Raw genomic sequence first — 54,526 nt, 5'->3', positions numbered from 1 at the left:
CCGGCTTCGACCTTGGAGAAGTCGAGGATGTCGTTGATGATGCCGAGCAGGGCACCTCCGGCGGTCTGGACGCCGTGGGCGTAGGTGTGTTGGCGTTCGTCGAGGTCGGTGGTGAGGAGCAGTCCGGTGAGTCCGATGACGCCGTTGAGGGGGGTGCGGATCTCGTGGCTCATGGTGGCGAGGAAGGCGGACTTGGCGCGGGAGCCTTCGAGGGCGGCGTCGCGGGCGCGTTCGAGTTCCTGTTCGGCTTCTTTCTGGGCGGTGACGTCTGACAACGAGACGACCACGCCGCCGACGTCGGGGTCCTCGACCAGGTTGGTGAACCGGGCGCTGAGCCAGACCTCCCGGCCCTCGGGCAGGGTGACCGGGGCCTCCTCGACGATGGTCTGGCCGGGTTGCTCGAGCAGGTCGAGGTAGAGCTGGGTCAGTCGCGCGGTGTCGGCGTCGCCCAGGTGTTCGGCCCAGGACCGGAGCTCGGCGTGCGCGGGGAGCCCGTCCGACGCCTCCGAGGTGTCGCCGTGGCCTGCATCGAGCACCTCCCCTGTCGCGTCCAGCAGGAACACGGCGTCGGAGCTGTTGTCGGCGAGCTTCTGGAAGTAGCGACGGCTGCGGGAGACCTCGGCGCGGGCGAGGGCCTCCGACCGGAGCAGGCGTGCGGTGCGCACGAACGCAAGCGCCAGCAGCACCACCATGCCGTAGTTGGGTGCCTGCTGGTGGCCGTCCTCCGACGAGTTCAGCAGGTCGAGCACGGGCAGCACCATCAGCGGCCCGATCGCGATGGTGAGCTGTCCGATTCCGACCCACCGTGGCGACCGGTCCTCGCGGGGAGCGGTCGTGCAGCGCTCGATCACGGCCGGTCCGGGCGGACGGGTCGACGCGGCCATCAGCACGCTTCCGACGAGCCAGCCGAGCATGGCCTGCGGGTCGTGGGGGTCCGTGCCGAGCGCCCGGTGCAGGCTGGCTGCGAACCAGCAGGCGACCCCGGCTGCCAGCGTCCAGCCCAGGTCGAACCGCCAGCGGTGCGTCGCCAGCACCCGGAGCAGCACCGCGAACACCAACACGTCGGCGACCGGGTAGACGGCCAGGAGGGCGCGGGCGGCCGCCGGTCGGGACGGGTCGCCGAGGATCTCCCGGAGCACCGGCGCCCACAGCAAGGTGACCGCGAGCGTCGTCACGGTGAGGATGTCGAGCAGTGCCTCCTGGCGCTGCCCGCGGGGCGCCCGGCGGATCGGCAAGGTCAGGGCCACGCCGAAGCACGTGAAGCTGGCGAGATAGACCGGGTCGGCCCAGCTGGCCTCCCCGGACCGGCCGGCAGCGAGGTAGATGGCGAAGACCGCGTCGCCCACCGTCTGGAAGGCCAGACCCGCCGCGATCAGCGCGGGTAGCAACCGGCGGCCGGGCGGCCAGCGCAGCGCGGCGGCGCAGGCGAAGGCCGCCGCTCCCGCGCGGACCAGGAAGTAGGCGGTGTCCACGGTCTCGAAGGGGAGGTCCAGTCGCACGGCCGCCAGCGTGAGCAGGCAGATGGCAGCCGCGATGGACAATGCGATGGACCGCATGCTGGCTGGCTCCCCGGAAACGATGGCTGGGACTCCCCAGGTCCTATCGACCGGTTCGGTGTCCGGGTGAGCGTTCCTCCGGGCTCCGGTCGGGCTAACCGGAGACCACGCTCAGTGGGTGCGTCTGCTGGCGTCGGTGCGGGCGGAGATCCAGCGATTCAGGGTGGTGTGGACCTCGTCGGGGGTGACGGGTTTGGCGATGTAGTCGTCCATGCCGGCGGCGAGGCAGCGTTCGCGGTCGCCTTCGATGGCGGCGGCGGTCATGGCGATGACGGGGAGGTGGGGGCCGCCGAGGCGTTGGGCGCGGATGTGGGCGGTGGCTTCGGATCCGTCCATGACGGGCATCTGGCAGTCCATGAGGACGGCGTCGTAGGGGGTGTGCTCGGGGGCCCCGAGGGCGGCTTGGCCGGGGGGGGCGACGTCGGTGGTGTAGCCGAGGTGTTCGAGGATGCCGACGGCGACGAGCTGGTTGATCTCGCTGTCCTCGACGACGAGCACGTGACCCTGGCCGTCGCGCGGCACCGCGTCGGTCTTCGGGGCCTGTGCGTCGCGGTCGGGGAGTCGGCGGGGCCCGGGGCGGACCTCCCGCAGCACCTCTCGCAGGATCTGGTGCAGCTGGTGGAGCGGCACCGGCTTGCTGAGCGCCCGGCGGATGCCGGCGCTCTGCAGCTGATCGGTGGTGACGTCGGGTCCGGAGGTGAGCAGCACCAGTCCGGGCCCGCCGAGTGAGGGGGAGCCGGTGATGCGGGCGGCCAGCTCGAGGCCGTCCGTGCCGGGCATGCACAGGTCGAGCACGGCCAGGTCGTAGGGCTGGTCCTCGGCCACGGCGTTGGCCAGGCGATCGAGGGCGTTCTCGGCGTCGGGCACGAGGTCGACGTGCAAGCCCCAGGCGGTGAGCTGCTCGTGGAGGATCAGGCGGTTGGTGTGGTTGTCGTCGACGACCAGGACCCGGTGGCCGGCGAGGGGGTCGGGGCCGTGGTCGGTGGGGGCGGTGGTGGTGGGTTGGTGGTGGGCGAGGGGGAGGGGGAGTCGGACCCAGAAGGTGGAGCCGCTGCCGGTGGGGTTGTTGCGGGTGGGGGTGCGTGGCTCGACGCCGATGGTGCCGCCCATGGCGGTGACGAGTTGGCGGCTGATGGCCAGGCCGAGGCCGGTGCCGCCGTAGCGGCGGGTGGTGGAGGAGTCGGCTTGGGAGAAGGCTTCGAAGAGGTGGTCGCGTTGGGCGGGGTCGATGCCGATGCCGGTGTCGGTGACCTCGAACCGGACCACCACCCCGTCGGCGGTCACGTCGTCGAGGTGGGCGGCGAGGACGACCTCGCCGGTCTCGGTGAACTTGATGGCGTTGGAGGTGAGGTTGAGCAGGACCTGGCGGAGTCGGCCGGGGTCGCCGCGCAGGCCGAGGGGGAGGTCGGGGGAGCAGTAGGCGAGGAGTTCGAGGTTCTTGGCGCGGGCGGGGTCGGCGAGGAGTTGGGCGGTCTCCTCGACGAGGTCGAGGAGGTCGAAGTCGATGTGTTCGAGTTCGAGGCGGCCGGCTTCGACCTTGGAGAAGTCGAGGATGTCGTTGATGATGCCGAGCAGGGCGTTGCCGGCGGTTTGGACGCCGTGGGCGTAGGTGTGTTGGCGTTCGTCGAGGTCGGTGGTGAGGAGTAGTCCGGTGAGGCCGATGACGCCGTTGAGGGGGGTGCGGATCTCGTGGCTCATGGTGGCGAGGAAGGCGGACTTGGCGCGGGAGCCTTCGAGGGCGGCGTCACGGGCGCGTTCGAGCTCGACCTCGGCCTGTTTGCGGGCGGTGACGTCGGAGAGTGAGATCACGATGCCGCCGACGTCGGGGTCGTCGACCAGGTTGACGATGCGCGAGGCGAGCCACACCGTGTTGCCGTCGGCGTCGGTGACCTTCGACTCGTCGAGGAACACCTGACCGGGCGTGGTCACGATCTCGGCGAACAGCGCCGTCATCCGCTCGGCGTCGTCGGGCGCGAGCAGCGAGATCCAGTCGCTCACGTCGAAGGTCCGGCCGCCCGGATCGTGCCGGGTGAGGTCGGAGGCGGGCGCGGTGTGGTCGACGACGCTGCCGTCGGGGCCCAGCAGCACGACGGCGTCTGAGGAGTTGTCGGCCAGTTTCTGGAAGTAGCGACGGCTGCGCGCCACCTCGGCCCGGGCCACCGCCTCGGAGCGGAGCAGCCGGGCGGTGCGCACGAAGGTGAGCAGCAGCAGCGTGACCATGGCGACGTACGGCGCCTTGGTCTCGTCGAGCCGTCCGGCCGCGCGCAGCGCCACCACGAAGACCGGTGGCACGAACAGCGGACCGATCGCGACGCTGACCCGGCCGAGGATCAGTCGTGGGTCGACGTCGGGCACGGGCTCCGGGGGCGCCGCTGCCGGGGTGGTGTGACGCCAGGCGGCCTGGCCCACCAGCACCGCGCCCAGCATCCAGCCCAGGTCGGCCAGACCGCTCTTCCACGCGGTCTCCAGGTCGACCACCAGGTAGGCGATGTCGGCGAGCAGCCAGGCACTGAGACCGAGGGCGAACGTGAGGCCGAGCGTGGTGCGCGAGCGGGCCGAGAACAGCACCCGGGCGGTGAGCGCGAGCAGGATCGCGTCGGCGACGGGATAGCTGGTCAGCACCGCGCGCTCGAAGACGCTGTAGCTGTCGTCGGTGACGATCGCGTCGATGGTGAAGGTCCATAGGAACATCAGGCTGACGGTGCCGACCGTGAGCACGTCGATGAGCGCGTCGAGGTCGAGCCGGCGGTGCCGGTCGCTCAGCAGCGGGATGATCAGCGCCCAGGCGAGGAAGACGTAGCCGAGCATGTAGGCGACGTCCGCGATCGAGGCGTCCGGCTCGACGCCGATGCGGTCGAAGACGATCCAGATCGTGTCGGCGAGCGCCGAGGCGGTGACGCCCGCGGCGAGGAGCACCGGCACCCGCCGGGCACCCGCCGGTGCCCGCGCCGCGCCGACCCAGCCCAGGCCTGCGCCGAAGAAGACCACGACCGTGTACGTCGTGTCGCCGAGGTTGCCGATCGGCGAGAGCAGGTGGACGGCGAGCAGGACGACGACGCCGGCGAAGGAGAGGAGACGGACACGCGGATTCACCTGGTCCGGACCTCCCGTCGACTGCAAGCTCGGCTCCACCCCTCCGTGCTGCGGGCACGTCAGGGTATGACGAGCCTACGGTCCCTCCCCCGGCACCATCTCATTGAAATCATGCCCCCGTGGGCTTCGGCGGCGTGGGGAAACGCCTACTTCGGTCTGATCCTGGGTAGCGGTAGCTGGACCTGCCCGACCCACGGAGGAGCGCCATGCCCGAACCACCCGTCGCCGGCCGCTACCGCCTGGAGCGCGAGATCGGGCGCGGCGGCATGGGCAGCGTCTGGCTGGCCCTCGACGAGCGGCTCGGCCGCGAGGTCGCCCTCAAGGAGGTCGGCCGGCTGCCGGGGGAGTCCGGTCACGACGTGGCCCGGGCGTTGCGCGAGGCCCGCTCCGCGGCGGCGCTCAGCCACCCGCATCTGGTGTCGGTCTACGACGTCGTGGAGGAGCCCGATCGCGCCTGGCTGGTGATGGAGTACGTCCCCGGCCCGACCCTGGCCCAGCTGACCGCCGAGCTCGGGCCGCTGCCGGCCGAGCGGGTGGCCCGGATCGGGGCCCAGGTCGCCGGCGGGCTCGCGGCGGCCCACGAGCGCGGCACGGTGCACCGCGACGTCAAGCCCGGCAACATCATGGTCGTCACCGGCACGTCCGAGGGGCAGGCGGGTCGCGACGTGGCCAAGGTGGGTGACTTCGGCATCGCCCGCACCCAGGGCGACAGCCAGCTCACCCGCACCGGCCTGGTGACCGGCACCCCGGCGTACTTCTCCCCGGAGCTGGCCCGGGGCGAGGAGCCGACGCCCGCCGCCGACGTGTGGGCGCTCGGGGCGACGCTCTTCGCGGCCGTCGAGGGCCGCCCGCCCTACCCCGACCAGGGCAACGCGCTGGCGCTGCTGGCGACGATCGCCTCCCAGCAGCCGCCACGGCCCTCGGTGGGCGGTGCCCTGGGCGAGGCGCTCACCCGGATGCTGGATCCCGATCCGGCCTCGCGGTGGTCGATGCGCCGGGCCGCCGAGGCGCTCGAGGCCGCCGCGTCCGGCGCCCCCGGCGGCGACGCGACGCTCGTGGCCGCGCCGGTGGACCCGCCGACGGAGGCGTTCGCGGCCCAGCCGGTCGAACCGGCCACCCCGGCTGAGCCCGCCCCGGCCGGGCCGCCGCCCGAGGGTCGCCGCCGCGGCCCGTGGGTGGTCGTGGCGCTGGTCGCCGCGCTCCTGCTGGTCGGTGCCCTGGCCTACGCCTCGCTGGGCGACGGCGACCAGGACGACGCGCCGAGCGCCGGCGCCACGCCGGGCGAGCGCGAGACCAAGGCCACGGAGCCGCCGTCGGAGTCTCCGCCCACCGAGGAGCCGGAGCCGGTCGAGGAGACCGAGTCCGCCGACGACCCGGAGGAGTCGGAGGAGACGACCGAGGGCAACGGCGCTCCCACGACCGGCAGCCGGATGGACTTCGTCGAGAGCTACTACGCACTGCTGCCCGGCGACACCGACACCGCCTGGACCTGGCTGTCGCCGCCGATGCAGGACCAGGCCGGCGGGCCGGAGGGCTATGCGGGCTTCTGGGGCACGGTCGAGTCCGTCACCGTCGACGACACCCGGCCCTCGGGACCCGACGGTGTCGAGGTCGATCTCACCTACGTCACGGCCGACGGCTCCGAGAGCGAGACGCGGCTGATCGAAACCGAGAAGACCGGGGACGGCTACCGGATCGTGGGCGACCAGGTCGTGGGCTAACCGCGCTCCGCGACCGCCCCGCCGACCAGCCGCGCCAGGTGCGCGGAGTCCTCGCTCGCCACCAGCTCCTCCAGCGGCATCGGCAGCGGGATCCGCCAGTTCTCCCGCTCCACCGTGCCGGGCACGTTCGGGCGGCGCTCCTCGAGCACCGCGTCCTCCAGGGCCAGCGAGAGCAGCAGGCACGGCGCCTGGCTCAGCTGGCGGTACGCCGCGTCGACGGCGTCCTGCACGCCGGCGCCGTCGGCGAGCCCCTGGCGGCGCACCCGGCCGAGCAGCTCGTCGCGTCCGCCGTAGACCTGCTCGTGGGAGAGGTCGGTGCTGGCCAGCTGGTCGACCGCGTCGGAGCCGGTCCACAGCCCGGCGACCGTGGGCAGGTCGTGGGTGGTGACGGTGGCCATCGCGCTCTGCGGCCACCACTGCGGCTCGGCGTCCTCGAAGTAGAGCACCTTGTAGGAGAGGATCCCGCGCTCGGCGAGCGCCTCGCGGACGCCCGGCTCGACGGTGCCGAGGTCCTCGCCGACGATCACGGCCTGCGCGCGGTGCGACTCCAGCGCGACGATGTCGAGGAGGTCGTCGGCCGGGTAGCGCACGTAGACGCCCTCGCGGGGGCCGAGTCCCTCGACGATCCAGTAGAGCCGGAACAGCCCCATCACGTGGTCGATGCGCAGGCCGCCGGCGCCGGCGATGGTGCCGCGGATCGACTCGATGAACGGCTCGTAGTCCATCGCCTGCATGCGCCACGGCACCAGCGGCGGGGAGCCCCAGTCCTGGCCGTTGGCGTTCAGCGCGTCCGGCGGCGCGCCGACGCTGACGCCCTGGGCGAGCACGTCCTGCCAGCCCCACGCGTCGGCGCCGCCGCCGGCTACGCCGATCGGCAGGTCCTGCAGCACGGTCAGCTCGCCGCTGGCGGCACGCAGCTGCACGTCGAGCTGCCACTGCATCCAGGCGTGGAAGTCGACGGCCTCGGCGTGCTCGCGGCGGAAGTCCTCGATGCCGGGGGCGTCGGGGCGCCGGAGCTCCGCCGGCCAGTCGTGCCAGTCGGGGCCGTGCTGGTCGGTGAGCGCGCTCCAGGTGGCGTAGTCCTCGACCATCCGGCCGAGCCCGGCACGCCAGGTCGCGAACGCCGGGTCGTCGTGGCTGCGGGCGAAGGCCGTCCGCAGCACCTGCCGCTTCAGCGGCCAGATCGCGTCGCGGTCGACCAGCGGTGCCGCGTTGAGCGCGGCGATGTCGGACTCGAGGCCGGCCAGGTCGTCGGGGGAGAAGCCCGCGACCTCCTCCACCCGCAGATAGATGGGGTTGCGGAAGCGGCGGGTGGCCGGCAGATAGGGGCTGGCCTCCTGCGGCGACAGCGGCGTGGCGGCGTGCAGCGGGTTGACCAGCACGAACCCGCCGCCGAGCCGCTCGGTCCACTCCCGGATCAGCCGTAGGTCGCCGAGGTCGCCGATGCCCCAGCTGCGCCGCGAGCGCGCGCCGTACAGCTGGACCGTCCAGCCCCAGCTCTGCCGCTCCGGCAGCCAGCAGCGGCCAGGGGAGACGATCAGCCGGCGCTCGACCCCGTCGGCCGTGCGCAGCCGGTGATAGCCGAGCGGGAAGTCGTCGGGCAGGTGGTCGCCGACGCGGCGGACCTCGCCGTCCTCGAGGGTCACCTCGACCTCGCCCAGGCCCAGCCAGCGCCCCGGGCGGGTCACGATCGGGGTGCGCTCGAAGAACCCCTCCGGGGGGCGGCCGATGACCTCGCGCATCCGGTCGAGGACCTCGTCGGGGGCGTGCCGCAGCTGCCCGGTGGTGTCCCAGTAGCTGCGCTGGATGCCCCAGTCGTCGACGTCGGCTCCGCCGTGCATGTGGTTCATGCACGCAACTGTGCCCGTAGCGGGCCCGCGCATGCGAGACGGGGGCGGTGGTGTGACTGACTACGCTCGACGCCGGACGCCGGTGGTCAGCCTGGGAGGCGACGTTGCGACAGCGGGTGAAGGGACTGCGGCCCGGAGTGCGGGTCGTCGATGCGCTGATGAGCGCGAGCACGACGTTCTCGATCGAGCACATGGACGACGAGGTGCTGCGCCGCGTCCAGCAGGCCCAGATCCCCGACCGGGGCCCCGCGGCGTTGGCGGCCGGGGCGGTGCTGGGCTACCGCCAGCGCGGGGTGCGCGTGCACACCGATGCCTTCTCGGCGCCGCATGGGCCGGTGCCGCTGCGCATCTACACGCCAACCCGCGCCGCCACGGGCCCCAGGCCGCTGGTCGTGAACTTCCACGGAGGCGGCTTCGCCCTCGGCAGCGCCCGCCAGTGCGACTGGACCTGCAGCGTCGTCGCGCGCGGGCTCGACGCCGTCGTCGTCTCGGTCGACTACCGGCTCGCGCCGGCCCACCGGTTTCCGGCCGCGGTCGAGGACTGCTACGGCGGGCTGGTCTGGGCGGTCGAGCACGCAGACCGGCTGGGCGCCGACGGCTCCCGCGTCGGCGTGATGGGCGACAGTGCAGGCGGCAACCTGGCCGCGGTCACCACGATCATGGCCCGGGAGGAGGGTGGACCCTCGATCGCCCACCAGGCGCTGATCTATCCGGCCACCGACCTCACCGAGGGCCTGAAGGAGACCGCGTCCTACCGCGACAACGCGCACGGCATCGTGCTCAGCCACGCCGGGCTGGAGGTCTTCCACGGCCACTACTGCGACGACCCCGCGAACCCCGTCGACAGCTCCGACTGGCGGCTCTCGCCGCTCCACTGCCCCGACCTGACCGGGCTGCCGCCCGCGGTGGTCGTGGTCGCCGGGCTGGACCCGCTGCACGACAGCGGCGTCGCCTACGCCGAGCAGCTCGTGCGGGCGGGCGTGCCGGCCCGGGTCGAGGACTTCCACCAGATGCCGCACGGGTTCTTGAGCTTCCCCTACCTCAGCCACGCGGCCCGCCCGGCGATGCGGGCGATCGTCGCCTCGCAGCGGGCCGCGCTGCTCGCGAGCTAGGAGCCTGCTGAACAACACGCTCTGCTGCGCGCCGCGCTGCACGCACACTGGCTGCGTTGCCGTCGGTCGACAGGCGCCCAGCCTGCCTTCCCTCCGGCGCCTGGCCATCGCACGCGCATCGCGACGCTCGCGACGAGCAGTTGTTCAGCAGCCTCCTAGCCGACCCCGACCCGACCGGCGGTCCAGGAACGCCAGTTCCACGGCCAGCACCTGCTCGTGGTCGGTGCCGCCGGCGTAGACGTCGTAGTGGCCGCCACGGCTGCGGTAGAGCTCGCCGTGCGGAGCCCGGGCGGCGGCCCGCACGGCAGGGCGCGTCGGGGCCATCGTGTCGTGCTCGGCGACCACCAGCAGCAGCGGGCACCTGGCGCGCGGGGCTCTCCGGGCCGGCCGGCTGAACGTCACGTCGAGCAGGCTCCGAGCGGTGATCCGGTTCGGCCACGGGGTGCCGTCGGTGGGCGAGAGTCGGCGCAGGCCGAGCATGGCGTCGTCGGTGGCGATCACGCCGAACTCGCCGGGCTCGACGATCAGCGGCAGGTAGACCGGGTCCCTGCCCCGCAGCGCGCCGGCCCGGTCGGTCAGCGCCTGCCGCATCAGACGGAGCCCGCGGGCCGGCGGCACGTTGAGCACGCCGGCGAGGCCGTCCACCAGCGGGCACTGGGCGACCGCGCCGGCGAGGCCGTGCTCGCTGGCGGCGAGCTCGAGCACGTGCATGCCGGCGAACGAGGTGCCCCAGACGAAGAGCCGGGCCGGGTCGACCTCCGCGCGGTCGCGGGTCCAGGCGAGGACCGTGCGGTAGTCGGCGAGCTGGGCCCGGATCGACAGCAGCTCACGTGGCGTGCCTCCGGATGCGCCCCAGTGCCGGTAGTCGAAGACGACGCAGGTGTAGCCGGCGGCGGCGAATCGCTCGGCGAAGGGGGCCAGGCCGGCCGACTTCACCCCACCGATGCCGTGGGCCATCACGACTGCGGGGGCGGGGCCGGTGGCTTCGGCGGCCGGGTAGAGCCAGGCATGCAGCGGCGTGCCGTCGACGCCGTCGATAGTGTGCTCAGAGCGCATTCGAATACGTTACGGAGAGGAACGCATGTCGGTCAACCCTGGTCGGCCCCGCGATGCCCGCCTCGACCGGGCGCTGCTCGACGCGACCTGCGAGCTGCTCGCCACCCAGGGCTACGCGGGCACCACCGTCGAGGCGGTGGCCAGGTCGGCCGGCACCACGAAGCCGTCGCTCTACCGTCGCTACGCGGGGCGCGCCGAGCTGGTGGTCGCGGCGCTGCTGGACCGGTTCGGTGAGGACCCCACCCACGACACCGGCAGCCTGCGCGGTGACCTCACGGCGCTGCAGAGCCACCAGCTCCGGCTCTTCGCCGACCCGGTGCTGCGTGGCGCGGCCGGCGGCCTGATCGACGAGGTGGGCCTCGACCCGGCCACCGGCCGGCGCTTCGCCGACCGGTTCCTCGCGCCCCGCAGGCAGGCGACCGCCCGCATTCTCGACCGGGCGGTGCTCCGGGGCGAGATCCCGGGCGGGCACGATCCCGAGTGGATCTGTGACCTGCTGACCGGTCCGCTGTTGATGCGCGCGCTGCTTCCGGGGCTGCCCCCGCTCGACGAGGGCCTCGCCGAGCAGACCGTCGACGCCGCCCTCCGGGTGCTCGCGGCGGGCCGGGAGTGAGCGGGCTCAGCCCCGGGCGGTCAACACCCGCGCCGCCTCGCGCTCGGCCTCGGTGTTCGCGACCCCTGCCCGGGAGCCGGCCAGCTTCGCGCGGATGTGCCCGCCCACGGTGATCGGCGGGTACGGCGAGCTGAAGGCACCGTCGTTGGTCACGTCGAGGCAGGTGGGCAGGGTCTCGATCACCGCGTCCACGTTGCCGTCGTGGAAGAACGCCGCGCTGCGCCGCCGCTCGATCCGGCCGTCGACGACCGGCGGCTTGACCCGGTGCAGCGTCGACATCCAGCGGTCGTTGGTCCAGCGCGCCATCAGGTCGCCGAGGTTGATCAGCAGGGCGCCGTCGGCGGGCAGCACGTCGTGCCAGCCGCCGTCGCGGCCGAGCACCTGCAGGCCGCGCACCTGGTCGGCCCACAGCACGGTGACGATGCCGTAGTCGGTGTGCTCGCCCATGCCGGTGAGGTCACCGTCGAGCTCGATCTCGCCGGGCTCGAGGGCGTAGTTGTTCATCCGCAGCACGTCGAGGCTGTGGTCGGTGTAGCGCGCGAAGAACCCGGCCGGCAGGCCCAGCGCGTCGGCGAACATCGCCGTCATGGTGCGCGCCACCCGCGCCGCCTCGTCGTAGTAGGCCGTGACCGCCTCCCGGAAGCCCTCGGCCTCGGCCGGCCAGACGTTCTCCGGGTAGTCCTCCTCGGGCAGGTCCAGCCCTGGATAGTCGCTGACCGCGGCGCCGACGTTGAACGCCTCGAAGAAGTCGTGCATCCGGTTCGCGGGAGCCAGGCCGAGGCTGAGGCTCAGCGACTCGGTCTTCGGCGGGGCGTAGCCGCGGTTGACCTCCGGCGGCGTGCGATAGGCCCGCTTCGCCTCCGGCGGCAGGCCGAAGAAGCCGTCGAGCGCGGCGGCGAAGGCGTCGGTGACCTCGACGGGGATGCCGTGGCCGGTGACCTGCACGAAGCCGACGGTGCGCGCGGCCTCGTCGAACGCCGTCGCGGCGGCGAGGCGGTCGGCCTCGTCGCCGCCGCTCACGTAGGCGCCGATGTCGACGGTGGGCACGTGGAAGGGGGCGGGTTCGCTCATCGGGGGCCCTCCTCGGGGCTCGGGGCGGATGGGACGTCTGGGGTCACGGCGACGAGCGCCTCGACGCGCGCCCGCAGCGCGGCCTTCTCGCTGTCGTCGAGCCAGCAGGCGTCGACCGCGTTCAGCGTGAACGCGGCCAGCTGGTCGCGGCGGTAGCCCAGTGCCTGGGCCAGCACCCGGAAGTCGTGGCTCGGGTCGGTGCCGAACATCGGCGGGTCGTCGGAGTCGATGCACACGCGCAGCCCGGCGTCGACCATCTCGGCGATGCGACGGTGGGTGCCGTCGCCGCTGCCGGAGTAGCGGCCGATGTCGGAGCTGACCGGGGTGCACACGAACGGCACCTGCTCGGCCACGCAGCGCGTCGTGATGTCGGGGTCGTCGACGACGTGGTAGCCGTGGTCGACGCGGCTGCACCCGAGCTCGTCGAGCAGCGTGAGCACGTGCGCCGGCGGGCCCGACTCGGAGTGCGCGGTGCGCTGCAGACCGTGCCGGGCGGCGAGCCGGAAGGCCTCGACGAACAGCCCCGGCGGGCCCTTCACCTCTGCGTAGTCGAGCCCGATGCCGAGCACCCGCTCGCCGTCGGTCCCCTTGCGGTGGGCCGCGACGGTCTCGACCAGGTCGACGGCCTCGGCCCCGGACCGCTCCCGGCAGATCCCGACGACCAGGTTGGCGCGGATGTCGCTGTCGGCCTCCGCGTCGCGGACGCCGGCGAGCACGCCCTCGAGCAGTGTCGGATAGGGCACGCCGGGGTGGCCGGGCGGGCTGAGCTGGATCTCGCGGTAGAGCACGCCGTGCGCGGCGCCGCCGTCGGTGAGCGACTCGTAGGCGACCCGGTGGAAGTCGTCGGCGTCGCGGATCAGCGAGCCGACCACGTCGAGCACCCGAAGGAACTCGCCGAGGTCCTCGTAGCTGCCGTGGTCGTAGAGCTCCTCGGCGGTGCGGCCCAGCCGGACGCCGTGCTTGGCGGCCAGGTCGAGCACGGTGGCCGGAGCGACCGAACCGATCAGGTGGCAGTGCAGGCTGACCTTGGGGAGCGCCGCGACCATCGCGTCGACCGAGGTCACGAGGACCGCCCCGGAGCCTGCGCGAACCGGTTCAGCACGACCGCCTCGAGCAGCTGGGCGGCGAGGTAGAGCAGCAGCGCGGTGAGCGTGACCACCACGACCAGGGCCCACACCTTGGCGTTCTGCGACCGCCCCGCGGCCGACACCACGGCGTACCCGATGCCCTTGCCGGTGGCCAGCCACTCGGCCAGCAGCGCGCCGGTCATCGCCCCCGGCACCGCGATCCGGACCGACGCGAACAGCGCCGGCAGCGCGGACGGGAACGCGACCCGGCGCAGCACCGTGGTGGGCGACCCGCCGTAGACGAGCACGAGGTCGCGCATCTGGGGGCTGACCGAGCGCAGCCCGAGCGAGATGTTCACCAGTGCCGGGAAGAGCACCACGATCGCGCTCATGATCGCGACGATCGCGTAGCCGCGTCCCACCAGCAGGATCAGGATCGGCGCCAGCGCGATCAGCGGCACGGTCTGCAGCACCAGCGCCACCGGCATCACCGTGCTCTCCAGCACCCGGTAGCGCACCACGAGCGCCGCCAGCACCACCGCGGCGGTCATCCCGGCGAGGAACCCGACTCCGGCGTCGAGGAGCGTCTTGCCCAGCAGCGGCCAGATCTCCGCGCGCAGCTCGCCGGCGTCCTCGTCGGTCACCAGACTGGCCCACACGTCGGCCGGGCCCTTGCCGACATAGTCGGACACGTCGAAGAGCCGCAGCCCGGCGACCCACAGCAGCAGCACCACCGCGAGCACCAGCGCCATCGTGCCGACCGCGCGCAGCACCGCGCCGATCAGCGCGTGGCTGCCCCGGTGGTCGAGCTTGCCGAGACCCCCGCTCAGCAGGTCGGACGGCGTGCTCATGCCACCGCCCCCTTCGACCACGGCGTCACCACGCGGGCCACCAGGCCGAACAGTCCGTAGAAGAATCCGGCGACCAGCGCACAGCCGATGCCGACCGCCCAGGCCTGCTCGACGTCGACGTTCTGCTGGGCGATCTTCAGCACCAGGGCGACCCCGCGCTGCACCCCGCCGACGTACTCGCCGAGGATCGCGCCCAAGAACGCGGCCGGCGCACCGATCCGCAGCGCCGCCAGCAGCGAGGGCAGCGCCGCGACCAGCTGCACGGTGACCAGTTGGCGCAGCCGGCCGCCGCCGAACACGCTGACCACGTCGAGGCTGGCCCGGTCGGCCGAGCGCAGGCCGAGCACGGTGCCGACCACGGTGGTGAAGAACACCGACAGGGCCGCGAGCGCGGTGGCGGTGCCGGAGCGCTGGCCCTCGTCGGGGTTGCCGATCACGATGAACAGCACCGGTGCGATCGCGACCAGCGGCACGCAGTAGGTGACGACGGCGACCTGCATGATCAGCTGCTCGGCGGCCGGGAGGAGCAGCACCACCGAGGCGAGGAGGACCGCCGCCCCGGTGCCGTAGCCGAAGCCGACCGCCGCCTCCTGCAGGGTCATCGCGAAGTGCAGCGAGTAGAACGACCAGCCGTCGTCGATCGCCGACGAGACGACCCCGTCGGGGGTGGGCACCCGCGCTCCGGAGAGCACGGTCAGCGCCGCCGCCCACCACAGCGCGACCAGGCCGAGCAGCCCCAGGGCGCCGGTGCCCAGGGAGCGGAGCGTCGCGGCGCCCGGGAGCAGACGGGGCCTCATGACGGTCCGCCGTCAGCGGCGCCGCTGCCACCGCCGCCGAAGAGCAGCTCGGAGGCGCGGTCGTGCAGCGCGTGGAACTCAGGGGTGCGCATCACCTCGGGCAGCCGCGGCCGGGGCAGGTCCACGTCGATCACCTCGACGACCCGGCCCGGCCGAGGGCTCATCACCGCCACCTGGTCGGAGAGGAAGATCGCCTCCGAGATGCCGTGGGTGACCATCAGCGTGGTGGCGGGCTTCTCGGTCCAGATGCGCAGCAGTTCGACGTTGAGCCGCTGCCGGGTCATGTCGTCGAGGGCACCGAACGGCTCGTCGAGCAGCAGCACCGACGGCTTGACCACCAGCGATCGGGCGATCGAGACCCGTTGCCGCATGCCGCCGGAGAGCTGGGCCGGCTTGGCGTTCTCGAACCCCTCCAGGCCCACCAGCCGGACCAGCTCTGCGACCAGCGCCTCGTCCGGCTTCTGCCCCGACACCTCGAACGGGAGCCGGATGTTGGAGACCACCGAGCGCCACGGCAGCAGCGCGGAGTCCTGGAAGGCGATGCCGAGGCCGTGCTCGCGGCGCAGCTCGAGCGGCGTACGCCCCTCGACCAGCGCCGTGCCGGAGGTCGGCGTCTCCAGCCCGGCCAGGATGCGCAGGATCGTGGACTTGCCGCAGCCCGAGGGGCCGAGCAGGGACAGGAAGCTGCCCTTGTCGGTGAACAGCGAGGCGTCCTGGAGGGCGGTGACGCTGCGGCGGCCGACCCGGAAGGTCTTGGTGAGGCCCTCGAGGCGCACCCCGGTGCCGGAGGAGCCGGCCTGTGCTCCTCCGGCACCGAGGTGGTGGGTCTGTGTCATCACGGCAGCTCGGTGAGCTCGGGCTTCTCCTCGAGCAGCTCGTCGAGCAGCGAGAGGTCGAAGAGCTCGTCGGCCTCGATCTCGATGCCGGCGGCGGCCAGCGTGCTCAGGCACTGGTCGACGAGCTCGTCGGTGATCGTGAACAGGCCGTTGGCCTCGACCTCGGGGGTGACGATCAGCCCCATCTGCACCTCGGACTGCTCGACCTCCTTCTCCATGTCGAGCTTGAGGTCCTTGCCGTACTCCTCGACCGCGAGCCGGGCGCCCTCCTCGGGGTCGGCGATCGCGTCCTGCCAGCCGCGGATCTCCGCCTCCAGGAAGGCCTTCACCTTCTCCGGCTCCTCCTCGATCATCCGCTCGGTGGTGATCACCGACTCGGCCACGAACGGCAGGCCGTTGTCGGCGAAGGGCAGGTTGGTGACCTCGTAGCCCTCGGCCTGCACGGTGATCGACTCGTTGGTGATGTAGGCCAGGAAGCCGTCGACCTCGCCGTCGATGAGCGGGGCGGGGTCGTACTCGACCGGCACCTTCTCGACGTCGGCCGGGTCGATGCCGTTCACCTCGAGCAGCGCGTCGAAGAGGGTCTCGTTGCCGCCGGCCTGGACGCCGATCTTCTTGCCGACCAGGTCCTCGGGGGTGGCGATGTCGCCGCCGTCGGCGAGCGAGAGGATCGTGAACGGGTTCTTCTGGAACTTCGTGCCGACGATCTTCAGCGGCGCGTCCTCCTCGGCGATCACCTGTGCGGTCGAGACCGCGTTGCTGAGGCCGAAGTCGGCGTCCTCGGTGGCCACCAGCGTCTCGATGGCGCCCGGGCCGGGGTCCATGGTGACCGCGCTGAAGCCGACGTCGGTGTAGTGGCCGTTGGTGTCGGCCATGAACTCGCCGGCGAACTCGGCGTTCTTGATCCACGACAGCTGGAGGGTGATCGCGCCGAAGTCCCCGGCACCGTCTCCGCCGGCGGCCTCGGCCTCCTCGTCGTCGGAGCCGCAGGCGGCCAGGCCCAGCGCGGCCACGGCGAGGAGGGCGGTGATGCGCAGGCCGCGGCGGGCGCGCCGGGTGGGTCGGGGGCGGGCGCCGGGGGGCGTCGGCAGCTGGCTCATGGTGTGTCTCTCCCTGATCGTGGGCGGCCGTTCTGTCGACCTGCCCGGGGGTCTGTCGTGAGTGGTGACCCGAGTCGTGAGGGACGCTAGGGAGCCGCTGTTGCGGGGCCTCGCTGGTCGCGTTTCGCGGTGGTTAAAACGCTCGTTGCAGATGACAGCCGGTCGCGTTCCGGTCGTTGCAGACCGGCAGTTCAGTAGTGGGTGCGGTCGCCCTTGCCGAGCCAGGCCTCGAACGGGGCGGTCGCCGCCGGGTGCGCAGCGGGGACGACGGGCGTCGGCCAGGTCGTGGGGTCGGCGCCGAGCAGCTCGTAGAAGGCGAGGTCGTCGAAGCCGCCGCGCGCGGCGTCGTGGCGGTCGGCCGCGAAGACCACCCGGTCCACGCGCGACCACAGCGAGGCGGCGACGCACATCGGGCACGGCTCGCAGGAGGTGTAGAGCGTGCAGCCGGTGAGCGCGAAGTCGCCGACCTCGCGGCAGGCGGCGCGGATCGCCGACACCTCGGCGTGCGCGGTGGGGTCGAGGTCGCGGGTGACCCGGTTCTGGCCGGTGGCGAGGAGGCGTCCGTCGCGGACGATCACCGCCCCGAAGGGGCCGCCGCCCGCGGCGACGTTCGCGACCGCCAGCTCGACCGCGTGGCCCAGCCAGAGCCGATCGGCCTCCGTGGCGCTGCCGGAGGGGCGAGGCGTGGGGATGGTGGTCATGCGTCCTCCAGCAGGCGTGAGGCGGGGGAGAGGGGCGAGAGTCCGGAATCGTGGACGAGCCGCCACACGCGGTCTCGGGTCATCGGCAGCTTGTGCGGCCGCACGCCGATCGCGTCGCGGACCGCGTTGGCGACCGCGGGCGCGACCGGGTTGAACGGCGCCTCGCTCATCGACTTCGCGCCGCGCGGGCCGAGCGCGTCGACGGTGTCGGCGAACAGCACCTCGGTCACCGGCAGGTCCGCCAGCTGCGGCATCCGGTAGCCGCGGAAGCCACGGGTCAGCACCTCGCCGTCGGCGACCAGCATCTCCTCCAGCAGCGCACTGCCGAGGGCCTGGCCGACGCCGCCCTCCACCTGGCCGCGCAGCTGCTCGGGGTTGATCACGACGCCCGCGTCGACCGCCTGCACCGAGCGCAGCACCCGCACCTCGCCGGTGCCGCGGTCGACCGCCACCCGGACGCCGTGCACGTTGAACGCCACCGACCGGCGCCGGCCGTCGTGGCTGCCGTCCGCGGTGAGTGGCGCCTCGAGCAGCTCCGCGAAGCGGACCAGCGACCCGTCGGGACGGCGTACGCCGTCGGAGGTGGGGACCCCGCCGCCGGCGAGCTCGAGCAGCCGCTCGCGCACCGCACGGGCCGCGGCGGCCACGGCGACGCCGGCGACCACGGACCCGGTGGAGCCGAACGCGCCGCTGTCGTAGCCGGACCGGTCGGTGTCGGAGGCCAGCAGCGTCACCCGGTCGGGTGCGCAGCCGAGCTCCTCGGCGACCAGCTGCACGTGCACGGTGGCGGTGCCGTTGCCGAACTCGGCGGTGCCGGCCCGCACCGTCACCGCGCCGTCGGGAGCGAGCGTCACCGACGCCGCGGCGTGGTGCCCGCGGGGCGGGATCGTCGCGATCATCGACAGCGCCATGCCCTCACCGACCGCCCAGCCGGCCGGCGCCGGGTCGCCGGCGTCGCGGGCCAGGGCCCGCTCCACGAGGTCGAGGCACTGGTCGAGCCCGTAGGAGCCGAACTCGAGGTCGGTGCCGGCGGGGCCGTTGACCACGAACTCGTCGCCGGGCACGACGACGTTGCGCCGCCGCAGCTCGTACGCCGAGAGGCCGAGGTCGCGGGCCAGCTCGTCGAGGGCGGACTCGATGGCGAAGACGACCTGGCCCAGCCCGTAGCCGCGGAACGCGCCCGAGGGCAGGTTGTTGGTGTAGACCGCCTCGGCGTCGACCCGCTTGTTGGCGCAGCGGTAGACCGCGACCGACTCGTGCACGCCGTGGAACATCACCCCCGGGCCGTGGTTGCCGTAGGCGCCGGTGTCGCTGAGCACGTCGACGTGCAGTGCGGTCAGCACGCCGTCGGCGTCGGCGCCGACCTCGACGGCGACCCGCATCGGGTGGCGGCAGGGCACCGCGGTGAACTGCTCCTCGCGGGTCAGCTCCAGCTGCACCGCGGCCGGCTCGCCCGCCTCGGCGAGCCGCAGCGTGGCGAGCGCGACGACGTCCTCGACGAGCAGCTCCTGCTTGCCGCCGAACCCGCCGCCGACCCGGGCGGCGATTACGCGCACCCGGCCGGGGCCGAGGCCGAACAGGTGGGCCAGCTCGTCGCGGACCAGGTAGGGCACCTGGGTGCTGGTGCGCACCACCAGCCGGCCGTCGGCGTCGACCCAGGCCCGGGCGCCGTGGGTCTCCAGTGCGCCGTGGGTGATCCGCGGCGTGGTCCAGGTGCCGCGCACCCGGGCGGCCGCGGCGGCCAGGCCGGCGGCCACGTCGCCGACCTCGCCGTGGGTGGCCGCGACCAGGTTGCGGGCCGGGTCGGCGATCCGGGACGCCGTGGGGTCCTTGTCGGCGTGTAGCGCCGGGGCGCCGGGCAGCCGGGCCAGGGCGGGGTCGAAGACCGCGGGCAGCGGCTCGTAGTCGACCTCGATCAGCGCCACCGCCCGCTCCGCGGTGGCGGCGTCGTCGGCCACCACGGCGGCGACCCGCTGGCCGTGGAACCGCACCACATCGTCGAACAGGCGGGTGTCGTCGGGGTCGTCGAGGCGGCTCTCGTGCCGGGCGGTGGAGTAGAGCACGTCGGGGGAGTCGCGGTGGGTGAGCACCAGCCGCACTCCGGGCAGCGCCTCCGCCCGGGTGGTGTCGACGCGCACGATCCGCGCGTGGGCATGCGGGCTGCGCAGCAGCTTCACGTGCCGCACCGGCAGGCCCGGGTGCTCGACGTCGCCGTCGATGTCGAGGGTGTAGGGCTCGCGGCCGGTGACCACGCGGCGACCGGCCGGGGCGGGCGTGGAGCGGCCGAACCCGCCCAGCTGCTCCACGTTGGCGACTCCGGTCAGCGCGTCGCGCACCGACCGGTAGCCGGTGCAGCGGCACAGGTTGCCCTTGAACCGCCGGTCGAGGTCGTGACGGTCGCAGCCACCGCCACCACACCCGATCCCGGCCGCGGTGACCACGAACCCGGCGGTGCAGAACCCGCACTGGAAACCGGCAGCCTCGGCGAACCGGCGCTGCACGGGGTGCAGGTCGTCGGGGGTGCCGAGCCCGGCCGCCGTGGTGACCTCGCGGCCCTCGGCCCGCACCGCGGGGACCAGGCAGGAGTGCACGGGCCGGCCGTCGAGCAGCACCGAGCAGGCCCCGCAGTCGCCGGCGTCGCAGCCCTTCTTCACCGCCTGGTGGCCCTGCTCGCGCAGGTAGCCGCGCAGGCACTGCCCGGGCCGCGGTGCCTCGGGCTGTGCCAGACCGTTGACAACCACGCTCATGCCGTCCCTCCCGTCCACGGCGGGGTCACGTCACCGAGCTCGGCGAGCACTTCGGCGGCCAGCCGGCGGGTCATCGCGCGGCGCCAGTCCGGCGCGCCGTGCGGGTCGGCGTACCAGTCGGTGATCGCGCGCACCGCCTCGTCGACCTCGACCCACGGCGGCGTGCCCGGGAAGGCGAGCACGACCGGCCGGGGGGTGGCGGCGGTGAGCGTGAGCGTGGTGCCGGCTGCATTCGCCCGGCCGACCACGACCGCCGCCGAGCGCCCCAGCCGGGCCAGGGAGGTACGCCGGAACGCGGTGCGGGCAGCCAGGGCCGCGGCGGGCAGGTCCACGGCGCGCAGCACCTCGCCGGGCGCCAGCGTGGTGCTGCCCGGGCCGGTGACGAACGAGGCGACCGGCTCCCGGCGCTCCCCGCCGTCGGGGGTCCAGACGACGACCTCGCCGCCGAGGCCGGCGGTGAGCGAGACCATCGCGGCGGCGGGCAGTGCCAGGCACAGGTTGCCGCCGACGGTGGCCCAGGCCGCCACCTTGAACGACATCAGCAGCGCGTCGGCGCAGGCGTGGACGACGCGGGCGGCGCCGCCCAGCACGGCGCCGGGGACGGCCTGCAACTCCTCGATGGTGCAGGTGGCGGCGATCCGAAGGCCGCCGCCTGGCAGCGCCTCCCAGGCCGGCCACTCCATCGTGGTCAGGTCGACCAGTCCGGTGGTGCCCGGCTGGGGCTCGGAGAACAGCCAGGTGCCGCCGCCGAGGAGCCGCTCGCCGGGTGCCAGCCGCAGGTCGGCGCGGGTGCGGGCCCACCGGTGGTCGGTGACCTCCACCAGGTCCATCACTCCACCTCCGCGAGCCGGGTGTAGGCGCCGCTGATCGCGGAGACCCGCTGCTGACCGGTGCGCCCCACCCGGGCGAGCACGCCGTCGGCGAGCACGCTGACCAGGCTCATCGCCGCGGCGTAGCTGTCGAAGGCGAGCCGGCTCTGCACGTCGCACTCGAGCCAGACCGAGGCGTGCGCGGCGTGGCGGGCCGCGGTCGGGTCGGCGACGAGCACGACGCCGGCGCCGCTGCGGGCCGCCTCGGCGAGCAGCTCGGCGAAGCCGGCCGGACGCCGCCGGAAGCCCATCACCACCAACGCGTCGCCGGCCGCGACATCGGCGAGCTCCTCGCCCATCACCTGCCCGGGCGCCGGCGCCACCCGCACGTCGGGACGCACCTGGGCGAGCTGCTGGCGCAGGTGCAGCGCCACCGGATAGCCGTTGCGCCAGCCCGCGACCGTGACCCTGGCGGCGCCGGCCAGCAGCGCGGCCGCCTCGTCGATGCCGGGCTGGGCCAGCGTGCGACCGATCGTCTCCGCCTCGTGGGCGGCGTGTGCGGTCAGCGACGGCGTGCCGTCGACCCGCCGGGGCTCGCCGGCCGAGCGCAGCGCCCGCAGGTGCTCGCGCACCTCGTCGAAGTCGGTGAAGCCCAGGTGCCGGAAGAGCCGGCTCATCGTCGCCTTCGAGACACCGGCGAGCTGGGCCAGCTCGGCAGCCCGGTAGGTGGCCAGGTCGTCGAGGTGCTCCAACAGCGTGCCGGCGGCCCGCTGCTCCTGGGGGGAGAGCTCGCCGTGGTGCCGGGCGATCCGCTCGTCGATGCGCATCAGGGCACCTCCGTCAGGCTCGCCGGGTACGCCGGGCGGGCGCCGCGGGCCTCGACGGCCGCGGCTACCTCGAGCACCGTCTGCTCCAGGGCGTCGAGACCGCGGGCGACGTCGATCTCGCGGACGTCCTCGTCGGGGGCGTGGCTGATCCCGTCGTGGCAGCGCAGGAAGAGCATCCCGATGTCGGTGACCTCGGCCAGCGCCATCGCGTCGTGCCCGGCGCGGCTCCACAGGCCCGGGGCCGCCGGGTCGCCGGCGTGCCGGATGCCGGCGGCGACCGCCTCCCGCAGCCAGGGAGCGCACGGGGCGGCGGGCGCGGTGTGGGTCTCCACGACCTCCAGGCGCAGCCCGCGGGCGGCGCACAGGTCGAGCATCGTGCGGTGCATCCGCTGCCACATGGCGTCGCGCTCGGCGTCGGTGGCGGCGCGCAGGTCGAGGCTGAGGTCGGCGCGGCCGGGCACCACGTTGACGGCGCCGGGCGCCACCTCGAGCCGGCCGACGGTGGCGATGCAGCCCTGCTCGCCGGTGGCGCGGGCCAGCCGTTCCACGGCGGTGACGATCTCGCTAGCGCCGACGAGCGCGTCGCGGCGGCGGGCGTAGGGGGTGCCGCCGGCGTGCCGGGCCTCCCCGTGCACGGTGAGCTGGAAGCGCCGGGCGCCGGCGATGCTGGTGACGTAGCCCAGCGAGGCGTCGGCGGCCTCGAGGAAGGGCCCCTGCTCGATGTGGGCCTCCAGGTAGCCGACCATCTCCTCGGGGCGGCGGGCCGCGTCGCCGACCCGGTCGGGGTCGAGGCCGAACCCGACGAACGCCTCGCGCAGGGTGATGCCGTCGCGGTCGCGCAGCTCCCACCACTCCTCGCGCCAGCTGCCGGCGACCGCGCGGCTGCCGAGCAGCGCGGTGCCGAACCGGGTGCCCTCCTCGTCGGAGAAGCCGATCACCTCGAGCGCGAACGGCAGCTCGTCCACCCTGTCGCCCAGCCGCTCGGCGACCGCGACCGCCATCACCACGCCCAGCATCCCGTCGAAGCTGCCGGCGTCGGGCACGGTGTCGAGGTGCGAGCCCAGCAGCAGCGCCGGCAGCCCCGGCTCGCGGCCCTCGCGGCGTCCGCACACGTTGCCGGCCGCGTCGACCCGGGCGCGCAGCCCGGCCCGGGTCAGCCAGCTCGCGACGAGTGCGTTCGCGGCGGCGTGCTCGGCCGACAGGTGCACCCGTTCGAGCGCGTCGGGACGGGCGGAGAGCAAGTCGAGCTCGGCACAGCGGGCCAGGACGAGGGAGGCGCTGCTCATGCCGCCACGCCCTGGTAGACCTCGCGGGCCGCGCCGACCCCACCGCCGGCGGTGACCGGCACGCCCTCGGCGCGCATCACCTGCTCCAGCGCGGCGAGCGTGGTGAGCACGGCGTCCCGGCGGGCGTTGTGGCCCATGGTGCCGATCCGCCACACGCGGCCGTGCAGCGGCCCGAACGAGGTGCCGATCTCGATGCCGAAGTCGGCGAGCAGCGCGGCCCGCACCCGCTCGCCGCCGGCGGCGCCCAGGCTGCCGGGGATCTCGACCGCGACGACGTTGTTCATCTTGTGCGCCGGGTCGCCGAAGACGCCCAGGCCGAGGCCGGCGACGCCGGCGAGCATCGCGGTGCCGTGCAGCCGGTGCCGTTCGACCGCCTGGTCCAGCCCCTCCTCGACGAGCAGCCGCGCGCACTCGCGGGCGCCGTAGAGCATCGTGGTCGCCTCGGTGTGGTGGTTGAGACGGCGCGGGCCCCAGTAGTCCATGACCATGGCCAGGTCGAAGTAGTTCGAGGCGATCCGGGTGCCTCGGGGCTCGTCGGACTCCTCGGTGAGCCCGGCCTCGACGTGGCGGCGTCCCTCGATCACCTCGGCCGCCCGCGGCGAGATCGTGATCGGGGCGCTCCCCGACGGGCCGCCGAGGCACTTCTGCAGCCCGGCCGTGGCGATGTCGAGCCCCCAGGCGTCGGCCTCGAAGGCGTTGCCGCCGAGCGAGGCGGTGGCGTCGCAGTAGAAGAGCACGCCGTGGCGGCGACAGACCTCGCCGAGGTCGGCCAGCGGCTGGCACATCGTGGTCGAGGTGTCGCCCTGCACCACGGCGAGGACCTTGGGTCGCACCGCCACGACGGCCCGCTCGACCTGCTCGGCGTCGACCACCTCGCCCCAGGGCACGGCGACGGTGTGCACCTCGGCGCCACAGCGCTCGGCGATCTCGACCAGCAGGTGGCCGAACCGGCCGAAGACCGGCACCAGCACCCGATCGCCGGGCTCGAGCAGCGAGACCAGCGCGGCCTCGATGCCGGCGCGGGAGGTGCCGTCGACCAGCAGCGTGTGCTGGTTGGCGGTGCGGAACACCTCGCGGTAGAGCGCCATCGTCTCGACCATGTACGCCGACATCGCGGGGTCGTACTGCCCGACCAGCTGGGCCGACATCGCGCGCAGCACCCGCGGGTCCGCGCTGATCGGCCCCGGGCCCATCAGCAGGCGGGCCGGGGGGTTGATCTGCGCGTGGATCGGCTGGTGCGGCACGGGGGTCCTCTCGACGGTCCTCCGCACGCTAGGAAACGGCTGTTTCGGTGCCGTTTCGCCGGTTTCACCGGGGCGTGACGGTTTCCGGTCCGCTTGGGCGGGTCAGCTGCCGGCCCCACGCGGGGTCGGGCCCGGCCGGGTCGAGCATCCGGCCGCGCAGCACGGTGGCGGTGACCCGCCCGGCGTACCGCTGTCCGTCGTAGGCCGAGATCGGGTTGCGGTGCGCCAGCGCTGCGGCGTCGACGTGCAGCTCCTCGGCGGTGTCGTAGACCACCAGGTCGGCGTCGGCGCCGACCTCGATCCGGCCCTTGTGGCCGAGCCCGACCAGGTCGGCGGTGCCGCGCGACATCCACTCGCTCACCCGCTCGACGTCGATGCCACGCCGCCGGGCCTCGTGGGCGACCGCCGTGAAGCCGACCTGCAGCCCGGAGATGCCGCCCCAGGCCTGCTGGAGGTCGCCGCCGCCGCGCCGCTTCTCCTCCTCGGTGGCGGGGGAGTGGTCGGTGACGACGACGTCGATGAGACCGTCCAGGAGCGCCTGCCACAGCGCGTCGCGGTTGCCGCGGTCGCGGATCGGCGGGCAGCACTTGAACTCGCCCGCGCCGTCGGGGATCTCCTCGGCGGCGAAGCACAGGTAGTGCGGGCAGGTCTCGACGCTCACCGGCAGCCCCTCGGCGCGGGCGTCCGCGAGCACGTCGAGCGCGGTCGCGCTGGACAGGTGCAGCACGTGCACCCGGGCCCCGGTCTCGCGGGCCGCGGCCACGACCTGCCGGATCGCCCGGGTTTCGGCCGGGTCGGGCCGCGAGGCCAGGAAGTCGGCGTACGCCCTGCTCGGCGTCTGCGGTGCCGCCTCGAGCGTGGCCGGGTCCTCGGCGTGCACGACGAGCAGCGCGTCGAGGCGTGCGATCTCGCGGGCGGCCGCGACCAGCTCGGGCTGGGCCAGCGGCGGGAACTCGTCGACGCCGGAGGGGGAGAGGAAGCACTTGAAGCCCATCACCCCGGCGTCCCACAGCGGCTCGAGGTCGCCGAGGTTGCCCGGCACCGCTCCGCCCCAGAACGCCACGTCGACGGCCAGTTGTCCGCGGGCGGCCCGCTGCTTGGTCCGCAGGTTGGCGGCGCTGGTCGTCGGCGGCAGCGAGTTGAGCGGCATGTCGACGAGCGTGGTCACCCCGCCCAGCGCCGCGGCCCGGGTGGCGGTCGCGAACCCCTCCCAGTGGGTGCGCCCGGGCTCGTTGACGTGCACGTGGGTGTCGACGACGCCGGGCAACAGGTACGCCGAGTCGGGCACCGTCAGCACGCGGCCAGCGGCCGGCGCGTCGAAAGCGTCGATCGCGGCGATCCGGCCGTCGGTGACGCGCACGGTGGCCGGGCGCAGCACGCCGTCGACCAGCACCCGGCGGCCGCGGACGGCGTCGACCTGTGTCATCGCGAGCTCGCGCGCGGGGTCAGCAGAACCCGGGCACGGTGGCCCAGGCTCGCGGCTCTTCGGGGGAGCCCTCGCGCTGCACCGTGGCCTGGATCAGGCCGTAGGGACGGTCGGCGGCGAAGAAGACCTCGCCGGGGTTGTCCAGCCCGAACGGCTCGAGGTCGACCAGGAAGTGGTGCTTGTTGGGGCAGGAGAGCTTGACCTCGGCGATGCCGGGGAAGCGCTCGAGCACCGCCTTGCCCATCGCGAAGATCGTCTGCTGCAGGGCCAGCGAGTGCAGGTCGGCGAACGCCTCGAGCAGGGTGTCGCGCACCTCGGCGTAGGAGGCGTTCCAGTCGACCCCGGCGGCCACCGCCTCGGGGGTGTGCCGCCACCAGGCGGTGACCGAGGTGGCCAGGATCCGGTCGGTGGCCTCGGCGAGCGTGGTGTAGCGGTCGCGGGGGAAGCCGTGGAACTCCGACCCGGTCGACTTCAGCACCGTGCAGTCGGTGAGCCCGGAGAGCACGAACACCTCCGCGCCGTCGCGCTGCACCACGGCGGTGCGCACCTCGCGGCCGGTGCGAGCGAACGCGTGGTCGTGCGGCCGCCCGGCGACGTCTAGCCGGTCCCAGGCGTGCTGCTGGGCCTGCCACACCCCGCCGCTCACCCAGGGGAACTCCCTGACGAAGTGGTCGCCGAGCGTGAGCAGGAACTGCTCGGGGGAGTGCACGCCGTGCTCGCGGGCGAAGGCATAGACGGTGTTCTTCTGGGTGTCGGTGGCCACCACCCGGCTGTTGTCGCCTTCGGTGTGGCAGGCGGTGAAGTCGCCGCGCAACTGGGTGGTGACGGTGAGGTCCGTGATCTCGTGGCGGGCGGTGTCCCGGGTGACCCGCACCAGCCGGCACTCGGCCTTGCCGTACTGGTTGGCGCCGAGCACGATGCGGCCGGTGGTCTCGCTCGCTGGTGCCTCGGTGGTCGATGCGCTGGTCACGTCAGCTCCCTCGGTAGGTGGTGTAGGCGAACGGGCTCAGCAGCAGCGCCACGTGATGGTGGGGCTGAGCCGGGTGATCCGCCACGGCGAAGGCCACCCGCACCTCGGGGTGGAAGGTCTCCCGGCCGGCGGCGGCGAACCAGGCCCCGGTGGCGAAGGTCAGCGTGTGCGTGCCGGGGGCGAGGTCGGCGTCGAAGCGGACCCGGCCGTCGGCGTCGGTGACGGCCTCGGCGAGCGGGTCGCCGTCGGGGCCGGCGAGCCCGACCGCCAGGCCGGCCGCCGGGACGCCCAGGGCGGCGTCGAGCACGTGGGTGCTGCAGGTGGTCACGCGAACTGCCCCCTCAGTCGGAGCACCGCGATCTCGGCCAGCTCACCGGCAGTGACCCGCAGCTCGGTCTCCTCGTCGTTGTCCAGGCGCTGCTCGAGCAGGGCGAGGATCTCGGCGGCGTCGCGGCCGGCCGCGCGCACCAGGAAGATCCGGCCGAACAGCTTCTCGTAGCGCCGGTTGCCCTCGGCCAGCCGCCGGGCGAGGTCGTCGTCGTCGCGGTCGACGCCGGCCTGCTCCTGCACGGACATGCCGGCGCTGGCGCCGGAGCCTCGCGGCCGCTCGCCGATGCGGGGGTGGTCGGCGAGCGCCGCCTCGACCTCCTCGCCGGTCCAGGCCGACGCCGCCTGCTCGGCGTACCCGGTGAGCTCGTCGACGGAGTCGAACGGCCGGGCCGCCACGATCGCGGCCACCCATGCGTCGACGTCCGCGCACGGACGCACCACCGCGGCAGCGGCCTCGGCGTCCAGCCGGTTGAACTCCTCGATCAGCACGCGTGGAACCTACGAGCCGGATGTGAAGCGCAGCCGCAACGGTCGTTTCACGCAGGTAACGATCGCCGGCCCTCAGGCCAGGTCGGCGGCGAGCTGCAGCAGCTCCAGGTCGCGCCCGGCGGCGGCGACCAGCGAGACCCCGCAGGGCAGCCCCTCGGCGGTGCGGGTCGGCAGGGTGACCGCCGGCAGGCCGCCCAACCCGGCCAGGCAGGTCAGATTCATCGTCGCCTCGCGCACCGGGCCCAGATCGGTGCCGATCCGCGGCGCCACCGACGACGCGGCGGGCAGCACCAGCACCCGGTCGCCGACCAGGCCCCGGATCGTCTCCCGCGCGAGCCCGACCTGCTCGCGCGCGGCGTCCGCGTCGGCGTCGGTGACGGTCGAGGCGTGGGCGAAGCGGCCGCGCACGTCGGCGCCGAGCGTGTCCAGTCGGCCGGCCAGCCAGTCACCGTGCTCGCGCCAGGCCTCCCAGGCCTGCAGCGTCTGGAAGGCGGCCAGCCAGCCGGGCAGGTCGTCGAGTGGCCAGTCCTCCGCCGCGACACCTCCCAGGGCCGCCAGGCACCGGGTGAGCGTCTCCGCGACGTCGGGGTCGGCCAGCGCCACCAGCCGTGGCACGACGACCAGCTCGCGGGTGCCGGCCGGCGGCCGGCCGGGCAGCAGCACCCGGCCGACCGCCAGCAGCGTGGCCGGGTCGCGGGCGAGCCAGCCCACCGTGTCGAACGAGGGCGCCAGCGCGAGCAGCCCGTCGCGGCTCACCAGGTCGTGGGTGGTGCGGATGCCGTAGAGACCTTGGTACGCCGCGGGCACCCGCACCGAGCCGCCGGTGTCGGTGCCGAGGCCGAGGCTCGCGTGCCCCAGGGCCACGGCGGCCGCCGAGCCCGAGGACGAGCCCCCGGGCAGCCGGTGCGGCGCGCGGACGTTGGGCGGGGTGCCGGAGTGGGCGTTGGCCCCGGCGAGGCTGTAGGCGAACTCGTCGGTGCGGGCCAGGCCGCGCAGGTCGGCGCCCGCGTCGACCAGCGCCTGCACCGCCGCGGCGTGGCGGGCCTCGACGGCGGCGGCGGCCAGCCAGGCGGGGTTGCCGGCCCCGATGCGCTGACCGGCGACGGCGTAGAGGTCCTTGACGGCGACGGTGTGCCCGCGCAGCGGCCCGCCGTCGGCGCCGGCGACCAGCGGGTCGCCGACCACCCGCCAGACCCTTGTGTCGAGGGCCGGCGGGGGTGCCGAGACGTGGGCGGCGGTGACCGCCCAGCCGAGCGGGAGCCGGGCCCACAGCTGGGTCTGCTGCCCGCGGCCGCCGCCGTGCGGCTCGGTGAGCGCGACGATCAGCGCGTGGTCGTCGTCGACCACCTGGACGTGCAGGTCGGTGAGGGTGCGCTCGGGGATGCCGCCGCGGCTGCCACGGAACGCGCTGATCGCGTCGTGCCCGACCAGGAGCCCCTGGGCGTCGCCACGGATGGTGTGCGGGCCGGGTGCGAACAGCCGGTCCAGCGCGGCGAGGTCGTCGGCGTGCAGGGCGCGCTCGTAGCTCCAGAACGCCTCGAGCAGGCCGGCCGGCGGGTGGGCGGCGCCGCTGAGGTGCAGCCGGGCGTCGGCGCGGGTCACCGGGACATCACCGGGCCATCATCGGGCCACCGCGGCGAAGTCGGCCTTGCGGATCCGGGCGTGCACACCGCTGACCACGTCGACCACCTGGGAGATGTCGAAGTCGGTGGCCGCGCTCAGATAGGCGTAGGCCAGCCGCGGATCCATCCCGTAGCGCGCCTCGAGCAGCGCGATCGCCGCGCGCACACAGTTGCGCACCGCCTGGTCGAGATCCTCGTCGAGGCCGGTCGGCACCAGGTGGTCGCGGGTCTCCGCGAGCGGCCCGGCGAGCTCGCCGAATCGGCGTACGGCGTCCTCGTGCGGCACCACGTCGAACCGCACGGTGGCCCGCAGCGACGCCTCCATCGCGGTGAGCGCGACCTCGCCGTCGCCCTGCGCGAAGTGGGGGTCGCCCACGTAGGCCAGGGCGCCGTCGACCTGCACCGGCAGATAGAGCGTCGAGCCGGCCGTGAGCAGATTGATGTCGAGGTTGCCGCCGTGCGGGCCGGGCGGCACCGAGTGCGGGCGGCTCGCGCCGGCGACCGCGACGCCCATGATCCCCAGGAACGGCGCCAGCGGGAACGTCACCACCGGCTCGCCACCGGGGACGAGCGGCAGCGCACCGCGGGCGCCGTCGGGGCCGTCCTGCACCGTGGCGAACGCGCTGAACAGCTCGCCGTCGAGGGGGAACTCGCCGGGCAGCGCGCCGCGCCCGTGCCGGTTCGACACCACCCCGTAGGGCACGCGGGGCAGCGTCTCGACGACGGTGATCGCGAGCAGGTCGCCGACCCGCGCGCCGTCGACCCGCACCGGCCGGGAGACCAGGTGCGGGCCGTCGACGCCGAAGGTGTGCGGCAGCCCGGACGACGCGATCGCGACCGCGTCCTCGAGCACGTCGGTGGCGCCGTGGGCGGTGAAGAACGTCTCGGGGTCGCGGCCCTGGTCCTCGAGCAGCCCCTCGTGGCTGACCGTGTCGACGGTGACCTCGGTGCCCGGCTCGACGGTGACGACCGGCGCGTCGGCGGCGCACGGCAGCCGCCCCCACAGCACGGTGTCGGGGGTCGCCGGCAGGTAGGTCGAGCGGATCGGCCCGCGACCCGGCTGCAGCACCTCGAGGCCACTGGTCGTCGTCACCGGCCGGACGCTACGCAACGACTGTTTCGGCGGTGTTGCCGCCAGGGGTGCGCGGCGCCGGTGGTGGGTACCGGCGGGGCCTGGTCGGCAGATCGCCGGCCGTCGGAGGGAGGACCACACCATGGCGATCGGAAGCATCATCAAGGGCGCGCTGGGGGCCAAGGCGGCCGGACGGCGCGGCGGCGCCGGCCTCGGGCCGGCCAAGGGTGGCACCCGCGGCGGCCGCGCCGCGACCGGCGGCACCGCGAAGGACGCCGCCATCGGGCGCGGGGTGCGTGGCCTGCTGCGCAAGGCCCGCTGAGCTCCGGCGGGACGCCGCCAGTGACGTGTAGCGCAGGTTCGAGAGCCCCTCAGGCCTGCGTTTCGCGTCACTCGGCGTCGTCTGGCTTCTCGGCCAGTAGATCGCGCAGGTCGAGGCGCTCGTCGAGCGACGGCTCGGTGCGCCACCCCGGTGGCGGCTGCAGCGTCCACCGCTGCTCGCGCCCTGCCGCCCGCTCCTGCGCGAGACGCATCCTGGTCACGACGAGCGTGGGGTTCCGCAGGTCGGCGCCCACGACTGTCACCTGCTCCAGGCCGGCTGCGTCGAGGTCCTGCCGGCGTTGCACGTCACGACGGTGACGCTCGCGAGTCCGGTGCTCTGCGCCGTCGTACTCCCCGTAGACGCCGCGCGTCGGGTCCAAGAGGTCCGGGACGCCGAGCAATCGACCGTCGAGGTCGAAGACCGGGCGGTTGCACAACGGCCGCGGCCATCCTCCCTCGAGCTCCCACACCAGGCGCAGCCTCGTCTCGGCCGGGGAGCGGCTGTGCTCGTCCGCGAGGTCCAACGCCGCGAGGACGTGTCGTCGCCCCCTCGCCCCGGTGCGCCGACTGCAGTAGGCACGCATCCTCCGGATCGAGGTCAGTTCGGCTGCGGCGGCCATGTCCATCGCGGCGACCGCTCCCCACAGGTCGAGACGCCGCATCTCGTCGAAGAGCGCTCGCTCGGCCGAGCACGTGCGGATGCCGTGCATGACGACCACCTCCGACTCAGGCAGCCGCTCCCGGTGTCGCGTGATCGCAGGGTGCGGCTCGAGCCGGCCGCCACCGGCAGCGAGGGGCACCGGCAGCCGGGTGCGGCCGTCGGTGTCGAGCCCGTCGAAGAAGCCACCGCCGAGCAGGCGCAGCGCCGCCCAACCGGTGACGGCGCCGGTGGGACCGAGTCGCTGGGACTGCTCGAGGATGCGCTGCTCGACGCAGTCGTCGGAGACCGTGGCAGGGACGTGTAGACCACGGCTGCTCTGCCGCCAGCGGGGGCCGGCCGCCTGCGCTCGGGTCGGCCCGGAACGGCCGGTGGGGTCCACGGCGACCGGCAGCACCAAGCCCGTCGGCCGCGGAGCGCGCGGGTCCCAGCGATGGGGTTCACGAGGGTGTGCCATGCCACCGGGTCTGCCCGGTCCTGGGCCCGGGAGCACCTGCCGCGTCGCGCCTGTGGACAAGCGTCGAGGGCCCGGCGTACGCCGAGTGCCGTGAAGCGCAGGTTCGAGAGCCCCCCAAACCTGCGTTTCGCGTCACTCGCGCTCAGTAGTGGACCCGGTCCTCCTTCGCCAGCCACGCGTCGAACGGGTGGCTGGCGTGAGCGCAGGGCAGGGCGACCACGGGCATCGGCCAGGTCGCCCGGTCCGCGGCGAGCAGGTCGTAGAAGGCCAGGTCGTCGAAGCCGCCCCGGGCGGCGTCGTAGCGGTCGGCGGCGAAGACGATGCGCTCGAGGCGGGCCCACAGGGCCGCGGCGACGCACATCGGGCACGGCTCGCAGGAGCTGTAGAGCGTGCAGCCGGCGAGCGCGAACGCGCCGAGCGTGCGGCAGGCGTCCCTGATCGCGACGACCTCCGCGTGCGCGGTCGGGTCCAGGTCGCGGGTGACCCGGTTCTGCCCCGCGCCGAGGGGCCGGCCGTCGCGCACCACCACCGCCCCGAACGGGCCCCCGCCTTCTGCGACGTTCTCGACGGCGAGCGCGCAGGCCCGGGTCAGCCAGGCCTCGTCGGACGTCGCGGCCAAGGCCGCTCCGGGATCGGCGTCGTAGTGCGACATGGCCCCTCCCTGGGTCGAGTCCTGCCTCCATCAAACGCCCGCTGGTCGAGCGCCGTGGTCGATCCGGGCAACCGGTCGTGTCCGGTTGCCAATACGCTCTGCGACCGTGAGCGAGACGACCGAGACCGAGTTCGACGCCCAGACCGCTGTGGTCGCCCGCCCCGAGGGTGGGTACGCCGCCGAGCTCGCGCCCGGCTGGTCGGTGGGCGGCGGCCTCAACGGCGGTTACCAGCTCGCCGTGGTCGGCCAGGCGCTGCGGGCGGCGCTGGGTCCGCTGGGCAAGCCCGACCCGATCTCGATCAGCGCCTACTACCTGTCGGCGGCCGTGGGCGGCGCGGCGACCGTCGAGGTCGACGTACGACGCGACGGCGGCAGCCTGGCCACCGCGGCGGCCGAGCTGCGGCAGAGCGGCGAGGCCAGGATCACGGCGCTGGCCACCTACGGCGACCTGGCCACGCTGGGCGACGACGTGCGCACCACCGCCGAGCAGCCCGAGCTGCCGCCGGTGGAGGAGTGCGTGCCGGGCAGCCTGGCGCCCGAGGAGGTGCGGAGGATGGCGCCGCTGATGGACCGCTTCGACATGCGGTTCCACCCCGACCAGGTGGGTTGGGTGGTGGGGCAGCCCAGTGGCAAGGGGGAGCTGAGCGCGTGGTTCCGACTGGCCGGGGAGCGCGAGCCCGACCCGATCTCGCTGCTGCTGGTCGTCGACGCGCTGCCGCCGGTCACCTTCGACCTGGGGATGCCCGGGTGGGCGCCGACGCTCGAGCTGACCGCGCACGTGCGGGCGGTTCCCGCGCCCGGCTGGTTGAAGGTGCGGCACGCGACCCGCAACCTGGCCGGCGGCATGTTCGAGGAGGACTGCGAGGTCTGGGACTCCGCCGGCCGGCTGGTCGCGCAGAGCCGGCAGCTGGCGCGCCAGCCACGAGGGTGAGCCAATCGCCTAGCACCACTCCATGTCAGATGTGGGGGTTTCCGACGAATTGCGTCCGGACGGTCCAGACCGGTGTTCCCTCTTCGGGGCTCGCACGTTGGAAGACCGGCGACAGGGGGGAGGACACCTGTCGCGCGCCTCGCTCGGGCCGAGGCCGGTCACTGGAGCGAGCCCGTCATGGGCCGACATTGGGAGGAAACGACTTCATGCTGCGTACGCCGAGGGTCAGGAGCCTGGCGGTCACCGCGGTCGCCGCGCTCGCGTTGGCGGGGCTGCCGCTCGCAGGGGCGGCTGCCGCCGAGGGGGACCCGGTAACCACGTCGCTGGCGGGGGCGTCGGCCGACGGGCTGGCGTTCGACGTCGACGAGAACGGGTTCGGCGACATCACGGTGTCGGCGAAGGACCAGTCCGGGGCCGAGATCTCGATGGCGTTCCGCACGCTCACCTACCACTGGGTGGTGCGGCCGTTCGCCGGCGGCGAGCCGATCACGACCGACGAGCAGACCACGCTCACCGGCGTCAACAGCACCATGGTGAAGTTCCCGGGCGGGCAGCCGGCCGGCACCTACGAGCTCTACGCCGCGCTGAGCGCTGCGCCGTTCACCGGCGAGGGCGCGATCGCGGAGGCCAAGGTCCTCACCATCAAGGCCGGCGAGGCCGACGTCACCTGGCGGCTCAAGGGCCCGCAGCAGGCGCTCGCGGGTGACTTCGCCAGGGTCGACGGGGTCCTGGCCCTCGAGGACGGCACCGGCCTCGAGGGGCGTCCGCTCGACCTGAGCTGGACCCGTGGCGCCGAGACCGAGCCGGACGGGGACGGCGACGCCGGCCTGGTCGACGGCGACCAGCTGGTCACCGGCCTGCGGGTCACCACCGGCGCGGGCGGCGCGATCTCGGCCACCGTCGCCGACGTGAAGGAGACCCCGCAGCCCGCGGAGCTCGGCGGCACGCTCGACGCGGCCAGCCCGTTCGCGCTCGGCGGCGGCGTGGGTGCCGAGGCCGACCCGCAGGGCGTCGACTTCCTGAAGACGCTCGCGGTGGGCTCGGTGACGATCGCCGCGGAGACACCGCTGAGCGTCGACGGCAAGACCCCGGGGCGCCCGGTGAGCTCGTCGGTGACGGTGAAGAGCCCCACCGGCAACCCGCTGGCGAACCAGAAGGTCAGGCTGACCACCGACAAGGGCTTCTTCACCACGCACGCGACGACGATGGCGGGGCTGACCCCGGCGGCGACGCCGACCGCGGGCAGTGACGCGGGGGCGTGGAAGAACCTGGGTGCCTCGATCGAGGCCACGACCGACGGCGACGGCGTCGCCCGGTTCACGCTGGCGATCGAGCGCGACGCGGGCTTCGACGACGACGGCAGGGTCGACGCGACCGTGACGGCCTCGGCGACCGGCCCCGGCACCACGACCGCGGTGACCGACACCGAGGTCGTCGACTGGACCACCGCGAACCCGTTCAACGGCGGCAAGGTGCGCCTGGAGCCGGCGCCGGCGGCGCTGCAGCAGTCGGGGGTGCTGCCGAAGGCACCGCTGAGCGACACGGTCGTGCTCGACGTGGTCGCCGAGGACCAGTTCGGCAACCCGGTGGCGGGCGAGACGGTCACGTTGGCCGACGACGCGACGGGCGCCGAGATCGACGTGGCATCGGTGAAGACCGACCTGGTCGCCGACGGCGACGTGACGCTGAGTGCGACCGCCGCGGCAGCCCAGAAGGTGACCGGCACCTGGAGCACCGAGACGCACCGGTGGGCGAGCGCGACCGCGCAGGCACCGGCCGGGTCCGAGAACGTGACCGGCGACTACACCGCCGAGTGGTACGCCGTCGACCCGGCCGCGTCGAGCTTCTCGCTGGTCTCCGACGGGGAGGGCTCCGAGGTGGGCCAGGCGGTGACCTCGACCTACACCGCCACCGACCAGCACGGTGAGCCGATCGCCGACCTGTTCGTGGAGTTCTTCCGCGCCGGCCCGGGCAGCCAGGGCGGCGGCGAGGCGGCGAAGTCGGAGCTGACCGGCCAGGACGGCCTCGTCGACTACGTGTTCGTGGCCAGCGAGCCCGGCGAGGTGCGCATTTCGACCGTGGGGCGCTCCGGCAGTGCCGCGGGGTCGCCGGTAGCGCAGGCGGCGAAGTCGGTGAGCTTCGACTACGGGACCGTGGTGGTCTGTCGCTGCTCGCCGATCGCGGCCGTGTTGAAGGGCCCCAACAACGGGCCGAAGGCCGACCGGCTGCGTGTCATCACCAAGAATGCAGCGGTCGCGGGAGCCAAGGTCAGGCTCTTCAAGTACGTCGACGGCAAGCGGAAGCTGGTGCGGACCGGCACGCTCAACGGCGCCGGGAACTGGAAGACGAAGGTGAAGGACACCAACGGCAAGAAGCGCACCAGGTACGTCGCGGTGATCTCGAAGACGGAGAGCACCACCGGCGCGAGGACGAACTTCCGCCTGGTCCGCTAGCCAACCCGGTGGTTGAGGAGGTTGCGCAGCAACCGTCTCGAAACCACCCCGACCCCGGGCAGGGCCTCAGCCGCTGGAGGCCTTGCCCGGAACACCCACCGTCCCCCGCGGGATCGCCAGTGTGGCGACCAGCCCGCGGGGGACGCGGGCGTCCAGGCGCAGGGAGCCGCCGTGGGCGACGGCGACCGTGTCGGCGAACGCCAGGCCGAGGCCGCGCCGGGAGAACCCGTCGGTGTCCGCGGCGCCGATCTCGAAGTAGTGCAGCAGCCGCTCCCGCTCCTCGGGGCAGATGCCCGGGCCCTCGTCCTCGACGTGCAGGGCCAGGGTGTGGTGCTCGGCGGAGCACCGGACGACTACCGACCCGCCGGGCGGGGAGTGGCGCACGGCGTTGTCGACCAGCTCGTAGACGGCTCGTGCGAGGAGGCGTCGGTCCGCGATGGCGGTGAACCGCTCGGGCAGCCGCACGGCGAGCTCGACCCGCCGCTGCCGGGCACGCGGCTGCAGGTAGGCGACCGAGTCGCGGACAGCGGTGACGACGTCGCCGTCGGTGGGGTGCAGCCGTCCCGCCTGCTCGAGGTCGACCAGCGCGGAGACGGCCTCGGTGAGCCCCGCCAGCCGGCGGCTGGCACTGACGATGCGGTCCAGCGACGACCGGGCTTGGGCGGGCAGCTCGACGCCGAGGTCCTCGAGCAGTTCGCCGTGGCCGAGGACCGAGGTGAGTGGCGTACGGAACTGGTGGTTGATGACGTCGACGAGGCGGTGTCGCAGGTGCTCCTCGGTCTGCGCCAGCCGGTGCTCGGCGGTCACGTCGCGCACGAGGATGACGGCGCCGGTGATGGCGCCGGTGTCCTCGTCCACGATCGGCGCGGCGCTGGCTCGCTGGTAGCGCAGCAGGCCGCCGCGGTCGCAGGTGACCAGCAGTGCGTCCTCGACGACCTCCCCGCGCAGGGCACGTGAGCCGGGCAGCTCGTGGTGGGTTGCGGGGGTGACGCCGTCCTCGCAGAGCAGGATCTGGCCCTCGATCAGCTCGGCCTGGTCGCGAGGGGGGTGGTCCAGGCCCAGCTGCTCGGTCAGCGCGGGGGAGACCAGCTCGAACCGGCCCTGGGCGTCCATGATCGCGAGGGTGGTCCCGCGCAGCGTGCCGAGCAGGGCGGAGAGGGCTGTGTCCACGGTTCTTCCAGGACTGATCGGGGCGCGGCGCGCTCGTTGACTCCACCAGGTTGCCGTGGACCGGGCCAGGTTGGTGGGGGCGAAGGTCACGGGATGTCCTGGTTCCGGCCGGGCGGGTGGGGCTGTTCGGCCCATCGCAGCCGGTCTGACCTGGACCGCTGCGATGGGCCGAGCTTCGGCGTGGGCGCGGAGCTCAGTAGCGGAACCGGCCGACGAGCTGCTGCATCTCCGACGCCATCCGGGCCAGCTCCTCGGCGGCCTGGCTGGTCGAGCCTGCGGCAGTGGTGGTCTCGTTCGCGGCACTGGCGACGTTGGTGATGCTCGAGGCGATGTGGGTGGAGCCGCTGGCGGCCTCGGCGACGTTGCGCGAGATCTCGTTGGTGGTGGCGGTCTGCTCCTCCACGGCCGAGGCGATCGTGGACTGAGAGTCGTTGATCTGGGCGATGATCGAGGAGATCTCGGTGATCGCGGTGACCGCGGCCTGGGTGTCGGCCTGGATGGTCTCGATCCGGCGGCTGATGTCGTCGGTGGCGCGGCTGGTCTCCTGGGCGAGCTCCTTGACCTCGTTGGCGACCACCGCGAAACCCTTGCCTGCTTCGCCGGCGCGGGCGGCCTCGATGGTGGCGTTGAGGGCGAGCAGGTTGGTCTGCTCCGCGATCGAGGTGATCACCTTGACCACGTTGCCGACCTCGATGGAGGAGTCGCCGAGCTTGGCGACGGTGGCGGTGGTGTTGTCGGTGACCTCGACGGCGTGCTCGGCGATGGTGGCCGCGGTGGTGGCGTTGTGGGCGATCTCGCGGATCGACGCCGACATCTCCTCGGCGCCGGCCGCGACGGTCTGCACGCTCTGGGAGACCTGCTCCGCGGCGGCGGAGACCACACCGGCCTCGGTGGCGGAGTCGGAGGCGGAGCCCGACATCTGGGCCGACACCGCGGAGAGCTCCTGGGAGGCCGAGGAGAGCGCGACGGAGTTCTCGTCGATGCTGCGCATCGAGTCACCCAGACCTGCCAGGGCCTCGTTGAGAGCGGTGGCCATCTGGCCGACCTCGTCGCGGCTGTCGACGTCGAGGCGCTGGTCGAGCCGACCGGCGGCGAGCTGCTTGAGCACGTCGACGGCCTTGCGCAGCGGGACGGCGATCAGCCGGGTGAGCCACACGGTGAGCCCGAGGCCGAGCAGGGCGGCGGCCGCGATCATCGCGAAGATGAGGAGCCGGGAGGAGCTGTAGGCGTCGGCCGCGTCGGCGATCGCCTGCTCGGCGGCGGCGTTCTCGCTGTCGGTCAGGGCGCCGACGGCCTCGGTGATCGCGGTGGAGTAGGGGGTGACGTGCTCGGCACGCGCATCGTTGAACGCCTCGATGTCGTTGGCGAGCGCTGCGGGCAGCATCTGCTCGTCCCGGCCGGTGCGGTAGTCGGCGAGGGCGGCCTCGAGCTGCGCGACGATCTCGGTGCGGCCGGTCAGGTCGGTCTGCTTGTAGGCGGTGAGTGCGTCGTCGACGCGCACGTCGAGCTCGTCGATGTCGGCCTGGAGGGCCCGCATGGCCGCCGACTCCTGGGCGACCAGCACGTCCACTGCCTTGAATCGCGTCATCACGATGTCGGCGTCGAGGGCGCCGAGCAGTTGCACCGAAGCCATGTTCTCGTCGTAGACATTCTCCAGTCGCTCCTGGGTCGCACCCAGACGGCTCAGGCCCAGCAGCCCGACGGCGACCACCAGGACCCCCATGAGCGTGAAGCCGGCGGTGAGTTTCTTGGCGGTGGACAGGTTGCTGATCAGCGTGAGCGGGCTTCGGCGGCGTGTGGTGGCGCGCTCGAGGTCGTCGGACATGTGTTCCTCCGGGGTGGCCTGTCGGCCGGGTCGTGGCCTCACCAGAGCGCGTCGTGGCCGCGCCGGTGGTGATCCCCTGACCACCCGAGACCGTCGCCCGCAGAGTCGGCGGCCTCTTTACTCTCTTTACCCTTTTGCTGTCGTTGACGGCTCAACAGTCGGGCAGGTCGGAGTCGTGCACGGCGGGCCCGTGCTCGAGCCACCAGGTGGCGCTGTCGCCGACCCAGCCGTCGAGCCCGGCGAGGGATCGGAGGGAGGGGTCGCCGGTCATGCCGAGCGCGAACATGCTCGCCTGGCGCTCGACCGACGAGGTCAGCTCGGGCACCTGGGCGGCGAGCGCCTCGCCGGCGGCGCCGAGGGGGGTGGAGCAGAGGCCGAGGTTGACCAGGGCGCGCGGTCGGACGGTGCTGCGGGTCTCGGCGAGGGCGTGGCGACGCACCTCCTCGTGGAGGCCGCCGTGGCCGACGCGCATCAGCATGGTCCAGGCGCGGGCGGCGACGAACTCGCTGGTGCCGCCGGCGAAGTCGTGGCAGACGCTGGCGAGCGCGGGGGCGTAGGGGCTGGCGGCGAGCAAGAGCGCGGCGTAGTGGCGGCGGGCCTTGTGCACGTGCAGCAGGCTCTCGTGGAGCAGCCGGCGCAGCAGCGCGTCGGGCTCGGAGATGCGGGTGCCTGCGGTGGCGCGCTGCACGGCCGTGGCGAGGTCGTTGATGGTCTCGTTGGCCTTGTGGCTGGGGATGAGCTCTTGGGTGGCGCGCCAGCGGATCAGCTTGCCCTGAAGCCGGGGGTGGCCGAGCCGGGCCTCGAGGCGGGTCCACGACGACTGGGGCAAGTGGGCGGCGAGGCCGATGCAGTCGAGGCCACCGTCGAGGGGGTCGGTGCCGCGCAGCGTCTGGGCGGCGTACGCCTCGAGGAACGGCATCGAGGACGGCGCGAAGTGGCCGCGGCCGAGCTTGGCGGCGGCGACGGAGGCGGCGGCCTTACGCTGCCACTCGATGCCGGACTGCATCAGCCGCAGCACCAGCTCGTTCGCCTGCTCGCCGCTGACCTCGGCGAGCAGGGTGAGCACGGGGGAGAAGACCTGGTTGTGGGGGTGCACCAGGAACGCGCCGATCGCCATCATCATGGAGTACTGCGACGAGGGGTGGCGGATCAGCGCCGCGGCGGCCTCGTAGCGGCGCTGGTAGCCGGCGCCGACCGAGGTGGCGAGCTCGCCGACCAGGCGCGAGGAGAGCGCCTCCCACTCGCTGGCGCGCAGGAAGACCCGGTCGTAGCGACCGAGGCAGTCGGCGAGCTGCATCCACTCCGCGCCGGTGGCCTTGCCGGAGACGGTGGCGTCGAGGAGCGCCTCGAGGTCGGCATCGCTTCGTTGGTCGAGCTTGCCGAGACCGCCTCGGTGGTCGAGCTTGCCGAGACCCTGCTCGCTCGAGAACGTCCGCCGCAGCCCGTCGCTGACGGAGACCAGCCACCCCTCGGGGAGGCCGAGGACGGTCTCGTACGCCGCGACGACGCGCGGCGGCACGGCTTGCAGGCCGGACTCCCACCGGGAGATGCGGGGGGAGTCGACGGTGATGCCGTGCTCGGCGAGCGCGGCGAGGAAGGCGGGCCGCTTGGCGAGCTCGCGGTCGGCGCCGAAGAGGCGGCTGGTGGTGAGCAGCCAGGCGATGCGCTGCTCGACGCCGACGGTCGGCGCGCTCATCGGGCTGCGGTCCTCGGGCAGTCGCTGCGGGCGCCCGCGGGTGCGGGCGGGCGCGGCCGTGCCGTTTGGACCGTTCACATGGGCTCCGTCCCCCGGTGAGGCGCTCGCCCCCTGCGGACACCCTGTACCCATTTGTTGCATAAGAATCTGGGGCCTGCAACTAGAACGGGTAAAGACCCCCCCTTCCCTAGGGTCTTGCTTGGTCGACGGGCATTTCGTGTCCCGCCGGCTGCCGGCGCGAACCATCGGGGTCGGGCCGGCACGGGCGAGGCGAACGCCTCACACCCCGCATTTCACTCCGGAAGGAAACACGAATGAACAGCAGCGGCATTAAGCGGGGACTGGCGTACACCGCCGTCTCCGCCCTGGCGGTAACGGGACTTCCGTTCCTCGCCACTTCGGCTTCGGCCAACTCCATCGCCGAGCAGGCCGGCGCGGCTGACGAGGTTGTCCTCGTCACGCCGGAGGCCGTCGCCTCGATCAAGAACGACGGCGTCAACGCCACCGTGCGCCTCCTGGCGACCGGCGGCCCCGACGTTGCCCAGGTCCACTTCGAGTACTCCACCGACGGTGGAACCACCTGGGCCAACATCGCGACGGTTGCTCGCGAGAACGGGGCCTTCTCCACCGAGTGGACCCCCGCGGCGGCGCTCTACAACACCACGGTCGACGTCCGCGCCACCGAGATCGACAACATCGGTGTCGAGGGCAACGAGGACGAGAACAGCGTGCTCGTCTCGCCCAGCGCGGACTCCATCGACATCGCGAACGCGGGCGGCTCCGCCGTCGGCGCCTTCCAGCAGCCGTACACCGGCGTGGCCGAGGACCTTCTGGCCGCCGTTTCCGGGACCACCTCCGACCTCGGCGCCGACCCGACCGTTCGCGTCTCGACCGACGGTGCCACTTGGACGGCGGAGGACTACGCCGAGACCGTCACCGCCGGTGACACCAGCCGCGACTGGTCCGCCCCGGTCGAGCTGACCGGCTACACCTGGGACGCCACCGCCCCGATCGTCGACCAGGCCGTCATTCAGGCCGAGGTCACCGGCGAGGGCGAAGACGCCGAGGCCGTCTCGCTCTACAAGCAGACCATCACCACGGTCACCGCCACCGCCAAGGCCGCCACCGTCCAGACCAACGAGGACACCACCGTCACGGTCAAGGTCACGGACCAGAACGGCGCCCCGATCGTGGGTGCGCAGGTCTTCGAGGACGACAACCAGGACAACATCGGCGATGCGGCCGCGGCTTACACCAACTCCCGCGGCGAGGTCACCTTCTCGGGTGTGGGTGGTTCCCCGACCGGTGAGACGCACTACTACTTCGTCAACACCACCAACACCGCGACCTACGAGAACGGCACCGACTTCAAGCGCTCGGTGACCGTGACCGAGTACGCCCCGGGCGCCGCCTCGATCACCCCCTCGTCCGCCGACGGCGCTGCCTTCGACTTCGACGAGAACGACGGCGACGACATCTCCGTGCTGGTCAAGGACCAGAACGGCGCTCCGCTCGCCGGCCAGATTGTCCGCTACGCGTGGAAGGTCACCCCCTTCACCGCGACCGCCGGTTACCCGAAGACCCTCCCCGAGGCGTCGGCCACCACCGGACCCGACGGCGTCGCCGACATCCCGTTCACCGCGGATCTCGCCGGCACCTACGAGCTGATCACCTACATCAACCGCGACGGCACCCCGGGCAAGGGCGATGGCGACCTCGCCGGTGCCGCCCTGTCGGTCAAGGCCGGCCAGGCGGACGTCGTCTGGGAGGACGGCACCGTCGCGCAGGCGCAGTCCAACACGACGGCCACGTTCGAGGGCACCCTCGAGCTTGCCGACGGCACCCCGCTCCCGGGCCGCAACCTGTCGATCGCGTGGACGCCTACGGGCGACGCCGTCGTCGCGGCCCAGGCGGCTCAGCCGGCTGGCACCACCCGCACCGGCAACACCGGCGCGACCACCAAGACCGCCGCGGACGGCTCGTTCGGCGTCGCGCTGACCGACCCGCCGGTTGTCGCTCCCGCCGTCCCGGCCAACGAGCTGGGCGGCTTCCTCACCGCGGCGACCGCCAACACCCCCGACATCGGCAACGCGAACGACAACAGCGTTCTCGACGTCGACTTCCTGAAGTCGGTCGCCCCGGTCAACGCCGACGACATCACCGTCGATGTCGACGAGCTCATCGACGGGATCGCCACCCCGGGCCGTCCGGTGGACCTCGACATCACCGTCGAGAACGCCGACGGCGACCTGCTGACCGACTACCCGGTCACGGTCACCGTGAACAAGGGCTTCCTGAGCCCCAACGCCGAGGCGGACACCGACCTGAAGGCGGACCCGGCCGCGGCCGAGGGCGGTCTCTACGGCGAGTGGAAGTCCGACGGCACGTCCAAGGAGTTCACCACCGACGACACCGGTGAGACCGGCACCGTCGTGGCGATTGAGGAGGACGAGGGCTTCAAGACCGACGAGACCGTGACCACGACGGTCACGATTGAGGCCGGCGGCGTCACCAAGACGGTGCCCGTCAACTTCGTGTCGATGGACCCGCTGAACGGCGGCGAAGTCCGGGTCGAGCGCGCGGCCGCCAACCAGCAGACCGTGACGATCCTGCCGAAGGCCCCGACCAACGAGTCGGTCTTCTACAACGTCTTCACCACCGACCAGTTCGGCAACTTGGTCGAGGACGAGAACGTCGTCCTCACCGACAACCTGGCCGGTGCCCTCATGGAGGGTGACGACAACACCACGACGGTGGACTCGCAGCTCGCCGACGAGGCGCCCGTCCTGGAGCTCAGCTCCAACGTTGCCGGCAACCAGACGGTTGAGGGCGAGTGGGTCACGGACAGCAACACCTGGACCGATGGTGACCTTGTCACCGCCGGCTTCCAGGCGGCGCGCGACGAGGACGTCAACGACACCGAACTCTCCGACGAGGGCGAGACCGTCGAGTGGTACGAGATCGACTTCGCGAACTCGACCTACTCCCTGGCGCACGACACCACCGGTGACGTGCCGGTCGGCACCACGGTGCTGATGACCTACCAGGCTGTTGACCAGAACGGCGAGCCGATCCGCGGCGCCAAGGTGGGCTTCTTCCGCACCGGTCCGGACGACTACCAGGACGGCGACTTCAACAGCTTCGGCACCACCAACGAGGCTGGCCGGGTGAGCTACGTGTTCGCCGGCGCGAAGGCCGGAACGGCGACCGTTGAGGCGCTGATCACCGACTACAGCGCGGTGGGTGGCGACCAGATCGTCCCCGAGAGCCGTGCGACCGCGCAGGTGACCTTCGTCGGTGAGCCGCCGGTCGACGAGCCGGTGGCGCAGCTGAAGGGCAAGAACAACGGCGCGAAGCCCGACAAGCTGCGGGTCAAGGCCACCGTTGTTCCCGAAGGCACCAAGGTCAAGCTGTTCAAGTTCGTGAACGGCAAGCGCAAGGCCGTCACGACCGGCACGACGAACGCCAACGGTGTCGTCAAGTTCAAGGTTGCTGACCGGAACGGCAAGAAGTTCACCAAGTACGTCGCCAAGGTCGCCAAGACCGACGTGCCGACGGCTGCCTTCATGTCCAACTCGAAGCGCGTTCGCTGACGTTGGTCCCAACGGTGAGCCCCGGCGCGTGAGAGCGCGCCGGGGCCACCCGTCGGGGGCTTCTCGCTCCCGCAACCCCCGATCTGACAGCACGACCAAGTCGGGACCATGGACGCGGTTCGGGTTCACTCTCTGACGCCGCTGCCAGAGAGTGGCCCGAATCGCCCTGCTTAGCCGGGCCTTCGGCCCAACCATCGAGGCGCCGCACCCTGTGCGGCGCCTCGATGCGTTTCGCGGACCTCTCCACGGGATAGGCTCCGCGCGTCACTCATTCGCCCGCCCGTTCTCGAGGATGGCCATGCGCTTCTTGCTTCACGCAGGCACCAGCCTGCTTCTCCTGGGGTCGGCCCTGGTGGGCTCCACCGCCCATGCCGACACCGCCGTCGACGGCGACCACTTCTCCCGCAGTGGCATCCGGATCGCCAGTCAGGGTTGTCTGAACCCTGGGGAGTCCCCCACGACGGCTCCCCAGGTCACCATCCGGCGCGGTCCCGACCCGCTCCCGGCCGGTGACCACTCGGTCGGGTGGACCGGCCTCGAGTCGGGCTTCGGCATCGGACCCATGGTGCAGGTCGCCCGGCCTTCGGCTCTCGTCACCTTGAGCATCGCGGTGAACGCACCGGAGACCCAGGCGGCCGGTGCCGCGGTCGTCTCGTTCGTCCAGCCCGGCCGCGCGGGCGTCTGGAAGGGCTGGTCGCTCCTGGAGCCGGCCACCAGCGGTGGCTGGCGCACGCTGAACGCCGCCACCTCCTCCTACCAGTGGCGGCACTTCACCGACGGCGTTGCCGACGAAGATGCCGGCAACGCGACTATCGAGTCGTTCGTCAACGGCCACGGTGGTGACGGCGAGGGCGCGCGGGTCGGGTTCATCTTCGGCTGCGACGGCCGCCCGTTCTTCCTGGACCAGCTCACCGTCGACACCGGTGACGCCAAGCAGGTGTACGACTTCGAGGGCTACCAGACCCGGACCTCCATGCTGCTGGACGGCAAGGCCCGGCGGCTCACGACCATCATCGCCGGCGCAAAGGTGCCGGCCGACCTGCGCCTGCGCAAGCTCTTCGACAACGCTCCCAAGTCGGGGAAGCTCGTCGTGCGGGCCAGGGGGGTCAACGACTCTTCCTTCCGCAAGTTCGCGACCCGCCGGTTGGGCAAGACGGGCAACGCCAGTGTCGCGCTGACCCCGAGCCGCACCACGGTCTACCGGGTGGACTACGCCGGCGAAGGCGTCTACGACGGCTCCAGCTCCCAGGTGCTCAAGGTCCGGGTGCGCTACAACGTCGTGAGCCGGCTCTCCGACAAGACCGTGCGTCCGGGGAGCAAGGTCGCCATCTCGGGCACCGTCTACCCACGGGAGAAGGCGGCGCTGAAGATCCAGCGCTGGGTGGGCAAGCGCTGGAAGAGCGTGCGTAGTGCCCGCACCAACGGCCGTGGCGACTACCGGGTCCAGCTGAAGGCGCCCAAGCCCGGGGTCAGCTTCTGGCGGGTCCGTGCCACCGGCGGCAAGGCCAATGTCGCCGGTTGGTCGCCGGCCCTGCGACTGCGCAGCGTGAAGCCCTCCGGAGGAGGTGGGGGAGGCGGAGGCACCCCGACGCCGCCGCCCCCGCCGCCGCCCACGGAGCCGCCTCCGCCGCCGCCCCCGCCGCCCGGGCCGCAGCGACTCTGGTAGTCGGCGGCTCGACCGTGACGCCCGCCCCGACACACAGTCGGGGCGGGCGTCTCACGTCTACACCCCAGAACGCAGCGACACGATCCAGCGACGCCGCGGGTGCTCCGTGACGGTCCACCGCTCGTCCCACCGGGGAGCGTAGGTCAGGTCCTCGGGGCCCATCGGCACCGCCCAGCGCCGACGCCTCATCAACCCGGGTCGGCCGCTCCACACCGAGCCCGGCGTCCAGGGACCGTGCGAGGTGGTGGCGGACCACTGACCCTCGACCAGCACGGCGCCCTGCATGCGCAGCGGACCGTCCGCGTGCACCTCCGTGGGTCTCACCTCGCCGGACGGGTCCGCCGCCAGCAGGTGGTCCGCGCCGAAGCCGAACCGGGCCAGCCGCCGCGTCTGCTTGCTGTTGCCGTACTCCCCGGCGATCAGCTCAGGTCGGTCACGGGTGAGGGCCGCGGAGATGAAGGAGTATCGGAAGGGTTCGGTGCCGTCGTCGGCTTCCGCGGCGTACCAGAACCGCACGGGCAGGAGATACCGGTAGTGGTGCGCGTCCAGGCCGTCGACGCCGGCGTCGGGGACGCGTAGCAGATCGTCGACATGACAGACCGCGATGCCCTTGGCGGTGGCCGCGACGTGCAGATAGGGGCCGTGCCAGACGATGCCGCCGGCATGCACCTTCAACGGCCGCACCCCCGGCTCCTCGCCCCGTGACGTCGGCTCGACGAGCAGGACGTGCCGGTAGCGCCGGGTCTCCGGGTCGAAGAACGAGAGCCTCACCCCCTGGCCGTGCTTGGAGTACCACGACGTCACCAGCAGCCGCCGGCCGTGCACAAGACCGCTGTGGTCAGCGTCGGCCGACGTGGTGATGCCCTGCGGCCACCAGTCGCGGTCGCGACGGTCGGCTGCGTCCCAGGTGAGGGCGCGCCGCACTGAGCGGCCAGGAGCCCAGCTTCGTCGCCCCTGTCGGTTCAGGTCGCCGAGCAGCACGGGCAGCTCGACCCTGCCACCAAGTCTCCGCGCGAGGGCGTCGATCTCGGCAGCCTTCTCCGCGGTCCGTCGCAGCCGGATGCCCGTCGTCGCCTCGCCGCCCATGTCGCGCACGGTATCCAGCCGCGGCTAGCGTTACGCCGGTGACTGAGCGGACAACCGTGGTGGGCGCGGCGATCGTGCACCGTGGACGGCTGCTCGGCGCGAGGCGGACAGCACCTGCCGAGACCGCGGGCCGCTGGGAGCTGCCCGGCGGAAAGGTCCAGCCCGGTGAGACTCCCGAGTCGGCACTGCTCCGCGAGATCGACGAAGAGCTCGGGTGTGGCGTCGAGGTGCGCTCGTGGCTGCCCGGGGCGGTGCCGATCGGAGAGCGCCACCAGCTCGTGGTAGCGGTGTGCCGCCTGGTGGCCGGTGAACCGGAACCCGCCGAGCACGACCGGGTGCTCTGGCTGGGCCCCGACGAGCTCGACGACGTCGACTGGCTCGAGCCCGACCGACCGTTCCTGCCGGCGCTCCGGCAGCAGCTGCTGGGAGCGGTGACACCGGGGGTGCGCGCCGTCTTCTTCGACGAGGATGACGCGATCGCCGTGGTGCGGCTGCTCTCCGAGCAGGGCTATGACGCCTGGGTCGAGCGCGAATGGCTGGCCGGTGAGGACGACGACGAGGACCACCCGTGGGCAGTGCTCTCCGACGCGCCCGAAGTCCTCCTCGAGCTGCTCGTGGACGAGCACGACGGGTGGCTGGATGGGGAAGAGGCAGCCGGCGCCGTGGGCGCAGTTCAACTTCCGGACGCGCCGAAACGGATCAAGCGGCCGTGAGCTCGTAGACGCCCGGCTCGACCTCGCGGGCGATGCCGCCCTCGAACTCGACCACCCTGCCTCGCCAGGGCGGTGGGGAGTGGCCCGGCAGTGCCGGGGCGGGGGAGCGGTAGGTGTGGCCGGTCGGGGTCGTCGTCTCGACGACGTGGCGGCCCAGGTGGTCGATGACCACCCGGGTGGACCAGCCGGGGGCCTCCTTGGCGTAGTTGCACGCCTCGCAGAGACCCTGCCCGTTCGGTCCGGTCGTGGCGCCACCGTCTGCCACACGTCGGACGTGGTCGACGTGGCGGATCGGGGCGCCGCAGAAGGCGTTGCGGCAGATGCCGCCGTCGCGCAGGCCCAGGTAGCGCGCCAGCGCGCCGGTGAACGCCCGCTGCACCGAGTCCATCGAGACGAGCTCGCCGGTGGTGGGGTGGGTGTAGAGGCGGCGCATCCACGCCAGGACGTCGTCGCCGACCCCTTGGGCCTCGAGGGTGTCGACCAGCAGATCCCGGGCCCACTCGGCCGGAACCGGGCCGTAGCCCTCGATCTCTGCCGGCTCGTCGTCACGGTGCAGCAGGGCTCGGTCGGTCATCACGAGACCGACCGTGACGGGGATCTGACCGGCCGTCTTCACACCGGTCAGCCGGGCGACGAACTCGTCGGCCATCAGCTGGTGCTGTGAGCGGTCGTCGCCGTCGGCCCGCCCACGGTCGGCGTAGGCCTTGAGCGCCGCGTAGGCAGCGACGCCCTGCTTCACCGGTAGCAGCGCGCCGACCCAGACCATGGTGTCGGGGGCCGGGCGGATGCTGACCCGCCGGTCGGCCTCGGCCTTGCGGGCCCGGGCGACCACGGCCTCGGCGTCGAGCGTCGCGGCCAAGCGCTTGGCCTCCGCTTCGAGCTGGCGGTAGGAGAGCGACTCGATGCGCGCCCGGTCGCCGGCGAGGACGCGGTCGACCGTGCGCCGGTCGTCGAGGGAGAGGCAGGCGGTCTCGCGCACCAGCGCCTCGGCGCGGCGCTGGGAGAGCCAACCCTCGGTCATCGCCGCCAGCGTGGCCGGCATCTCGTGCACCAGCACGCGGGCCAGGGCGATCAACTGGCCGCCGCGGTGCGGGGACTCGCGGTGCGCCCAGCCGACCTGTTGCGGGAGGCCCTCGTCCTGGTGGCGCGGGTTGCGGCCGGCGGCCAGGTGCCGCTCGCGCTGGGAAGCGACGAACCCGTCAGTCAGCCGGGCCTGCGCGGCCGTGGCCGCGGCCTTGAGGTCGTCGAGACGGCGGATCGCATCGATGCGCTCGGCGTCGGTGAGGTTTTCGTCGGGGGTGCCGAGGCGCGCAAGCGAGCCGGTGGTGGTGGCCACCGAGCGTATGATTGCGCTGATTTCGAGCATGTGTTCGATTCTACCTCACCCGGGCAGGTGGCGGAAGGGGTTCGCGGTGGTTGTCGAGGCGTTCTCGGCGACTCGACCACCGGGTGGGGTCGATAGGCTCTGGCTCATGACCTCTGACCAGCGGCTGCTGCTCGTGCACGCCCACCCCGACGACGAGACCATCGGCAACGGCGCGACCATGGCGAAGTACGCCGCCGAGGGGCGCCAGGTCACGCTGGTCACCTGCACCGCCGGTGAGATGGGCGAGATCCTGGTGCCCGAGCTCGAGCACCTGGCCGCCGACCGCGACGACGGGCTCGGCGAGCACCGTCGCGGCGAGCTGGCCGAGGCCATGGCCGCGCTCGGTGTCACCGACCACCGCTTCCTCGGCGGCTTCGGGCGCTACCGCGACTCCGGCATGAAGTGGCACGAGGACGGACACGCCGTCGCCGCCGACGACATCCACGAGAACGCCTTCTGGCGCGCCGACCTCACCGAGGCCTCCGACCATCTGGTCGAGATCATCCGCGAGGTCCGGCCGCAGGTGCTGGTCACCTACGACCAGTTCGGCGGCTACGGCCACCCCGACCACATCCAGGCCCACCGGGTCGCGATGTACGCCGCCTCGCTGGCCGCCGTGCCGTCGTACCGCCGCGACCTCGGCGAGGCCTGGGAGATCGCCAAGATCTACTGGAGCGCGATGAGCGAGAGCCGGATGCGCGACGGACTGCGCAAGCTTCGTGAGTCGGGCGACACCACCACCTTCGAGGGCATGGACCCCGACGGCCCGCTGCCGCCGTTCGTCACCGCCGACGAGGACCTCGCCGCCGGCGTCGACGCCACCGACTACTTCGAGCAGAAGATGGCCGCCATGCGCGCCCACGCCACCCAGATCACCACCGACGGACCGTTCTTCGCGCTCTCCAACAACGTCGGCAGCACCGCCTGGGGCCTGGAGTTCTACCGGATCGCCAAGGGTGAGCTCGGCCCGCTCGGCCCCGACGGTCTCGAGACCGACCTCTTCGCCGGCCTCTGAGGTGGGGCGAGCCCTCCTCCACGGCGTCTGCGCGGCCGGCCTGCTCCTGCTCGGCGCCGCGGTCGGGGTCGCCGCCACCGCAGTCCACGCCCTCGACTGGGGGCTGCCGCTCGCGATCGCCGCCACGCTGGTGCCGGTCTATGCCTTGCCGCGCGGGTGGTGGACCCGGCTCGCGTTTGCGCTGGGCTGGGCGAGCATGGTCGCCTGGCTGACCACCCCCCGCGCCGAGGGCGACTATGTGATCTCCGCCGACTGGCGCGGCTACACCCTGCTCGCCGCCGCGGTCGCGATCACCGTCGCCGGCATCGTGACCGCGTCTCGCCCCCGGCGGGTGCAGCCCGGCGCAGACACCCCCGCTTCCTAGGATGACGTCGTGACGAAGAAGAAGAGCGACGACGCCGCCCCCGAGAAGGAGGGCGGGCGCGCCGTCATCTTCGTCATCGCCCTGCTGTTGCTCCTGGTCGGCGGCGGATGGGGCACGGCGTACGCCGTGGTCGGTGACGGCGTGCCCGAGGGCACCACGATCTCCGGCGTCGACGTCGGCGGCCTGTCGCCGGAGAAGGCGGAGGCCAAGCTGCGCAGGGGCCTCGCGGACCGGGTCGAGCAGCCGATGATCCTCGACGTCGACGGCGAGCGGGTGGCGCTGACCGCGGACGAGGCCGGGCTGGAGGTCGACTACGAGGGCTCCGTCGCCGAGGCCGGCGGCGAACGCAGCTGGGACCCGCGCCGGCTGTGGGACCACTTCACCGACGGTGAGGATCTCGAGGCCATCGTGGCCGTCGACGAGCGCGCGCTCTCCGACGCGCTCGACACGCTCGACGAGCAGGTCGGCACCCCCGCTCGCGACGGCCGTGTCGGCTTCGACGGCGCGCGCGTCGTGGTCACCGACCCCCGACTCGGGCTCGAGGTCGACCAGGACGCCGCCCGCGAGGCGCTCACCGCAGCCTTCCTCGCCGAGGGCGAGGAGCGCATCGTCGCGCTCGACCTGGTCGACGCGGTCCCCGAGATCGACGAGGCCGACGTGCGGAAGGCGGTCGACGAGTTCGCCAACCCGGCGATCTCCGGCGCCGTCACGCTGCGCTTCGGCGACTCCCCGGTGCGGCTCACCCCCGAGCAGTTCTCGCCGGCGCTCGCGTTGAAGCCCGACAATGGCGGGTTGGTGCCTTCGCTGAAGCGCAAACGGCTCCGTGCGCTGGTCGACGACTCGGTCGCCGAGGAGGGCGCTCCGGTGGACGCGTCCGTGGAGCTGGTCGACGGCAAGCCGAAGGTGATCCCGTCCAAGCCGGGCGTGACCTACCGACCGGCCGACATCGCCGACACCCTCCTCGAGCTGGTCACCCGCCCGGAGGGCGAGCGCGAGATGAAGGTCGAGGCCACGGTGGCCGAGGCCGACTTCACCACCAAGGAGGCCCGGCAGCTCAAGATCCGCGAAGAGGTCTCGACCTTCACCACCTACTACCCGCCGGCGACCTACCGCGACGTGAACATCGGCCGGGCGGCCGAGCTGATCGACGGCACCGTGCTGAAGCCGGGGGAGACGTTCTCGCTCAACGACACCGTCGGCGAGCGGACCGCCGAGAACGGCTTCACCACCGGCACGATCATCAGCAACGGGGTCTTCGTGCAGGACCTCGGCGGTGGGGTCTCGCAGATGGCGACCACGCTGTTCAACGCCGCCTTCTTCGCCGGGCTCGAGGACGTCGAGCACAAGCCGCACTCAGTCTACATCGACCGCTACCCGGTGGGTCGCGAGGCGACCGTCGCCTGGGGCGCGGTCGACCTCCGCTTCAAGAACGACACCCCCTACGGCATCCTCATCGACACCGAGGTGATAGCCAGCGCCGGCCGCTCGCAGGGCACCGTCATCGCCACGATGTACTCCACGAAGGTCTGGGACATCGAGTCGATCACCGGTGAGCGCTACAACTTCACCTCGCCCGGCACCCAGACGCTGCGCACGCCGAACTGCATGCCGAACACCGGCTACGGCGGGTTCGACATCGACGTCACCCGGGTCTTCCGGGAGCACGGCGAGGACGAGGTGCACCACCGGGAGGTCTTCAATACGACCTACATCCCCTCGGACACCATCATCTGCAAGCCGCCGAAGGGGAACTGAGCGGCAAGAAGGGACTCACGGCGCATCGTTTCTCGCCCCGTCGGCTGCCGTGGCTACTCAGTCTGAGCTGCCCTTCTTAGGCTTGCCGCACTCGAACACCGCGTCGATGCGCACCTGGTTGTCGTCGATCCCGGTCGCGTCGGCGGCGACGGCCGCGCCGGAGCCATCCTCCGCCACCTCGAGACCGGTGTCGTCGCCGAGCGGGGTGGTGAAAGTGGAGTCGCCCACGGTGACATTCGCGCTGGCAGGGTTGTCGTTCAGCGGCGAGTAGACCGCGATCGACGACTCTCCGTCCTGTGCCTGGTAGATGGCCGTTGGCTCCTCTTCGGACAAGCGGACAGTCGCCTTTCCGGTCCAGGAGGCCTCGACGGTGCCGGTCACCTCGACCTCGACCTTGCACCCACGCTCCTGGGCTGGAGCCGGGCCTTCCTGTGAAACCTCGGCCGTCGGCGACGGATCGGCCTCAGGCTCCTTCTCGTCGTCGCCGCTGCACCCCACGAACAGGGTGAGAGCGAGCAGGGACACGGCAGGAAGTCGAAGCAGGTTGCGCATGGTGCCCCATTCCAGCATCCCCCTGGTTGCCCCGGCCAACCGCCCGGTCACCCACCCAGCACCCGCCGCGCCGCCACCCCCAGCCCCGGCTCGTCGGCGACCGCCATCAGCGCCGAGACCTCGGCGTCCGACAGCGCCCCGGAGACCTGTCCCAGCGCCATCAGCGCCAGAGCGCGCACCGGCACCGGCCGGTCGCCCAGGCCCAGCTCGAGCAGCTGGTCGCGGTGGCCCTCGTCGGCGAGCAGGAACATGCCGGTGAGCGCGGTCGCGGCCAGCGTCTCGTCGCGGGTGGTGGCCGCGAGGGCGAGCAGCTCGTCGCCCAGCCGCGGGCGGTAGGGGCTGGCCGCCAGCATCACCGCGGCCTGGTAGCGCCGCTCCGGCGAGGTGTGCGCCAGCAGCTCGCGCACCAGCCGCTGCAGCATCCGGTCCGGCTCCACGGCGCGCACCGACGGCGTCGCCAGCTGCACCCGCTCCGCGATGCGCATCGACAGCGTGCGGGCGGCGTCCAGGCCGTGCAGCTCCTTGCTGCGGTGGCAGCCCGACACCCACGTCCTCGTGGACTCGTCCAGCCCCGCGAGGCTGGCCAGCTCAGCCGGCAGGTGGGCCAGCAGCGCCAGCGCGTCCAGCCGGTGCAGCGGCCGGGTCGCCCGCTGCAGCATCTGAACCGCCAGCTCCGCCACCCGGGGCAGGTCCTCCTCGGCGATCCGGCCCTGCGCCAGCCGCGCCGACACCGCCCACGCCGCCCCGGCCCGCCGGTGCCCCGGCACGTCACCGAGCAGCTTGAACAGCAGCCCGTCGGCCTGCGGCTCCGAGACCGCCTGCAGCAGCGACAGCGGCTGCACCACGAACTCCGCGTCCGGGCTGGTCACCAGCCGCCCGATCGCCTTCACCGCGTGCCGTGTCGCCGGACCGTGCCCGACCAGCAGCCGCAGCGTCTCGAAGCGGGCGGTCAGGTCGAGCCCGCGCGCGGTCAGCAGCTCGTCGGCCAGCAGGTCGCACACGCGCGCCCAGGTCTCCGGCAGCAGATAGACCCGCGGCCCCCGTGTCACTGCCTCGCCCAGGTCCAACCATGCCTGCGGGGCGGCGTCGCCACCCAGCGTCGCAGCGAACAGCGAGTCCAACCGCCGGTGCGCCTCCTCGGCCTCCGCGTCCAGCGCGCCCGCCCGACCCTGGCTCAGCAGCGCCGCGGTCGCCGTGACCGACAGCCGCCCGGCCGGCAGTCGCAGCAGCCGCTCGTACGCCGCCAGCGCCTCCACCGGGACCGGCGCGCGGCCCGACTCCCACCGGCTCAGCCGGGTCGGGTCGACCGCGATGCCCTCCTCCTGCAGCGCCGGCAGGAAGCCCTCCCGGGTCGCGAACCGGTCGTCCGGGCCGTGCGTGCGCGACGCGCCCAGCAGCCACGCCACCCGCGACACCGGGTCGGTGGTCGCCGCGGTCAGCGGGGTCGGGTCCTCCGGCAGCCGGTAGGGCCGGCCCTGCCGGCGGACGACGGCGGGCGCCGTGGCGCGGGCCGCCGGCACGGGGCGCGCGGGGGCGAGCCGACCGGGACGGGACGACGACGGACGGTGCAGGGTGGCGTGCTGCATCGCTCTCTCCTTCTCGACAGGTGCGTAGCCCTGGACTGACGCCCAGGCCCCAGTGCCGGTTGCACCGCTGCGCAACTTTCCTTCGAGAAGGTCGTCTCCGCCCGTGGTTTTCGCCCTCAGGTCTAGTCGGGAGGTCTAGTCGTCCGGAGCCAGGTAGCGGTAGCGGTGGTGGTCGCGGAAACCCAGCCGCTCGTAGAGCGCCAGCGCCGGCTCGTTGTCGCCGAGCACCTGCAGATAGGCGGTCGTCGCCCCCAGCTCGGCCCCCCACGCCAGCAGCTCCGCCATCACCGCCACAGCCAGGCCACGACGGCGGTACGCCGGGTCGACGACGATGCTGCGGAAGCCCACCCAGTCCTCGGCGTACGCTGCGACACCGGAGGCGGCCTCGGTGCCGTCGAGGTGGATGGTCGCGCGGACCAGG

Annotated in this window: 44 protein-coding genes (1 of these 44 only partly in view); 12 read left to right on the top strand and 32 right to left on the bottom strand. The window is 73.1% G+C overall.

Features of this window, described 5'->3' with window-relative positions:
* The coding region (locus D6B71_RS23785) for a histidine kinase dimerization/phospho-acceptor domain-containing protein (RefSeq protein ID WP_276310998.1) at nt 1–1,556 on the bottom strand (1,556 nt) is incomplete at its 3' end.
* A gap of 111 nt (nt 1,557–1,667) precedes the next feature.
* Entirely contained in the window at nt 1,668–4,649 is a 2,982-nt protein-coding gene (locus D6B71_RS11395; protein WP_121255064.1) for a hybrid sensor histidine kinase/response regulator, read from the bottom strand.
* A gap of 206 nt (nt 4,650–4,855) precedes the next feature.
* Between D6B71_RS11395 and D6B71_RS11390 the strand changes: the two genes are divergently transcribed.
* The gene (locus D6B71_RS11390) at nt 4,856–6,370 is read left to right on the top strand and encodes a serine/threonine-protein kinase (RefSeq protein WP_121255062.1); all 1,515 of its coding nucleotides are present in this window, start codon (nt 4,856–4,858) and stop codon (nt 6,368–6,370) included.
* On the opposite strand, the gene malQ is transcribed toward D6B71_RS11390, so the two are convergent.
* Nucleotides 6,367–8,220, bottom strand: a complete 1,854-nt coding sequence (gene malQ, locus D6B71_RS11385; protein ID WP_206051688.1) for a 4-alpha-glucanotransferase — start codon at nt 8,218–8,220, stop codon at nt 6,367–6,369. The two genes, D6B71_RS11390 and malQ, sit on opposite strands and share 4 nt — an antisense overlap.
* 104 nt (nt 8,221–8,324) lie before the next feature.
* Here malQ and D6B71_RS11380 point away from each other — a divergent pair, with 104 nt between their 5' ends.
* On the top strand, nt 8,325–9,332 hold the full coding sequence (locus D6B71_RS11380; RefSeq protein WP_126688245.1) for an alpha/beta hydrolase: 1,008 nt from the start codon (nt 8,325–8,327) through the stop codon (nt 9,330–9,332).
* 144 nt (nt 9,333–9,476) lie between these two features.
* Here the strand turns inward: D6B71_RS11380 and D6B71_RS11375 are convergent, their stop codons facing one another.
* Nucleotides 9,477–10,388 carry an alpha/beta hydrolase gene (locus D6B71_RS11375; protein WP_121255056.1) on the bottom strand — a complete coding sequence of 304 codons (912 nt, stop codon included), beginning with the start codon at nt 10,386–10,388 and terminating at the stop codon, nt 9,477–9,479.
* Between the two features lie 25 nt (nt 10,389–10,413).
* On the opposite strand from D6B71_RS11375, the gene D6B71_RS11370 reads away from it, so the two are divergent.
* Nucleotides 10,414–11,001, top strand: a complete 588-nt coding sequence (locus D6B71_RS11370; protein WP_121255054.1) for a TetR/AcrR family transcriptional regulator — start codon at nt 10,414–10,416, stop codon at nt 10,999–11,001.
* Between the two features lie 6 nt (nt 11,002–11,007).
* Here D6B71_RS11370 and D6B71_RS11365 read toward each other — a convergent pair whose 3' ends face one another.
* From D6B71_RS11365 to D6B71_RS11280, 18 genes are all read right to left on the bottom strand, one after another.
* Nucleotides 11,008–12,072, bottom strand: a complete 1,065-nt coding sequence (locus D6B71_RS11365) for an isopenicillin N synthase family dioxygenase (RefSeq protein ID WP_121255052.1) — start codon at nt 12,070–12,072, stop codon at nt 11,008–11,010.
* The gene (add, locus tag D6B71_RS11360) at nt 12,069–13,136 is read right to left on the bottom strand and encodes an adenosine deaminase (RefSeq protein ID WP_206051687.1); all 1,068 of its coding nucleotides are present in this window, start codon (nt 13,134–13,136) and stop codon (nt 12,069–12,071) included. Before add ends, D6B71_RS11365 begins: the two co-directional genes overlap by 4 nt.
* Nucleotides 13,133–13,990 carry an ABC transporter permease gene (locus D6B71_RS11355; protein WP_121255121.1) on the bottom strand — a complete coding sequence of 286 codons (858 nt, stop codon included), beginning with the start codon at nt 13,988–13,990 and terminating at the stop codon, nt 13,133–13,135. Before D6B71_RS11355 ends, add begins: the two co-directional genes overlap by 4 nt.
* Nucleotides 13,987–14,787 (bottom strand): ABC transporter permease, encoded by an 801-nt coding sequence (locus D6B71_RS11350; RefSeq protein ID WP_121255050.1) that lies wholly within the window; start codon nt 14,785–14,787, stop codon nt 13,987–13,989. The genes D6B71_RS11355 and D6B71_RS11350 overlap by 4 nt, the downstream gene beginning before the upstream one ends.
* The gene (locus D6B71_RS11345; protein WP_121255048.1) at nt 14,784–15,623 is read right to left on the bottom strand and encodes an ABC transporter ATP-binding protein; all 840 of its coding nucleotides are present in this window, start codon (nt 15,621–15,623) and stop codon (nt 14,784–14,786) included. Before D6B71_RS11345 ends, D6B71_RS11350 begins: the two co-directional genes overlap by 4 nt.
* On the bottom strand, nt 15,623–16,723 hold the full coding sequence (locus D6B71_RS11340; RefSeq protein ID WP_121255045.1) for an ABC transporter substrate-binding protein: 1,101 nt from the start codon (nt 16,721–16,723) through the stop codon (nt 15,623–15,625). The genes D6B71_RS11345 and D6B71_RS11340 overlap by 1 nt, the downstream gene beginning before the upstream one ends.
* A 191-nt stretch (nt 16,724–16,914) precedes the next feature.
* The gene (locus tag D6B71_RS11335; protein WP_121255043.1) at nt 16,915–17,424 is read right to left on the bottom strand and encodes a nucleoside deaminase; all 510 of its coding nucleotides are present in this window, start codon (nt 17,422–17,424) and stop codon (nt 16,915–16,917) included.
* Nucleotides 17,421–20,171, bottom strand: coding sequence for a molybdopterin-dependent oxidoreductase (locus D6B71_RS11330; RefSeq protein ID WP_121255041.1), 2,751 nt, complete (start codon nt 20,169–20,171; stop codon nt 17,421–17,423). The genes D6B71_RS11335 and D6B71_RS11330 overlap by 4 nt, the downstream gene beginning before the upstream one ends.
* Nucleotides 20,168–21,001, bottom strand: a complete 834-nt coding sequence (locus D6B71_RS11325; RefSeq protein ID WP_121255039.1) for an FAD binding domain-containing protein — start codon at nt 20,999–21,001, stop codon at nt 20,168–20,170. Before D6B71_RS11325 ends, D6B71_RS11330 begins: the two co-directional genes overlap by 4 nt.
* Nucleotides 21,001–21,807: a MurR/RpiR family transcriptional regulator gene (locus D6B71_RS11320; RefSeq protein ID WP_121255037.1), complete on the bottom strand. Its 807-nt coding sequence runs from the start codon at nt 21,805–21,807 to the stop codon at nt 21,001–21,003. Before D6B71_RS11320 ends, D6B71_RS11325 begins: the two co-directional genes overlap by 1 nt.
* A complete protein-coding gene (locus tag D6B71_RS11315; protein ID WP_121255035.1) occupies nt 21,807–23,093 on the bottom strand; it encodes an allantoate amidohydrolase in 1,287 nt (428 codons plus the stop codon). The genes D6B71_RS11320 and D6B71_RS11315 overlap by 1 nt, the downstream gene beginning before the upstream one ends.
* Nucleotides 23,090–24,337 carry a pyridoxal-phosphate-dependent aminotransferase family protein gene (locus tag D6B71_RS11310; protein ID WP_240641318.1) on the bottom strand — a complete coding sequence of 416 codons (1,248 nt, stop codon included), beginning with the start codon at nt 24,335–24,337 and terminating at the stop codon, nt 23,090–23,092. The genes D6B71_RS11315 and D6B71_RS11310 overlap by 4 nt, the downstream gene beginning before the upstream one ends.
* Nucleotides 24,338–24,401: 64 nt before the next feature.
* A complete protein-coding gene (gene allB / locus D6B71_RS11305) occupies nt 24,402–25,763 on the bottom strand; it encodes an allantoinase AllB (protein WP_121255033.1) in 1,362 nt (453 codons plus the stop codon).
* Nucleotides 25,764–25,782: 19 nt separating this feature from the next.
* A complete protein-coding gene (gene pucL, locus D6B71_RS11300; RefSeq protein WP_240641317.1) occupies nt 25,783–26,733 on the bottom strand; it encodes a factor-independent urate hydroxylase in 951 nt (316 codons plus the stop codon).
* A 1-nt stretch (nt 26,734) separates the two neighbouring features.
* Nucleotides 26,735–27,061 (bottom strand): hydroxyisourate hydrolase, encoded by a 327-nt coding sequence (gene uraH / locus D6B71_RS11295; RefSeq protein WP_121255031.1) that lies wholly within the window; start codon nt 27,059–27,061, stop codon nt 26,735–26,737.
* Complete coding sequence (gene uraD / locus D6B71_RS11290; RefSeq protein ID WP_121255029.1) at nt 27,058–27,552, bottom strand: 2-oxo-4-hydroxy-4-carboxy-5-ureidoimidazoline decarboxylase; 495 nt, start codon at nt 27,550–27,552, stop codon at nt 27,058–27,060. Before uraD ends, uraH begins: the two co-directional genes overlap by 4 nt.
* A gap of 72 nt (nt 27,553–27,624) precedes the next feature.
* Nucleotides 27,625–29,154 (bottom strand): AtzH-like domain-containing protein, encoded by a 1,530-nt coding sequence (locus tag D6B71_RS11285; RefSeq protein WP_240641316.1) that lies wholly within the window; start codon nt 29,152–29,154, stop codon nt 27,625–27,627.
* Nucleotides 29,155–29,172: 18 nt separating this feature from the next.
* On the bottom strand, nt 29,173–30,267 hold the full coding sequence (locus D6B71_RS11280; protein ID WP_240641315.1) for an acetamidase/formamidase family protein: 1,095 nt from the start codon (nt 30,265–30,267) through the stop codon (nt 29,173–29,175).
* 121 nt (nt 30,268–30,388) lie between these two features.
* On the opposite strand from D6B71_RS11280, the gene D6B71_RS11275 reads away from it, so the two are divergent.
* Entirely contained in the window at nt 30,389–30,568 is a 180-nt protein-coding gene (locus tag D6B71_RS11275) for a hypothetical protein (protein WP_121255025.1), read from the top strand.
* Nucleotides 30,569–30,635: 67 nt separating this feature from the next.
* Here D6B71_RS11275 and D6B71_RS11270 read toward each other — a convergent pair whose 3' ends face one another.
* Nucleotides 30,636–31,682, bottom strand: coding sequence for a hypothetical protein (locus D6B71_RS11270; protein ID WP_126688244.1), 1,047 nt, complete (start codon nt 31,680–31,682; stop codon nt 30,636–30,638).
* A 142-nt stretch (nt 31,683–31,824) separates the two neighbouring features.
* Nucleotides 31,825–32,334, bottom strand: coding sequence for a nucleoside deaminase (locus D6B71_RS11265; protein WP_121255021.1), 510 nt, complete (start codon nt 32,332–32,334; stop codon nt 31,825–31,827).
* A gap of 106 nt (nt 32,335–32,440) precedes the next feature.
* On the opposite strand from D6B71_RS11265, the gene D6B71_RS11260 reads away from it, so the two are divergent.
* Both D6B71_RS11260 and D6B71_RS11255 read left to right on the top strand, forming a co-directional pair.
* Nucleotides 32,441–33,265, top strand: a complete 825-nt coding sequence (locus D6B71_RS11260; RefSeq protein WP_240641314.1) for a thioesterase family protein — start codon at nt 32,441–32,443, stop codon at nt 33,263–33,265.
* A 206-nt stretch (nt 33,266–33,471) separates the two neighbouring features.
* Complete coding sequence (locus tag D6B71_RS11255; protein WP_121255016.1) at nt 33,472–35,718, top strand: Ig-like domain-containing protein; 2,247 nt, start codon at nt 33,472–33,474, stop codon at nt 35,716–35,718.
* Between the two features lie 66 nt (nt 35,719–35,784).
* Here the strand turns inward: D6B71_RS11255 and D6B71_RS11250 are convergent, their stop codons facing one another.
* The 3 genes from D6B71_RS11250 to D6B71_RS11240 form a co-directional block, all read right to left on the bottom strand.
* On the bottom strand, nt 35,785–36,888 hold the full coding sequence (locus D6B71_RS11250) for a PAS domain-containing sensor histidine kinase (RefSeq protein WP_121255014.1): 1,104 nt from the start codon (nt 36,886–36,888) through the stop codon (nt 35,785–35,787).
* A gap of 193 nt (nt 36,889–37,081) precedes the next feature.
* Nucleotides 37,082–38,713 (bottom strand): methyl-accepting chemotaxis protein, encoded by a 1,632-nt coding sequence (locus tag D6B71_RS11245; protein WP_121255012.1) that lies wholly within the window; start codon nt 38,711–38,713, stop codon nt 37,082–37,084.
* A gap of 151 nt (nt 38,714–38,864) precedes the next feature.
* Nucleotides 38,865–40,409, bottom strand: a complete 1,545-nt coding sequence (locus D6B71_RS11240; protein WP_121255010.1) for a hypothetical protein — start codon at nt 40,407–40,409, stop codon at nt 38,865–38,867.
* 314 nt (nt 40,410–40,723) lie between these two features.
* Between D6B71_RS11240 and D6B71_RS11235 the strand changes: the two genes are divergently transcribed.
* Both D6B71_RS11235 and D6B71_RS11230 read left to right on the top strand, forming a co-directional pair.
* The gene (locus tag D6B71_RS11235; RefSeq protein ID WP_121255008.1) at nt 40,724–44,002 is read left to right on the top strand and encodes an Ig-like domain-containing protein; all 3,279 of its coding nucleotides are present in this window, start codon (nt 40,724–40,726) and stop codon (nt 44,000–44,002) included.
* 298 nt (nt 44,003–44,300) lie between these two features.
* Nucleotides 44,301–45,668 (top strand): hypothetical protein, encoded by a 1,368-nt coding sequence (locus D6B71_RS11230; RefSeq protein WP_121255006.1) that lies wholly within the window; start codon nt 44,301–44,303, stop codon nt 45,666–45,668.
* A gap of 57 nt (nt 45,669–45,725) precedes the next feature.
* Here the strand turns inward: D6B71_RS11230 and D6B71_RS11225 are convergent, their stop codons facing one another.
* Entirely contained in the window at nt 45,726–46,754 is a 1,029-nt protein-coding gene (locus D6B71_RS11225) for a hypothetical protein (protein WP_121255004.1), read from the bottom strand.
* A gap of 38 nt (nt 46,755–46,792) precedes the next feature.
* On the opposite strand from D6B71_RS11225, the gene D6B71_RS11220 reads away from it, so the two are divergent.
* Nucleotides 46,793–47,467: a (deoxy)nucleoside triphosphate pyrophosphohydrolase gene (locus tag D6B71_RS11220; protein ID WP_240641313.1), complete on the top strand. Its 675-nt coding sequence runs from the start codon at nt 46,793–46,795 to the stop codon at nt 47,465–47,467.
* Here D6B71_RS11220 and D6B71_RS11215 read toward each other — a convergent pair.
* A complete protein-coding gene (locus D6B71_RS11215; protein WP_206051686.1) occupies nt 47,454–48,803 on the bottom strand; it encodes an HNH endonuclease in 1,350 nt (449 codons plus the stop codon). The genes D6B71_RS11220 and D6B71_RS11215 overlap by 14 nt on opposite strands.
* A 136-nt stretch (nt 48,804–48,939) precedes the next feature.
* Between D6B71_RS11215 and mshB the strand changes: the two genes are divergently transcribed.
* From mshB to D6B71_RS11200, 3 genes are read left to right on the top strand one after another with little or no spacing between them, the layout of a single operon-like run.
* Nucleotides 48,940–49,848 carry an N-acetyl-1-D-myo-inositol-2-amino-2-deoxy-alpha-D-glucopyranoside deacetylase gene (gene mshB, locus D6B71_RS11210; protein WP_121254998.1) on the top strand — a complete coding sequence of 303 codons (909 nt, stop codon included), beginning with the start codon at nt 48,940–48,942 and terminating at the stop codon, nt 49,846–49,848.
* Between the two features lies 1 nt (nt 49,849).
* A complete protein-coding gene (locus D6B71_RS11205) occupies nt 49,850–50,212 on the top strand; it encodes a DUF6113 family protein (RefSeq protein WP_121254996.1) in 363 nt (120 codons plus the stop codon).
* A gap of 9 nt (nt 50,213–50,221) precedes the next feature.
* A complete protein-coding gene (locus D6B71_RS11200) occupies nt 50,222–51,967 on the top strand; it encodes a VanW family protein (RefSeq protein WP_121254994.1) in 1,746 nt (581 codons plus the stop codon).
* 57 nt (nt 51,968–52,024) lie between these two features.
* Here D6B71_RS11200 and D6B71_RS11195 read toward each other — a convergent pair whose 3' ends face one another.
* From D6B71_RS11195 to D6B71_RS11185, 3 genes are all read right to left on the bottom strand, one after another.
* Nucleotides 52,025–52,519, bottom strand: a complete 495-nt coding sequence (locus D6B71_RS11195) for a hypothetical protein (RefSeq protein ID WP_126688243.1) — start codon at nt 52,517–52,519, stop codon at nt 52,025–52,027.
* Between the two features lie 47 nt (nt 52,520–52,566).
* Nucleotides 52,567–54,105, bottom strand: coding sequence for a hypothetical protein (locus D6B71_RS11190; RefSeq protein WP_121254990.1), 1,539 nt, complete (start codon nt 54,103–54,105; stop codon nt 52,567–52,569).
* Nucleotides 54,106–54,240: 135 nt separating this feature from the next.
* A protein-coding gene (locus D6B71_RS11185; RefSeq protein WP_121254987.1) for a GNAT family N-acetyltransferase crosses the window boundary here: on the bottom strand, nt 54,241–54,526 show its 3' end. 707 nt of this gene lie beyond the right edge of the window; only the last 286 of its 993 coding nucleotides appear in the window; its start codon lies beyond the right edge, outside the window — the gene reads right to left on this strand; it ends in the stop codon at nt 54,241–54,243.

Source organism: Nocardioides ferulae (genome assembly GCF_003660455.1).
GTDB classification, from domain to species: Bacteria; Actinomycetota; Actinomycetes; order Propionibacteriales; family Nocardioidaceae; genus Nocardioides; species Nocardioides ferulae.
The sequence above is the reverse complement of the archived record's forward strand: the minus strand, read 5'-3'. Positions and strand labels throughout refer to the sequence as shown.

Bases quoted from the DNA above. Each gene is read 5' to 3' on its own strand.
- allB (WP_121255033.1), bottom strand. From the start codon at position 25,763: ATGACACAGGTCGACGCCGTCCGCGGCCGCCGGGTGCTGGTCGACGGC.
- D6B71_RS11190 (WP_121254990.1), bottom strand. From the start codon at position 54,105: ATGCAGCACGCCACCCTGCACCGTCCGTCGTCGTCCCGTCCCGGTCGG.
- D6B71_RS11320 (WP_121255037.1), bottom strand. From the start codon at position 21,807: ATGCGCATCGACGAGCGGATCGCCCGGCACCACGGCGAGCTCTCCCCC.
- D6B71_RS11275 (WP_121255025.1), top strand. From the start codon at position 30,389: ATGGCGATCGGAAGCATCATCAAGGGCGCGCTGGGGGCCAAGGCGGCC.
- malQ (WP_206051688.1), bottom strand. From the start codon at position 8,220: ATGAACCACATGCACGGCGGAGCCGACGTCGACGACTGGGGCATCCAG.
- D6B71_RS11365 (WP_121255052.1), bottom strand. From the start codon at position 12,072: ATGAGCGAACCCGCCCCCTTCCACGTGCCCACCGTCGACATCGGCGCC.
- D6B71_RS11355 (WP_121255121.1), bottom strand. From the start codon at position 13,990: ATGAGCACGCCGTCCGACCTGCTGAGCGGGGGTCTCGGCAAGCTCGAC.
- D6B71_RS11390 (WP_121255062.1), top strand. From the start codon at position 4,856: ATGCCCGAACCACCCGTCGCCGGCCGCTACCGCCTGGAGCGCGAGATC.
- D6B71_RS11370 (WP_121255054.1), top strand. From the start codon at position 10,414: ATGTCGGTCAACCCTGGTCGGCCCCGCGATGCCCGCCTCGACCGGGCG.
- D6B71_RS11240 (WP_121255010.1), bottom strand. From the start codon at position 40,409: ATGAGCGCGCCGACCGTCGGCGTCGAGCAGCGCATCGCCTGGCTGCTC.
- D6B71_RS11265 (WP_121255021.1), bottom strand. From the start codon at position 32,334: ATGTCGCACTACGACGCCGATCCCGGAGCGGCCTTGGCCGCGACGTCC.
- D6B71_RS11350 (WP_121255050.1), bottom strand. From the start codon at position 14,787: ATGAGGCCCCGTCTGCTCCCGGGCGCCGCGACGCTCCGCTCCCTGGGC.
- mshB (WP_121254998.1), top strand. From the start codon at position 48,940: ATGACCTCTGACCAGCGGCTGCTGCTCGTGCACGCCCACCCCGACGAC.
- D6B71_RS11270 (WP_126688244.1), bottom strand. From the start codon at position 31,682: ATGGCACACCCTCGTGAACCCCATCGCTGGGACCCGCGCGCTCCGCGG.
- D6B71_RS11235 (WP_121255008.1), top strand. From the start codon at position 40,724: ATGAACAGCAGCGGCATTAAGCGGGGACTGGCGTACACCGCCGTCTCC.
- D6B71_RS11340 (WP_121255045.1), bottom strand. From the start codon at position 16,723: ATGAGCCAGCTGCCGACGCCCCCCGGCGCCCGCCCCCGACCCACCCGG.
- D6B71_RS11255 (WP_121255016.1), top strand. From the start codon at position 33,472: ATGCTGCGTACGCCGAGGGTCAGGAGCCTGGCGGTCACCGCGGTCGCC.
- D6B71_RS11325 (WP_121255039.1), bottom strand. From the start codon at position 21,001: ATGGACCTGGTGGAGGTCACCGACCACCGGTGGGCCCGCACCCGCGCC.
- D6B71_RS11225 (WP_121255004.1), bottom strand. From the start codon at position 46,754: ATGGGCGGCGAGGCGACGACGGGCATCCGGCTGCGACGGACCGCGGAG.
- D6B71_RS11375 (WP_121255056.1), bottom strand. From the start codon at position 10,388: ATGCGCTCTGAGCACACTATCGACGGCGTCGACGGCACGCCGCTGCAT.
- D6B71_RS11195 (WP_126688243.1), bottom strand. From the start codon at position 52,519: ATGCGCAACCTGCTTCGACTTCCTGCCGTGTCCCTGCTCGCTCTCACC.
- D6B71_RS11245 (WP_121255012.1), bottom strand. From the start codon at position 38,713: ATGTCCGACGACCTCGAGCGCGCCACCACACGCCGCCGAAGCCCGCTC.
- D6B71_RS11330 (WP_121255041.1), bottom strand. From the start codon at position 20,171: ATGAGCGTGGTTGTCAACGGTCTGGCACAGCCCGAGGCACCGCGGCCC.
- D6B71_RS11230 (WP_121255006.1), top strand. From the start codon at position 44,301: ATGCGCTTCTTGCTTCACGCAGGCACCAGCCTGCTTCTCCTGGGGTCG.
- D6B71_RS11335 (WP_121255043.1), bottom strand. From the start codon at position 17,424: ATGACCACCATCCCCACGCCTCGCCCCTCCGGCAGCGCCACGGAGGCC.
- D6B71_RS11345 (WP_121255048.1), bottom strand. From the start codon at position 15,623: ATGACACAGACCCACCACCTCGGTGCCGGAGGAGCACAGGCCGGCTCC.
- D6B71_RS11315 (WP_121255035.1), bottom strand. From the start codon at position 23,093: ATGAGCAGCGCCTCCCTCGTCCTGGCCCGCTGTGCCGAGCTCGACTTG.